Source organism: Streptomyces sp. CBMA291, from assembly GCF_014596525.1.
In the GTDB taxonomy this organism is placed as follows: Bacteria; Actinomycetota; Actinomycetes; order Streptomycetales; family Streptomycetaceae; genus Streptomyces.
Window position 1 is genome coordinate 1 of record NZ_MSJP01000114.1, and the last position, 55236, is coordinate 55236.

Consider the following 55236-nt stretch of genomic DNA (forward strand, 5'->3'; position numbering starts at 1 on the left):
GTCGCCCGAGCCGCCGGACTCCGGCCGGTACCCGTACCGGTCGACGCCGACGGCGTCCGCCCCGACCTCCTCGAAGCCGCCTTCCGCGCCACCGGCGCCCGCGTCCTCGTCTGCCAGCCGCTCTTCCCCCCCCCCCCCCCCCCCCCCCCCCCCCCCCCCCCCCCCCCCGCGCCGAGGACATCGCCGCCACCGTCACCGCCGAACTCGGCGCCCCGCCCCGGCTCGCCGCCCTGCTCCACGCCGCGCTGCCGGTCACCGTGGCGGGCACGTACGCGGAACTCGCCGCCACCCACCCCTTCGAGGAGACGGTGGGCAACTCCACCGTGTACGCCGAACCGGTCGGCGTCGTCGGGGCCATCACCCCCTGGAACTACCCGCTGCACCAGGTCGTCGCCAAGGTCGCCCCGGCCCTCGCCGCAGGCTGCGCGATCGTCCTCAAGCCCGCCGAGGAGACCCCGCTCACCGCCCAGCTCTTCGCCGAGGCGGTCCACGAGGCGGGGCTGCCCGCCGGAGTGTTCAACCTGGTCACCGGGGCGGGCCCGGTCGCGGGCCGGGCACTCGCCGAGCACCCGGACGTCGACCTCGTCTCCTTCACCGGCTCCACCGCCGTCGGCCGCCGCATCGGCGCCCTCGCGGGCGGCGCCGTCAAGCGCGTCGCCCTCGAACTCGGCGGCAAGTCCGCCAACGTGATCCTGCCCGGCGCCGACCTCCCCCGTGCCGTCGCCGTCGGCGTCGCCAACGTGATGTCCAACTCCGGCCAGACGTGCAGCGCCTGGACCCGGATGCTGATCCCCGCCGACCGGTACGAGGAGGCCGTGGCGCTCGCCGCCGAGGCCGCCGCCAAGTACGTCCCCGGCGAGCGCGTCGGCCCGCTCGTCAGCGCCCGGCAGCAACGCCGCGTCCTCGGCTACATCGAGACGGGCATCGCGGAGGGCGCCCGGCTCGTCGCCGGTGGCCCCGAGGCCCCCCTCGCGACCGGCTACTACGTCTCCCCGACCGTCTTCGCCGACGTCACCCCGGAGATGACCATCGCCCAGGAGGAGATCTTCGGGCCCGTCGTCTCCCTCCTCCGGTACGAGGACGAGGACGAGGCGCTCCGGATCGCCAACGGCACCGTCTACGGCCTCGCCGGAGCCGTCTGGGGCGAGCCAGAGGAGGCCGTCGCCTTCGCCCGCCGCATGGAGACCGGGCAGGTCGACATCAACGGCGGCCGGTTCAACCCGATGGCCCCCTTCGGCGGCTACAAGCAGTCCGGCGTGGGCCGCGAACTCGGCGCGCACGGCCTCGCCGAGTACCTCCAGACCAAGTCCCTCCAGTTCTGACCCCTCCGGTTCCGGCCCGGCCGGTGTCGAGCGGTCCGCTTCCGGTCCGGCCCTCCGTCGTACCGAAAGGCCGGACCGGCCCTCCGTCGTACCGGAAGGCCGGGCCCACCCTCCGTCGTACCGGGCCCGCCCTCCGCCGTTCCGCCCTGCCCGGCCTGCCGGTCCTTTCCGGCCTTCCCGGCCCGAACTCTCCCCTCTCGTACCTCTGTTACGGTCCTCCGTTCCGGCACCTCCCTTCCGAAGTCCCGGTCCCGAGCGCAGAAGGAGCAACGAGCGTGATCCGCGCCGCCGTCCTGCCCGCCGTAGGCTCTCCCCTGGAGATCACCGGCATCGAACTCCCCGCTCCAGGTCCCGGCCAGGTCCGGGTGCGGCTCGCCGCCGCCGGGGTCTGCCACTCCGATCTGTCCCTGTCCGACGGCACCATGCGCGTGCCGGTTCCCGCCGTCCTCGGCCACGAGGGCGCCGGCACCGTCGTCTCCGTCGGCGAGGGCGTCGGTCATGTCGCTCCGGGCGACGAGGTCGTCCTCAACTGGGCGCCCTCCTGTGGCCGTTGCCACGCCTGCTCGCTCGGCGAGGTCTGGCTCTGCGCCGACGCCCTGACCGGCGCGGGAAACGTCCACGCCCACACCGCCGAGGGCACCGCGCTGCACCCGGGGCTCAACGTCGCCGCCTTCGCGGAGGAGACCGTCGTCGCGGCGGGCTGTGTCCTGCCGCTGCCCGAGGGGGTGCCGCTCGTCGAGGCGGCGCTGCTCGGCTGCGCGGTGCTCACCGGCTGGGGCGCCGTCCACCACTCCGCCCGGGTCCGCGCGGGCGAGACCGTCGCCGTGTTCGGGGTCGGCGGGGTGGGCCTCGCCACCCTCCAGGCGGCCCGGATCGCGGGCGCCGGGACGATCATCGCCGTGGACGTCTCCCCGGAGAAGGAGGAACTGGCCCGGACGGCGGGCGCGACCGAGTACCTCGTCGCCTCCGACACCACCGCCCGGGAGATCAGGAAACTGACCGGGGGCCACGGGGTCGACGTGGCCGTCGAGTGCGTCGGCCGCGCCGTCGCCATCCGTACCGCCTGGGACTCCACCCGGCGCGGCGGCAGGACCACGGTCGTCGGCATCGGCGGCAAGGACCAGCAGGTCACCTTCAACGCCCTGGAGATCTTCCACTGGGGCCGCACCCTCTCCGGCTGCGTCTACGGCAACGCGAACCCGGCCGAGGACCTGCCCGTGCTCGCCGGGCACATCCGGGCCGGACGGCTCGACCTCGGCGCCCTCGTCACCGAACGGATCACCCTGGAGGGCATCCCGGGTGCCTTCGCCGACATGCGGGCGGGCAAGGGCGGCCGGGCCCTGGTGGTCTTCCCCTCCCCCTGACGCCCGGGGTGCCACGGCCTCTTCCGGCACGACGGAGGAGCCCGTACCGGCCGGTCGCGCCGGTACGGGCTCCCCATGGCCCCGCACACCCCCCGTCCGTCCGGGGCGTCTCACACGTCCAGGACCAGGCGGGGCCCGCGCGAGCGGCCCACGCAGATCATCATGGTCGTCCCCGAGGCCCTCTCGTCCTCGCCGAGGACCTCGTCGTGGTGCTCGGGCACCCCGGCGAGCACCTTGGTCTCACAGGTGCCGCACCAGCCCTCCTCGCAGGAGTACGCGACCCCCGGCACGGCCTCCCGCACCACGTCCAGCAGGCTCCGGCCGGGCTCCACCCGAAGCGTCAGACCACTCCGCCGCAGCTCGACCTCGAAACCCCCGGGCCCGACACCGGCCCCCGAGGACTCCGCACCGCTCGCGGAAGACACCGCGCCGCCCTCCGAAGACTCCGCCCCGGCCCCCGAAGGCGCCGCCCCGAACCGCTCCGTGTGCAGCGGCCCCCGCCACCGCTCCGCCACCGCCCGCAACAGCCCCTCGGGTCCGCAGCAGTAGACGGCCGTCCCCGGTGCGAGCCCGCCGAGGACCGCGTCCAGATCGGGCAGCCCTGCCGTGTCCCGCGGGACGAGGGTGACGCCCGGCAGCCCGGCGAGTTCCTCGCGGTACGCCATGGAGGCCAGGCTCCGGCCCCCGTACAGAAGGCTCCACGAGCCCGGTGGCAGGGCGCGGACCATCGGCAGCAGCGGGGTCACGCCGATGCCGCCCGCGAGGAACAGATACCGCTCGGCGGGCACCAGCGGGAACCGGTTGAACGGCCCCCGGACCCGCAGGACCGTGCCCGCGCCGACCGAGGTGTGGATCTCCTCGGAGCCGCCCCGGCCCGCCGGTTCGCGCAGCACGCCGAGCCGGTACGTGCTCCGGTCCGCAGGGTCGCCGCAGAGCGAGTAGTGCCGCACCGCACCGGACGGCAGCGTCACCTCCAGATGCGCACCGGGCTCCCACGGGGCCAGTTCGGCGCCCGTGGCATCGGCGAGGAGAAGCCCCAGGACACCCTCGGCCTCCTGGACGACCGAACGGACCGTGAGCGGGGAAGAGGACGAGGGATCGGTCATGGTTCACCTCGGGTCGGGAGCGGAAGGTCAGGGGCCGGTCGCGGGAGGCGGCGGCGGCTCGGGCAGCAGCCGGCACAGCACCGCGTACAGCGTGGCGGCGATCGTGAACGAGGCCGGCAGGCTCAGGTCGACACCGCCGGTCAGCCCCGTCAACGGGCCCGTGTACAGCGGGTTGTCGACCCACAGGACGCCGACGGCCGAGCCCGCCGCGAAGGCCGTGACCGCACGCGCGTTGACCCCGCCGGTGTACCAGTACCGGCCGCCCCCGCCGCTGGTGAAGGTGCGCAGCGCCGCCGGGTCGTACCGGCCCCGGTGGAGCGCGTACCCCACCGAGAGGACCGCCGCCCACGGGGCGACGACGGTGAGCAGCAGCGTCACGAACGCCGACATCGCGTCCATGGCGTCGTACACCACCGCCCCCAGATACAGCACCGCCGCCGCGAGCAGCGCGACCGCCGTGGTCACGGCGGTCCGGGAGGAGCGCCAGAACACCGAGTTGGCGGAGAGCCCGGCCGCGTACAGGCAGAGCCCCGCCTGCGGGAGGGTGCCCGCGAAGCCGAAGACCACGACCGCCACCGCGAACCAGCCGGGCACCGCGTCGGTGAGACCCTGGAGCCAGGGCCCGTCCGGCACCGGGAAGAGCGTCGTCACGTACGCGCCGGTGAGCAGTGCGCCGAGACTGCTGAGGAACATCGACACCCCGCTCGCCCGCACCACCCGGCCCGGCGGAGTCGACGCGGGCATGAACCGGGTGTAGTCGCCCTGGAAGGTGGCGTACGACAGGGGCACGGTCGCCGACGTGGTCGCCGCGAGCAGCCAGGTCCGGGGGACGCTGTCGAGGGCGAGCGCGCCCCCGGCGTACCCCGGGTCGAAGTCCGGGGCGAGGACGAGGACGGTGCCGAGCAGGACCGCGCCGCCGGTGACCGCCGTGACCTTGTACGTACGCACCAGGGTCTCGTGGCCCCGGACGGCGACGAGGGCGACCGCCGCCGCCGTCACGCCCATCGCCACCGTCAGCGGACCCGGCCCGGTCGGCGTGGCGAACAGCCGGTGCCCCGCGACCATCACGGCCGTCCCGCCCGTCCACACCGCGATCGAGAAGAAGCCGAGCGCCGCCACCACCGTGACGACATTGCCGACCACCCTGCCCCGCACCCCGAAGTGCGCCCCGCTGGACACGGGATCGTTGGTGCCGGTGCGCAGGCCGAAGCGGGCGAGCGGGGCGAGCAGCGCCGTGCCGACGGCGACCCCGACGGCGATCGCGCTCGCCGAGGCCCACCAGCCGAGGCCGAAGACCACCGGCAGCGCGCCGAGGACGACCGTGCCGAAGGAGAACTGGGCGGAGGGCCAGATCCACCCGAAGTCGCCGGGGGTCGAGGTGCGCTCGGCCTCGGGCACCGGGGCGATGCCGTCGTGGCCCTCCGCCGCCCGGGGCGGCGCCGCGATCGGCGCCGCCCCGGCCGGTGTGGTGGTCATGAGGCGCCTCCGGCGGGGGCCGCCCCGGTGCCGTCCCGACCGGGCAGCACGTCGACCACCCGCAGGGCCGCGCACTTCGCTCCCGAGGTGCGCTCCCCGCTGGTCAGATCGAAGGTCGTGTGGTGCAGGGGACAGGTGATGCGCAGCTTGTCCCCGTCGACCCGGGCGTACTTGAGCCTGCCCCCGCGGTGCGGGCAGACGGCGGCCGCGAGGACCTTGCGTCCGGCGGCCTCGACCAGGATCAGATCCTCGGTCACCTGGCGTACGGCGGGCTCGTCGCTCTCCCGCCGCCCGGCGGGCACGGCCGTCATGCGGTGGTCACCCTGGCCCGCGCGATGGCCGCCTCGGTGGCGGTGCCGACGATGTCGGAGGTCAGCCGCACACCCGCCCAGATCTTCGCCAGGTCGGGCTCCTCAAGGGCGCGGATCGCCGTCCGCATGTGGCTGCTGTGGTAGGAGTCGATGTAGAGGTGCTCGGTGTAGTAGGCGTCGTGGACGATCCCCAGGCGCCGCGCCGCGCGGGCGAAGCTCTGGAAGGAGTACAGGACACTGGTCTCGAAGTAGGCGTACGCGCCCAGGAAGTACTGGGGCGAGGACGCCCGGCTCGCCAGCCAGTGGAACATGTTGACGTAGGCGAAGCACTCCGGAGTCGTCTCGTCCAGGTAGTCGTCGAGCCGCAGGCTCAGGCCCAGCTCGGTGAGCAGGTCGCGGTAGAGCTGCGAGTGCGCCTTCTCCTCGTTGCCGCAGCCGAGTTCGTCGATGAGGACCCGGAAGACCGCCATGCCCGAGCGGTACGGGAGCCGGGGGACGACCGGCAGCAGCGACTCGGACTCGGTGAGGCCGTCGAGGGCGAACTGACGGACCACGGTGGTGAACTGGGGGAGCGTCGCGTGCTCCGCGAGGAAGGTCGCGCTCTCGGGGATCGCGGCCTCCTCCTCGGCGAGGAACTCCCTGAGTGCCTGGAGCAGTTCGCCGGCCGAGCCGAAGCGCGGCGCCGACTCCTCGTAGGCGCGGGCCATCGGCAGGATCCACCGCTCCTCGATCGCGGCCATCGAGCCGTAGTCGCCGAGGTTCGGGACGCGCCGGTAGAGGGTGTGCAGTTCGCGCTGGGCGGTCGCGGCCGGGGCGGCGACCGAGTGCGCGGTGACGGGGACGGAGGAACCGGCGGAGGCGGTGCTCACGGCGCCTTCGCCTCCCCGTGGACGGCGGGGGAGCTGATCACGCCGCGCCGGTGCAGCTCCTGCTTGACCCAGCGGTACCAGTCGTCCTTGAAGACGCCGTACTTCTCGCAGACGGAGTTGATCTCCGCCTGCCGGTCGGGGGTGGGGTCGACCAGCATCGCGTTGCAGAGGGCGGGCTCCAGGTTGGCCAGCGGGCCGATGAAGCCGTCGATGCCGCGGGCCTCGACGAGCAGGTTCTCCCAGCCCTCGAAGACCGGGATGCCGGTGCCGGCCCCCGCCATCTTCCGGGTGAAGGCGGCATCGCCGCTGGACTCCTTGATGCCGACGATCCCGGGGATCTCGCAGATCCTCAGCAGGGTGTCGAACTCGATGCGGTTCCCGGAGAGCGCCTCTTCGTTGTAGAGGAAGATCGGGAGGTCGAGGGCGGCGCGGATCGCCTGGTAGTGCTCGACGATCCGGTCCTGTGTCACGTCGGCACCGAAGGGGGTGGTGACGACGACGGCGTCGGCGCCGATCGCGGCGGCGGTGCGGGCCCGGTCGATCACGGCGGCGGTCTCGGGGAGCTGGATTCCGGCCAGGACGGGCAGGCCGCCCGCGTGCCGGACGGTGTACGTCACGACGTCCTGCCACTGCCGGGCGTCGAGCTTCCAGCCCTCGCCGGAGGTCAGGGCGGGCATGAGGCCGTTGACCTCGGTCCTGATGTGGTCGAGGAGGCGGACGACGCTCTGCTCGTCGACGGTGCCGTGCTCGTCGAAGGGGGTGATCAGCGGGACGATGGTCCCGGAGTGGGTGCCAGGCATGAGTGGGCTGTCCTTCGCATGTCCGTCAGATGTCTGTCAGAGGTTTTCGGACACGACCGTGAGGACCAGCGACCGCTGGTAGAGGTCCTCCAGGTACGCGGGGAACGCGGGCTCGGGGAGCGGGGTGGCCGCCTCGGACGCGGCGCGCGGGCCGACCGCGACGACGGGCAGCCCGGCCGCCGCCTTCACCAGCCGGGGGCTGGCCGTGTGCAGCGTGCCCCCGCGCCCGATGACCTGGGCGAGCAGCAGCCGCTCGTGCGCGGGCAGACCTTCGAGCTCGGGCGCGGTGAACGCCCGGCGGACGTCGTCCTCGTCGTACGGGACGCGGTCGATGGTCAGATCGGTGTGGAGCACGTCCATGAACGGGTAGTACTCGTCCTGCGTGTGCCGGTCGCAGCCCCAGACGAGGTCGTCGCAGCGGCCGACCTGCTCCCAGCTCATCAGGACCCGGCCCGCTTCCCCGGCGGCCAGCCGGTCGGCGAAGAAGGCCTTGCAGCCGATCCGCACGGCCTGGTCCCGGCTGTGCATGCCCATGAAGAGGGTGGCGTCGACGAAGACCGCCGGGTTCGGGTCAGACGGCATAGCGCTCGACCACCTTGCGCATCCGCTCCATGGCACCGGCGAACACCTCGGGCTCGCGGGCCAGGGCCAGCCGGATGAAGCGCTCGCCCTTCTCCTTGGTGTTCCAGTAGAAGAACGTGCCCGGCAGGACGTACACCTCCTCGTCGAAGAGGACTGCCTGGAGCTGGGTGGCCGTCAGGTGCTCCGCCGTGATGCGGAACCAGGCGACGCTGGTGCCGACCACCGGCTCCTGGAACTCCAGGATGGTTCCGGCGAGCGCGGTGCGGGCGGCGTTCCCGTTGGTGCTGATGATGTCGCGGACGGAGGCGAAGCCGTCCTCGATGGAGTCCTCGATGTACTGCGTGACCATGTTGAGGACGAACGGCGAGACGTTGAGCAGGACGCTGGTGTGGAGGTTGTAGACCTCCTCCTGGATGTTCCGGCTGGAGGTGATCATGGCGCACTTGGCGTCCTGGATCGGCCAGGTCTTGCCGGTGTCCTCCATCACCATGTAGGTGACGCCGGACTCCTCAAGGAGCCGGTAGATGTCGACCCGGCCCATCCCCTCGTCGCAGAGCGCGAAGGAGGCGAAGCAGAAGTCCATGACCAGGACCTTGTCGTGGTCCACGCAGTAGCGGACGACCTCGCGGAAGCCCTCCAGCTTCTCGGCGAGCAGGGTGAAGCCGGTCGGGTTGTTCGGGTCGACCAGGTAGATCGCGTCCGCGTCGACCTGCTCGACGAGCCGCTCGTAGATGGCGTCCTTCTCGTGCAGCGCGGACTCGGCGAGCGGGGAGATCGGCACCTGCATGTTGCGGAGCAGGTCGACCAGGTTGTCGAAGCAGGGCTCGACGAGCTGCACGGACATCCCGCGCTGCTTGAGGAACATGCCGGCGACCATGGTGGAGACGCTCGCGGAGTACGACAGGAGCGTGCGGTCCATCGCACGGGCGGTGGGCTGCTGGTGCAGCCGGAAGAAGGCGTCCACGAACCGGCGCTCGAAGTGCGCCTGCTGCTTGGTCTCGGACTCGTGCCACAGCTCGGGCAGCCGGGAGACGATCCGCTCCTGGGAGTCGGACTGACGCTGGTGGGTGTGCGCGTCGGCCAGGTTGAACCGGGTCTTCAGGGCTTCGATCTCATGCTGGGTGAGGTCGACGAAGGTGCTGACGTCTGCCTTGTCGGTCAACGACATGAAGAGCTCCCGCTGTCGATGCGAATCTCCGTCGGAATTCCCGGCGGCGTGAACGACTTTAGGAGCTTCGAGCGACCCTGCGAATAACGCACGGGTCACGCAATTAATAATCACCGCGATGTTCTCCCGGCGAAAAAAAAGAACGACGGACAGGCATTCCCCGAATGGGAATGCCTGTCCGTCGTCCTCGACTTCTAGCTGCTTTTCACCGCCGGTTTCGCTATTCGGTCGCGGCCTTCATGAGAATGTCCTCGTACACCTTCGGGTCGTCCGACGCGATGACCGGCCAGCCGATGCCGTACGCCCCCTCCCAGCCCACGTCGATGCCCGGGTTGGGGTGGTCGGAGCCGTCGGGCAGGAACAGGTGGGGGCTACAGTTGATCCGGTCGGTCCGGGAGAGCGCCGCCTGGTCGGAGAGGGTGCGGCGGGCCCGTCCGTCGTCGAGCGCCTCGGCGAGGGCGTCGACGTCCACGGCCCCGGTCTCGGCGGCCACGTCCAGGATCACCTTGCGGTGGCTGATGCAGCGGGACTCGGCCCAGAAGGCCCTGCGCAGCCCGAGGTCGAGCTGTTCGGAGGCGTTCAGGCTCTGCTCCTTGGCGGCCAGCACCGCCTCCAGGGCGGGCAGGGTCGTCGAGGGGTACAGCCAGTCCTTGGCCTGCCACAGCTGCCAGCCGGCGCCCGGTTCGAGGCTGGCCATCCGGGCGACCTCGCTGTCGGTGCCGGGGCGCGGGCTCGGGGCGTCGTTGAGCAGTTCGAGCGGGAAGGCGCGCAGGTCGAAGGAGACTTGCTCCTCCAGGCCGAGGCGGGTCCTGGTGGTGTGCAGCCGGTGGATCGCGATGTGCGCGAAGGAACACCAGATGTCGGAGAAGACGGTGACGACTCCGCGCGGCGGGGTCGGGTCGGCGGTGGTCGGGTCGGACATGGTTCTCCTCGGTCGGTACGCGGGCCGGGCGGTGCTCAGCCCGCGGGGTTCTCCAGGGCGTCGAGCGCCGACTCCAGGTCGAGGTCGGCGCCGGGCAGCCAGGCGGGCAGGGAGGGGATGCGGGCCATGGCCTCGAAGAGCCTCGGCACCGCGTCCTCGCGGACGGTGGGCCCGTGGGCGCTCAGCAGCTTCGCGGGCCGCAGTGCGGCGAGTTCGCGCACCGGGCGGAGGAACTTCGCCTCGTCGACCAGCGCGGTCCAGGGGGCTATCGCCCGGTTGAGGACCTCGAAGCCGCCGAAGAATTCCTCCTCGGAGAGATCGGCGAACTCGTGGGTGATTTCCCCGACCACGGTGCCGAAGCTGTCCGAGCTGTAGAGCGTCCCATCGGAATGGTCGAAGACGGCGAGGGTTCCGGGTGAATCGAAGGTGGGCGGCCGGTGAAAACTCAGCTCGCGGTCGCCGGTCTTCACCCGGCTGCCCGGGTTCGCGGTGACCGCCCGGTCCTGCGGAATGTCGAACTCCTCGGATAAACGGGTCAGCGTTATCGCGTTGGCGAGGACCTTCGCACCGGGCGCCTCGGCCAGGATGCGGGCCAGGGCGCCGGTGTGGTCGCGGTCGTCGTGGGTGACGACGATCCAGCGCAGATCGGCCGGGTCGATCAGCGACCAGAGGGACGCGAGGAAGTCCTCACGGTCGACCGGCATGCCCGCGTCCACCAGGAGCGGCTCGCCGGAGCGGAGCAGGAAGCCGTTGACCGGCTGGTCGCCGAGATCCGGGATGGGCAGTGCGGAAGGGAGGACGTGGAGGTCGGGACCGGCGGTGTAGGACGCTTTCATGGCACACCTTTCATGTCGCACCGGGCGGGTTCGCGGCCCCCGGGGCGGGTCCCGGAGAGCCGGCCGTGGTCGGACGGCCGGCCGCCCGGGATCAGGCGGGCCGACGGGGATCGGACGAGCCGGCCGGGATCAGGCCTGGCCAGCCGGGATCAGACGAGCTGGATGGTGAGCGAACCGGCGATCAGCAGGGCGAGGCCCAGGGCGCGGGGCTTGGTGAGCGAGCGCTGCGGGAGCTTGAACAGGCCCTTGTGGTCGATCAGCGCCGAGGTCAGCTGCTGACCCGTGACGGTGAGCGCGATGGTCACCGCCGCGCCGATGGCGGGGATGAGCAGGAAGGTGCCGGTGACGTACGCGGCGGCGCAGGCGCCACCGAGCCAGCCCCACCAGGGCATCTTCTTCAGCGGGGCGACCTTGGGCTTGGGCGTCTTGTGGGTCGCGTAGAGCACGAGCAGCACGACGGCGATGGTGAAGGTGGCCACGGCGAAGCTGATGACGGCGACGGTGATGGGCTCCTTGAGCTGTCCGCGCAGCTGGGCGTTGACCGCGCCCTGGACGGGGAGCACGCCACCGGCGATCACGCCGAGGGCGAGCCAGCCGGCCCGGCCCGCGCCGGACATCTTGGGGGCGCCGGGGGGCGCCGCCGCCTTCATGCCCCGGATGATCACGACGATGCCGGCGAGGACGGCCAGGGCGCCGATGACGATACCGGCGCTCAGCTCCTTCTTTTCCAGGCCGAGGAGACCGAAGAGGTCGAGCGCGAGCGAGGAGAACATCTGGCCGGTGACGAAGAGTCCGACAGCTGCCAAGGCCCCGAGCCGAGGGAAGAGCAGGATGCCGCTGGTGATGTACAGCGGGCTTGCCAGCCCGCCGAGCAGTTGCCAGGGCTCGACGTCGGGCAGCTTGCCGAGGGCGCCGAGGGCTCCGGCGGCCACGGCGAGCACGGTCAGCAGGCCGGTCGCGACGCCGAGCTGGATGGTCGAGGCGCCGTACGGGGTGCCGACGGCCGCGTTGAGCTGGAGGTTCACCGAGGCCTGGACGGCCAGGAGGCAGCCGACCAGCAGGGCCGCGGCGAGGAGCGCGGTGTGCATCTTGATCTCCCTGGGACGGGATGGCGAGCGGTTAAATGGACACTGAGTCCGGTTAGCATGCCATGGAGGCCAACAAGCGGACAAGGTGTCCACTTAGCCGGGAGGGAGTTAAGGTCGGAACCATGAGCGACGACGAGCAGCGCCGACGTGGAGCCGACTCCGTGCACCGGGTCGGCGGGCTCCTTGGTGATCTCCAGGCGGCGGACGACCAACCCGTCTCACCGCGTCGGCGCGCCGACGCCGAACGCAACCGGGCTCAGATCCTGGCCGCCGCGGAACGGCTCTTCGCGGACGGGGAGGACCCCCGGGCGGTCACCATGGACAAGATCGCCAAAGCCGCCGGGGTCGGCCGCGCCACCCTCTACCGCAGCTTCCCCGATCCGCCCTCTGTCGCCGTGGCCCTGCTCGACGAGCACGAGCGCAGACTCCAGGGCCAGCTCATCTACGGCCCGCCGCCGCTGGGCCCCGGCGCACCGGCGGGGGAGCGCCTCGCCGCCTTCTACCTCGCGATGCTCGATCTCCTCGAACGGCACCTGCCGCTGGCGCTCGGCGCGGAGACCGGCCCGGCGCGCTTCCGTACCGGGGCGTACGGATTCTGGCGCGTCCACGTCCGGACACTCCTCGTCGACCACGGCGTCCGCGACCCGGACCCGCTGATCGACATCGCCCTCAGCCCGCTGGCCCCCGAACTCTTCCACTTCCAACGGCGCGAGCTGGGACTCTCGGCCGAACGCGTCGGCCGCTCACTGACCGGCTTCGCCCGGCAACTGCTGGCCTCCGGGGAGTGACACCGGGCCGGGCGGCGGTCCGGTGGACCGGGCCCCGGCCCGGTCGGGGCGGGTCAGGCGCCGTGCCGCCGGATGGTCGGGTGCTGCACCAGACCCGGCAGGATCAGCTCCCAGATCCGGGAGAGCCGTTCCTCGGCGGGCCCGTGCAGGGCGCCGCTCTCGGTGGGGCAGCGGGGCTCCCTCGGCTCCTCGGCCGGCCAGCTCTCGTCGGCGGGCGCCGCCGGGCAGCGCATCTCCAGCTCGACCCCGGTGATCACGTATCCGATGAGCGCCGCCACCGCCGTCGCGTCCACACCGGGCCGCAGCGCCTTCTCCGAGGCGGCGAAGCGGGCGAGCCGGGCCACCTCGCGCCGCCAGGGGCAGTCACGGGAGAGCCCGGGGGCGGTTAACTGGAGTTCCCGCGCCAGCCGTTCACCGGCCCGCGCCGTCGGGTCCGTCTCGAAGAGCCGGATCAGCGCGTGCGTGGCGATCACCAGTTTGTCGATCGCGGTCCCGCCCACGCCCTCCGTCGACAGACACGCCGACTCGACCGTGACCCGGGTGACCGCGCGGGCCCGTCCGTGCACCTCCGTCGCCAGATCCGACTTCGTGGCGAAGTGGAAGACCAGGGCTCCGGTGGTGACCTGGGCCTCGCCCGCGATCCGGGCCAGTGAGGCCCGCTCGTAGCCCAGTCCGTCGAAGACCCGTGCGGCCGCCGACAGGATTTCCCGTCTCGTTCTCTCCGCCCGCTGCTGCATCGCCATGAGCTCCCCCGTCGACTCGCGAGAAGGTGCCGGAGCGTTATGTTCCGGCCTACGCCTGTGACCGACTCGAAACTATCCGGCCGAGGGGCCGCGAAACGTGGCTTCCCGGACGACGGGCCGAAAGTGGGGCTTGACGGGGTCATGCCTACCTGGTGAAGGGGGGTCCCACCGCCCCCGCTCGACCAGAAGTGTCCGGAACCATGACCCTGGGCCGTCAGGTGGATTCAGCCGTTCCGGTGTCCGCTGAGGCCTTCGCCCGGGAGCGGGAAACAGCCACGCCCGCCAGGCAGAGCGCACCTCCGGCCAGAGTCAGCGCACCCGGCAGCTCGCCCAGGAACCCCCAGGCCATCAACACGACCAGGGCGGGCACGGCGTAGGTCGTCGCGCCCATCCGGCCCGCCGTCGTACGGGCCAGGGCATAGGCCCAGGTGGTGAAGGCGAGAGCGGTCGGGAAGACCCCCAGATAGACCATGTTCAGGGTGGCCGGCAACGGAGCCTCCGCCGCCTCCGACACCAACTGCCCGGCGAACGGCAGACAGGCCACCGCCCCCACCAGACAGCCGAACGTGGTCACCTGGAGCGCGCTGCCGTGCGCGAGCGCCGGCTTCTGCGCCACCACCCCGCCCGCGTACGCCACCGCCGCGAGCAGACAGAGCAGCACCCCGAGCGTCGAGGCGTGACCGCCGGAGCCACCGGACATCGACAGGCCCACGGTCACCGCGCCCGCGAACGACACCGCCATGCCCGCGAGGAGCCGGGGCGGCAGCGACTCCCGGAGGAACCGGGCCCCGAGCAGGGCGATCAGGATCGGGCCTATGTTGACCACCATCGCCGCCGTGCCCGCGTCGACCTCCTGCTCACCCCAGTTGAGCACCACCATGTACACCCCGAACCAGAGCAGCCCCGAGACCGCTATGCCCGGCCAGGCGGCCCGGGGCGGAAGCCCCTCCCGCCGCGACAGGAGGACCGCTCCCAGGACGAGGGACCCGGTGAGCAGCCGCCCCAGCGCCAGCGCGCCGGGGGAGTAGGCGGCACCCGCGCTGCGGATGGAGACGAAGGCCGAGGCCCAGAGGACGACGGTGACGGAGGCGGCGGCGAGCGCCGCACGCGAGGGGGAGTGGTGCATGCCTCCGACGGTAAGCGGTGGACATTTCGGCCGGGGCCGCAGTGTGCCGGGGCGGGGGCGGACGGGGGCGGACGGAAGCAGCCGGGGCCGCAGCGTGCTGGGCTGGATCGGCCGAGGTGGAGCGGGGTCTGGGTGGGACGGGAAGGATCTGGGCGGGTCGGGGCCGGGGAATCGGTTGGGGCGGGACGGGAAGGGTCTGGGTGGGACGGGAACAGTCTGGGTGGGTGGGTCGGGACCGGGCGGGGGGGGGGGGCTTCTCGTACGCGCCTGGCCTCGGCCGTCACCCCCGGCACCCGCCCCTCAGCGCAGGCTCTCCGGTGCGATGCCCAGGGCCGCGTGCAGTGCCGCCTCGCCCTCGCCGGTCACCCGTACCGCCCGCTCGGAGCCGATCCGTACGCACCAGCCGGTGTCCAGCGCGTGGGCGCACAGGGCCGCTCCCGCGAGTCCGGCGAGGTGGGGGCGGCGCTCGGTCCAGTCGAGGCAGCCGCGCGCCAGGGGCCTGCGGCCCCGGCGCACCAGCGGGACGCCCAACTCCTCGAACCAGGCCACACCTCGGTCGGTGAGGGCGAAGCCGGTGTCCTGGCGGAGCAGTCCGCGCCCGGTCATCGCCTCCGTGATCGTGATGCCGAGGCGACCGGCGAGATGGTCGTAGCAGGTCCGGCCCCTGGCCATCGCCCGCCCGGCGTTCACGGCGCTCAGCGAACGGGGCGGCGGGGGCGCGGCCGGAGCGGAGCGGGCGGCCAGATCCTCGACGAGGTGCGCGATCCCGGGCCCGGCGAGCCGGACGTACCGGTGTCGGCCCTGCCGCTCCTCGGCGAGCACCCCGCCGCCGACCAGCCGGCCCAGGTGCTCGCTCGCGGTCGACGGCGCGACGCCCGCGTGCCGGGCGAGTTCGCCCGCCGTCCAGGCCCGCCCGTCGAGCAGGGCGAGTACGAAGCAGGCGCGAGTCTCGTCCGCGAAGAGCGCCGCGAGCTCGGCGAGGTCACTGGCTCCCATGCCACAAGCCTGCCGCACACACGCTTCGGCGACGACCGAAGCGTCCCGCCGACGGGGCCGGTCGCGAACCGGGGTTGGGTAGGGCGTTGCCTCGGGCCGGTTCCGGCTTTTCCCGGCGGCGGGCGAAGTGTCCCGCCCACGGGGCCGCCCTCGCCTGGGGGTGGGTAAGGCGTCGCCTCGGGACGGTCTCGCCCTCTTCCCGGCGGCGGCCGAAGCATCCTGTCCTCGGGCTGGTCCCGCCCCTCTCCGGCGGCGCCGGTCGGGGCGCCCTGCCACGGGCCGCTCGCGTCCCCTCCCCGGCGTCGGGAAGCGGGCCCGCCACGGGGCCCCCGTGCTCACCCCCCGGCGGCTGCCGAATCGTCTCGTACGGGCTCGGCGCCGGGCCTTCGGGAGGGCGAGGGCTCGGCGTCGGGCCTTCGGGAGGGTGAGGGCCCGGCGGCGGGCCCTCCGCCCTCCCGGGGTCGGTCCTCCCTGGCCTCGTACTGGAGTCGGAGGCCGTCGAGGAGGGCCTTGAGGCCAGTGGCGAAGGCGCCCTCGTCGACCTTCTGGCGGTGCTCCGCGAGGAGGTGGGCCTGACCGAGGTGGGGGTAGGAAGCAGGGTCGTACGCCGTCTCGTCGTCGACGAAACCGCGCGCGAAGGAGCCGAGCGCCGAGCCGGTGACGAAGTACCGCATGAGCGCGCCGATCGAGGTCGCCTGGGCCGGGGGCCACCCCGCGCGGACCATCGCGCCGAAGACCGCGTCCGCCACCCGCAGCCCCGCCGGGCGCCTGCCGGGGCCCTGGGCGAGGACCGGGACGATGTGCGGGTGGTCGGCGAGGGCGGCGCGGTAGGAGACCGCCCAGTCGCGCAGCGCCGTCAGCCAGTCGCGGTCGTCGGCCTCGTCGAACATCGACAGGTCGACCTTGGCGCTGACTGCGTCGGCAACCGCGTCGAGGATCTCGTCCTTGGTGCGGAAGTGGTTGTAGAGCGAGGGCCCGCTCACCCCGAGTTCGGCCGCGAGGCGCCGGGTGGAGAGCGCGTCGAGCCCCTCCGCGTCCACGAGCGCGCTCGCCTTCGCCACGATGAGGTCTCGGCTGAGCAGGGGCTTGCGCGGTCGGGCCATGGCGCACATAGTAGGCCGGAGCCAAAACTAGCAGTGATAATTAATGGACGGCGGGGTGGGCGCGGTGGATCTGGCACTCAGTGGGGAGCAGGAGGCCGCCCGGCGGCTCGCCCGGGACTTCGTCGCACGCGAGGTCGCCCCGTACGCCGTCGCCTGGGACCGGGCGGAGGAGGTGGACCGGGCGATCGTGGGGAAGCTCGGCGCCGTCGGCTTCCTCGGGCTCACCCTCCCCGAGGAGTACGGCGGTTCCGGCGGCGACCACCTCGCCTACTGCCTCGTGACGGAGGAGCTGGGCCGGGGCGACTCCTCCGTACGCGGCATCGTCTCCGTCTCCCTCGGCCTCGTCGCCAAGACCGTCGCCGCCTGGGGCGACGAGGAGCAGAAGCGGACCTGGCTGCCCCGGCTCGCCTCCGGCGAGGCGCTCGGCTGCTTCGGTCTCACCGAGCCGGGCACCGGCTCGGACGCGGGGAACCTCGCCACCCGCGCGGTCCGTGACGGCGACGACTACGTCATCGACGGCACCAAGATGTTCATCACCAACGGCACCTGGGCCGATGTCGTCCTGCTCTTCGCGCGGACCGGGGACGCCCCGGGCCACCGGGGCGTCTCCGCCTTCCTCGTCCCCACCGACACCCCCGGTCTCACCCGCCGCCCGGTCCACGGCAAGCTCGGACTGCGCGGCCAGGCCACCGCCGAACTGGTCCTCCAGGGCGTTCGCGTCCCCGCCGGAGCCCTCCTCGGGCCCGAGGGCAAGGGCTTCACCGTCGCCATGTCGGCCCTGGCCAAGGGGCGCATGTCGGTCGCCGCCGGGTGCGTCGGCATCGCGCAGGCGGCCCTCGACGCCGCCGTGGGATACGCGGGGGAGCGCGAGCAGTTCGGCAAGCCCATCGCCTCGTACCAGCTGGTGCAGGAGCTGATCAGCGACATCGCCGTCGACGTGGACGCCGCCCGGCTGCTGACCTGGCGGGTCGCCGATCTGATCGACCGGGGCCAGGACTTCGCCACCGCCGCCTCCACGGCGAAGCTGTACGCCTCCGAGGCCGCCGTCCGCGCCGCGAACAACGCCCTCCAGGTCTTCGGCGGCTACGGCTACATCGACGAGTACCCGGTCGGCAAGCTCCTGCGCGACGCCCGCGTGATGACCCTGTACGAGGGCACCAGCCAGATCCAGAAGCTGATCATCGGCCGGGCGCTGACCGGCGTGTCGGCCTTCTGAGCGGTCGCCGCCCTGGTCTGGCCGCCCGCCGCCCTGGTCCTGCTGCCCTGGTCCTGCCGCCCGAGCATCCGGACCGCCCGGCTCCCCGGCGCCCCTGGGGCCCGGCCTTCCGGACCGCCCGGCCTTCCGGACCGCCCGGCCTTCCGGTCCGTACGGCCCCCTGAATGCCCTGGTTCCTGAATACCCCGGTTCCTGAGTATCCCGGCCCCGTGAGTACCCCGGCCGCCCGGCTGAGTACCCGTACGGATACGGCCGCCCCCGCCCCCGGCCCAAGCTGGGCGGCATGAGCGACACACCGGTCACGCAGCAGAACACCACCTCCGCCTACTTCGCCCAGGCCGCCCTCTCCTTCGGCCTGGCGCTCGCGGCCATGGCCGTCGGGATCTACCGGCTCGACGCGAGCGGCTGGGTGCGGGCCTTCCTCGCCGTCTCGGTCCTCTACCTCACCACCTCGGCCTTCACCCTCGCCAAGGTCGTCAGGGACCGGCAGGAGGCCGGGCAGCTCGTCAGCCGGGTCGATCAGGCCCGCCTGGAGAAGCTCCTCGCCGAGCACGACCCCTTCCAGAAGCTCTGACCGGCTCTAAGCGCTTGCTCAGCTTCGTTGTATGGTGTTCGTCCTGACAGGGTCGAGAAGGAGTGCGGGATGAGCACGGCGGAGGAGACGCCCACGGGCGAGGGCGCGCCCTGGGACGAGGTCGTGCCCGAGGCGGCCAGACGGCTGCTCGTGGCCGCCGTCGACGCCTTCGCCGAGCGGGGCTACCACGCCACCACCACCCGGGACATCGCGGGCCGCGCGGGGATGAGCCCCGCCGCGCTCTACATCCACTACAAGACGAAGGAAGAGCTGCTCCACCGGATCAGCCGGATCGGGCACGACAAGGCCCTGGAGATCCTCCGGGCCGCCGCCGACGGTCAGGGCACCTCCGCCGAGCGCCTCGCCGCCGCCGTCCGCTCCTTCGTCCGCTGGCACGCCGAGCGGCACGCCACCGCGCGGGTCGTCCAGTACGAGCTGGACGCCCTCGGCCCCGAGCACCGCGCGGAGATCGTGGAGCTGCGCCGGGAGTCGGACGCGACCGTACGCCGGATCATCGACGAGGGCGTCGCGTCCGGCGAGTTCGACGTGCCGGACGTGCCCGGCACCACGGTCGCCATCCTCTCGCTCTGCATCGACGTGTCCCGCTGGTTCAACACCCAGGGCCGTCGGACGCCCGACGAGGTCGGCGCGCTCTACGCCGACCTCGTCCTGCGGATGGTCGGCGGTCAGAAGAAGTAGCGCGAGACGGACTCGGCGACGCAGACCGGCTTCTCCGAGCCCTCCCGCTCCACCGTCACCCTCGCCGTCACCTGGACGCCGCCGCCCGCCTCCTCGACCTTGGTCAGGACGGCGGTGGCGCGCAGTCGCGAGCCGACCGGGACGGGGGAGGGGAAACGCACCTTCTCGGTCCCGTAGTTGAGGCCCATCCGCATGCCCTCGACGGAGAGCACCTGCGGGACGAACACCGGCAGCAGCGAGAGCGTCAGATAGCCGTGCGCGATGGTGGTGCCGAACGGCCCGGCGGCGGCGCGCTCCGGGTCGACGTGGATCCACTGGTGGTCGCCGGTGGCCTCGGCGAAGAGGTCGACGCGCTTCTGGTCGATCTCCAGCCAGTCGCTGTACCCCAACTGCTCGCCGACACCCGCGCGCAGCTCCTCGGCGGAGGTGAAGATCCTCGGCTCGGCCATGTCCCTGCTCCCTCTCGTGACACCTGTGCTCCAGCGCTGTCCAAGCGCTTGCTCAGCATGTGGGGCGGGGGCGGTGCTGTCAACGCGCCAGGAGGGGTCCGGCACGCCAGTAGGGTTCGGCGCGTGCCGCAGATTCCAGAGAAGGTCCATGAACTGACCGTCGGGCAGCTCTCCGCACGCAGCGGAGCCGCCGTGTCCGCGCTGCACTTCTACGAGGCGAAGGGGCTCATCACCAGCCGCCGCACCTCCGGGAACCAGCGCCGCTACGGGCGGGACACCCTGCGCAGGGTCGCCTTCGTGCGCGCCGCGCAACGGGTGGGCATCCCGCTCGCCACGATCCGCGAGGCACTCGCGCGGTTACCGGAGGAGCGCACCCCCACCCACGAGGACTGGGCCCGGCTCTCCGCCGCGTGGCGCACCGAACTGGACGAACGCATCCGGCAACTCGGGCGCCTCCGTGACCACCTGACGGACTGCATCGGCTGCGGCTGCCTCTCCTTGGAAACCTGCGTCCTGTCCAACCCGGACGACGCCTTCGGCACCCGCATGGCGGGCTCCCGGCTCTTCCCGGTCGGCTCCCCGGTGCCGGGGGAGAAGCCGTAGGTTCCCGCCGGTGGTGCCCGGCGTTGTCACTCCGGCTCGCGCCAGGGGGTCTAGAACAGGGCGGTGGCAAGCCAGAAGAGACCCACCAGGACTCCCACGCCGCCGGCGAACCGAAGCGAACCCGCCCCCGCCGACCCCGTGGGCATGATGTCCGCGAGCCGGGCGAACACCCGATCCGCGACACCTCCCACGTTCCCGGCAAGCATCGCACCGGCCAGCACCACGACGACGCCGATCACAGCGGCAAACACATATCCCCCTCGGAATCACAGTTCACGGAAAAGCGGAAAGGCGCGGGGCTTCCCGCGAGTGCCCGCCCGGCTCACGGAAGCGGCCGGTCGTACGGCAGGCATGCCGTACCGACCGGCCGTCGGCTCACGGAGGACCGTGAGCCGACGAGGTCAGCCGCTGGTGAGGGCCATCCAGATGCCACCGGAAACCGCCAGGACGACGGCCGAGGCGAGGCACAGGTCAGCACTGCGGCACCGCGTCCAGCGGACCTGCGGATCCGCAGGGAGGATGGTCCCCTCCGAGGGGGTGGAACGCCGCCAGGCGTCGATCTCCTGAAGGGCCCTCTCGCTCGTGCCCCTGAAGTGATCGATGACCGATCCTCCGAAGGCGAACACCGGGACGACCCGGTCTTCGCCGAGACGGATCTCCAGCGTTCCGCCGTCCGCGACCGCGACCTCACGGATCGCTTCCCTCGGCACGCGGTGGGTACGGAAGAAGTTCACCACGGTCAGCGCCGTGTCATCGAGCACCACCTTGCAGTGGGCGACTCTTCCGATGACTCCGGCCGCCGAGAGGTAGACCGGGATGCCTTGCCAGCCCATCCGGAAACCGTTCGCGTCGGTGACGTTCTGGATCGCAGCGATCATGCCGATCCCCAGGATCGGGATGATCACCCAGGAGACCACCATCCACGAGATCCTTCTCGATGTCGTCGACTTCACCGTCATTCGCCTTGCTGTCCTTTAGATGGTGACGTTCTCCGCCTGGTACACGGTCTGCACACGGGTGCGGCTCGCGATCGCCGACGTACTCCAGCTTCCCGCGAGGCCCCTTGCCACTACTCCCCCGAGTGCCACCCAGAACAGTTCCTTCGCGGCGCCGCTGTAGTTCCAGCTGCCTGTCGTCAGACCGTCGCCGACGAGCTTCGCGTCACGATGGCCGCGCCCGCCACCGTACACAATCCGGCCGACGCCACGATGCAGAGGCCGAAACCGACCGTGGGCAGAACTCTGTCCCTCCAGCCTTCCCAGGTGCCGAACGTGTCGTGGAGGCCGGACTTCGGCTGGTCCCGGGCTGCCCCGAAGTTCCCCTTCATGATGTTCCCGAAGATGCCGTCCCTCTTTGCGCGCCTCGGCCTCCGCCTCGGCCTTGCGCTTGGCTGCCGCCGCCTTCCGCGCCTGTGCCTTGGCCTCCGCGACCTTGGCTGCGGCCGCTGCCTTTTTCGCGTCGTGGTGGAACACCTTGTAGTTCGCCGGATCCGCCCGGTACGCCTTGTACCTGCGCTGGGACTCCGGGTCCTTGCGGGGCTTCTGGTTCCAGAGGTACTGGCCGTTCTTCTTCGTGTAGTGGCCGGTCGTCAGGCCCCGGCCCTTCGCCCAGCAGTAGTCCGAGACGCCGTTTCCGCCGACCGGGCCGTCGGGGCGCAGGCCCGTCGGGTCGTACTCGCGGGCTCCCGGGTGCGTCAGGTCCGGCGGGTCGTTGGCGCCGCCGACGAAGTCCCGGGTGCCGAAGGCGTCTGACTGGGCCGTGCGCTTTCTCTGCCCCAACGCGCTGGGCGCGGGAAGCATCGTCGGCACCGGTGGCTGGGGAGGCTTCAGCAACCTCGCCTAGCACCGCGACCGCCTGCCGGACGGGGACCGGGCGCGAGTCCGGGGCCCGTCCGGCAGACGCGGGCCCGACCGAGGGGATCGCCGCGACCGCGGCGGTCCCCTCCGGTTTCCGCGCCGGAGCGGGGGGGGGCTCGGGGCGGCGGGGGACACGGCGCGAGCCGCGGGAAGTCGACGCGTGGCGGGTGGCCGGCCCGGAGACCGGTGCCTCAGGGCTCCCGTCGCACCCGGTGGGGGCGCGGGGCAGGGAGTTCCGGGGTCAGGCCACCGATGCCAGGGAGCAGTCCCGTCGCCGGGCTCGGGTCAGGGCGTCCGGGGTCAGGCCACCGAGGCCAGACGGCACTCCTCGCGCCGGGCCCGGGTCAGGGCGCCGGGGGTCAGGACCTCGCGTGGCACGTCCACGCCGCAGTCGCCGCAGACCGGGCCGAGCCTTGGTTCGTACGGGGCGATGGGGTCGCCCCAGGCGATGCGGGGGCTCGCGCAGACGGGGCACTCCTCGCCCGGCGTGCCCTCCAGGGCCCTGATCAGACGGCGCAGCACCTCGGGCAGCGGTTCCGTGGGGTGGACGTGCGGATCGCCGCACCGCACCACCCCGTTGCCGCCCCAGACCCGGCGGTGCCAGTCGTCGAGCGCGCCCAGCCGGCGCAGCCCGTCCTGCTTCTCACGCCGCCGCCGGGCGGCGAAACGCTCCTCGTACGCGAGCCATACGGCCCGCGCCTCCTCCAACTCGTCGAGCGCGGCCGTCAGCCGCCCAGGAGCGGGCTCCCGGTCCTCGGGACCGAAGCCGTGCCTGCCGCACAGATGGTCCCAGGTCGCCCTGTGCCCGTACGGCGCGAACCGCTCCAGACACTTGCGCAGCGAGTATCTGCGCAGCGCCATGTCACTTGCCGGATCGCGCACCTGTCTCGCGAGACTCCGGAAACCGGCCATCTCCCGCCACCTCCGTCGCTGGTCGTTCCGCGATACCAGAGGGACGAACGAGCGGCCCCCGATGTTCCATCGAAATGCGGATGGCAGCCATCAACGGGAGGGAAGAGACCCCCGGAACGCATGGGACCGGAGCGGCGGTCACCGGCAGACCGTCCTCGGCCTACCCCCTTCGACCTGCGGAAACGTCAGCTCCCCGGCCTCCGGCCCGGCCCGCCCCGCTACCGTCCCGTCCCCGAGGCCGCCACGACGACTCTGGCCAGTTCCGCACGGCGTATGTCTCCATGCGAGCGGACCGCCTCCGACACGTCCACGCTCACACAGCCCGCCCCCGGCACCCCCTCGCGCAGCACCCGCCCCAGCGGCACCGTCGCCGTGCCGGGGACCGCCAGGACCCCCGCGTGCCCCATCGCCTCCCAGCGCGTCCCAGCGCCGCCGGACGGGCCGGACGCGGAGTCGCCGACGAGCCGGGACGCCAGCGGATACAGCACGCCCAGCTCCGTGTCGTGCCGCGAGTAGCAGGCCACCACGGGCCCCCGCACCCGCCGCAGCACATCCGTCAGCGCCCCGGACCGCCCGGGGTCGTGCGGAAGCCGCGCCGCGAACACGTACGGGGAGAAGGCCCCCTGGAGGAGCGTCACCGAGGCCACCGGCCGCACCCCCGGCGGCAGCCCCTTCAGCGCGTACGCGACGAGCCGGGCGCCCATCCCGTGGCCGACGAGATGCACCCGCAGCCCCGGGGCTGCGCGGGCCACCTCGCCGAGCAGCGGCCCGAGCCCGGACTCTCCCACCAGCCGGGCCCGTTGCCGCAGCACGTGGTACGAGGTCTGGCGCAGCGCCTCCCGCGCGCCCCGCCAGTACCGCCCGAGACCCGGGACCTCCGGCGTCGCGCCCGTCCCGACGGCGTCGAGCGCGGACGTGAACCGGGCGCACATCTCCACCGGGTCGGCGGTCAGGAACTCCGGCACCCGCTCCCCGGGACCGGCCGGGCCCTCCGGCGGCAGGTCGGCGAGCTTCCGGAGCAGCGCCCCGAACCGGGCGAACGCGGCCTCCTCGGGCGCCGCCGCCACCAGGAGTTCCGTCAGCAGGGCGAGGACCGGTTCCTTCTCCGGAAGGACCGTCGCCAGGGCCCGGTAGTCGGGCCCCGGCTCGCCGCTGAAGACCATCGACGGCCAGATGAGACCCGCGTACCCGGCCTCCACGCCCGGTGCGAGCAGTTCGGGGAAGGGGGCGAAGAAGTCCGAGCAGAGCCGGGTCGCGCCCGACGGCGAGCTGTTCCACCCGTGCGCGAACACCACCAGATCGCCCACCCCCTGCCGGGCGAGCGCGGCGAGGGCGCCGGCCTGCCCGGCGGGACCGTCACCCTCCTCGTCGAAGAGGAGTTCCCGGTACGGCTCCACACTCATCCCGGTCACGGCCGACCGTCCCTCCCGCGTCGGGGAGCCGTCGCGCCCCGTGCGCGGCGCGCGGGCGGCGGCTCCCGGGCGAGCATGCCCGCGCCGGGCCCCGGCCAGACCTGGACGGTGTCCGGAAGGCCCCATCCGGTGGATGGATGCGTGGATGCGTGGATGTACGGACGGCCGGCCGGACGGACGGGGCCGGGGCGCGTGGGTCCGCTCAGCGCAGGCGCGCCGCCGTGATCCGGGGGAAGTGGACCAGCAGGTCGTAGGAGCCGGCGAGCCGGACGGGGACGAGGGCCTCCGGCCAGGGGTAGACCGTCCCGATGTTCCGGGTCGGCCGGTATCCGCCGAGCCAGTCGCGAGCCGCCGGGGTGGTGCGCCGCAGGTCCAGGTAGAAGGCGCCGGGCGCGACCCGGTCGAGGACGGCGGCGTTGCTGTCGGGCCCGAGGGTGCCGACGGTGAAGGACCGCAGCGGCTCGCCGGGGGCGTCGGTGTCGTGCGCGTTGAAGGAACCCTGGCCGAAGGAGGCGCCGACGCTGACGTAGTCGGCGCCGAGGGCGTCCCGGAGGAAGGCGCCCTGGAGCCGGGGGTACTGGTGCGGGGCGGTGGTCTCGTAGCCCACGTGCCCGTTGTGCGCGGAGAGCACCATGCGGTCGCCCGTGTGCCGCTGCCACCACACGGTGTTCTCGGCCATGATCCGGTCGCGGTAGAGCATGGCGTCGGCGAGCCCCGCCTCCGAGAAGAGGTCATGGGCCATCTCGGTGCCGACCTGGGCGATGGCCCGCGCGTGCTGGACCGCCCACGCGGCCTCCTCGCGCGCCTTCGGATCCCGCGCGGGGCGCCGCCTTTCGAGCAGGGTCAGGGCCCGGTTCACCTCGTCGGCCATCCGCCGCCGCTCGGGCAGCGGCCTCGCCATGTACCCCAGCATCCAGCTCTCGACGCCGCCGGTGGGCCGCGAGGCCCGGTACAGCTCCCGGAAGCGGGGGAGGAGCGCCGGTTCGACGCGGGCTACGTAGGCGGTCACGGTGTCGAAGAGGTTCGGGCCCGCGTAGCCGAGGTCGTTGCCCATGAAACGGACCTGGTGGTCGGGGTGGAGCCGGTTGTGCCGCCGCATCCAGCGGAACAGGTCCAGGTACTCCTCGGTGTTCCACAGCCGGTACGACTCCTGGAACTCGTCCCGCATGAGGGCCTGGATGTCGCCCTTTCCGGTGCGCACCCACGCGTCGACGAGGAGCCCGGTGGACCAGTTGGCCTCCAGGGCGAAGGTGGTGAAGCCCTGTTCCTCCACGAGGTGTTCGAAGATCCGGTGCTTGGCCTCGAAGAACTCGGCCGAACTGTGCGTGGCCTCGCCGATGCCGACGACCCTGGCCGATCCGATCATCCGGTCGAGTGGCCGTAAGTCGGTGAACGGGTGGGCGGTACGGGCGAGTTCGCGGGCGGGGTCGGGGGCGGAGGCGCGCGGGGGACCGGCGGCCCCGGCGGCGGGTGCCAGGGTGCCGAGACAGGCGGCGACGAGCAGACCGACGAGGGGGAGACGGCGACGGGCGGAGGGTCCGCGGGGCGTACGACGGCGAGGGGAGAGGCGGTGGAAGGCGGGGCTGCGGAGACTCATGGGGCCAGCCTGGTCGGCGACCGGACCGGCTGCCATCCCGCCGTCCCCCGGCCGCCGACGGGGGGCAGCCCCACCCGCCGCCGACGGGGGACAGACCACCCGACTCCGGCGGAGGCGGCCCCCCGGCGGGGGGGCAACGCCCCTCAGCGGTACAGCAGATACTCCTTCCGCACCGCCCGGAACGCCCGGAGGTCCCCCTCCCAGGCGCCCGTCACCTCGGCGACGTCCGCGCCCGCGTCGATCAGGGTCCGTACCCGCGTCGAGCCGGTCAGCCGGTCGATCCAGTGGTCCGGCCGCCAGGCGAAGCCGGACCAGGAGCGGCGGGCGGTGACGAGGAGTCCGATGCCGGTCCGTACCGGGTCGAACGACTCTCGGTCGTGGACGTGCACCTGCACCCCGCCCACGGTCTTCCCCTGGAACTTGGAGAAGGTCGGCGCGAAGTACGCCTCGCGGAAGCGGACCCCGGGCAGCCCGAGGGCGTTCGCCGCCTCGGCCCACCGGTGGTCGATCCCCTCGGCGCCGAGGAGTTCGAAGGGACGGGTGGTGCCCCGGCCCTCGGAGAGGTTCGTCCCCTCGAAGAGGCAGGTGCCGGAGTAGACGAGCGCGGTCTCCGGCGTCGGCATGTTGGGGCTCGGCGGCACCCACGGCAGCCCGCAGGCGTCGAAGAAGTCGCCGCGCGCCCACCCCGTCATCGGCACGGTCTCCAGCTCGACGGGCGTGGCCAGGAACTCCCCGTTGAAGAGCCGGGCCAGCTCGGCGACGGTCATGCCGTGCGCCTGCGCGATCGGCTCCCGCCCGACGAAGGTGGCGAACTCCCGCTCCAGTACGGGCCCGAGCGCCGCCCGCCCGGTCACCGGGTTCGGCCGGTCGAGGACCGCGAACCGCTTGCCCGCGAGGGCGGCGGCCTCCATGCAGTCGTAGAGCGTCCAGATGTACGTGTAGAAACGCGCCCCGACGTCCTGGATGTCGAAGACGACCGTGTCCACCCCGGAGGCGGTGAAGACCTCCGCGAGCTGCCGTCCGCTCTTCAGATACGTGTCGTACACCGGAAGCCCGGTCGCCGGATCGTCGTACCGGCCCTCCGAACCGCCCGCCTGGGCGGTCCCCCGGAAACCGTGCTCGGGCCCGAAGACGGCGGTCAGCTCCACCCGCCGGTCGGCGTGCATCACGTCGACGAGATGCCGGGCGTCGGCGGTGATCCCGGTCGGGTTGGTGACGACGCCGACCCGCTCCCCGGCCAGTGACGCGTACCCGTCGGCGGCCAGCCGCTCGAAGCCGGTCCGCACCCTTCCGCGCCCCGGCCCCCGCCCGGCGGCCGAGACATCCGGCGCCCCGACGGCCACCGCCCCGAGCGCGCCCCCTGCGACCAGCAGCCCCCGCCTCGACAGACCCATGCCCGGACCTCCTCGTCGACCGGCCCCGACCCGGAATCGGGGCGTGACATGGGCACGCACGCTAGCGGCCCCGGCGCCTCCGGGGAACGAGGCGTGCGGACCAGCGGGCCCGACGCGGCCGCTCCCCGAGCCTCGTACGGAGCCCAGGGCCCCGCCCGGACTCCCTGCCGAGCCCTGTACGGCCACGGCCACGGTCACGGCCCCGACCGCCTCCCCGGCCCCGCGTGGACCCCCGCCCCGCCCCGAACCGTTCCGAGGCTTCCCCGCTCCCATACCGACCGGTTAGTCTGCCGTTCGTCGCGTCAAAACCGTACAGCGGTGAGGTGGGCATGGGCACGGGTGCGAGTGGGAAGACCGGCGGTGTGGACGTCCGGGGTGCCGGGGTCGTCGTCACCGGGGCGGGCGGTGGCATCGGCGCCGCCCTCGCCCGGAGGTTCGCCGCCGAGGGCGCCCGGGTCGTCGTCAACGACCTCGACCCCGTCCGCGCGCGGGCCGTCGCCGAGGAGACCGGCTCCCTCGCCGTCCCCGGCGACGCCTCAACCGTCGTCGAGGAGGCCCGCGAGGCACTCGGCGGCACCGTCGACATCTGGTGCGCCAACGCGGGACTCGGCTCGCCCGGCGACGCCTTCGCCGACGAGGACGTCTGGGCCGCCGCCTGGGACGTCAACGTCATGGCCCACGTCCGCGCGGCCCGCGCCCTGCTCCCCGACTGGCTGGAGCGCGGCAGCGGCCGGTTCGTCTCCACCGTCTCCGCCGCCGGACTGCTCACCATGATCGGCGCCGCGCCCTACAGCGTCTCCAAGCACGGCGCGTACGCCTTCGCCGAATGGCTCTCCCTCACCTACCGGCACCGGGGCATCGACGTCCACGCCATCTGCCCCCAGGGCGTCCGCACCGAGATGCTCACCGCCGCCGGATCGGCCGGGGAACTCGTCCTCGCCCCCACCGCCATCGAGCCCGAGGCCGTCGCCGACGCCCTTCTCGACGCCATCGCCGCCGGACGCTTCCTCGTCCTGCCCCACCCCGAGGTCGCCGGCTACTACCGGCACCGGGCGAGCGACCCGGAACGCTGGCTCGCCGGGATGAACCACCTCCAGCGCACCTGGGAGAGCGGCACCCCCTGACCCCCGCGGCGGGCGCCCGGAACCTCGCGGATGGGAAGATCTACGGGGCGGGAAGCGACCTCCGACCCGGAAACGATCACCACGAAAGGCGGCGGAGCATGGCCAGGACGACGGACGACAGCGGTACGCCCGTCCCCCAGAGGCTCCTCGCCACCGCCACCCGGCTCTTCGCCGAGCGCGGCTACGACCGCACCTCCGTCCAGGAGATCGTCGAGGCCGCCGGGGTCACCAAGGGCGCCCTCTACCACTACTTCGGCTCCAAGGAAGACCTCCTCCAGGAGGTCTACGCCCGGGTCCTGCGCCTCCAGCAGGAGCGGCTCGACGCCCACGCACAGGCCGACGCGCCCGTCGAGGAGCGGCTGCGCGCCGCCGCCGCCGACGTCGTCGTCACCACCATCGAGAACCTCGACGACGCCGCCATCTTCTTCCGCTCCATGCACCACCTCAGCCCCGAGAAGAACAAGCAGGTCAGGGCCGAACGGCGGCGCTACCACGAGCGGTTCAGGGCCCTGATCGAAGAGGGCCAGCGCACCGGGGTGTTCTCCTCCGCCACCCCCGCCGACCTCGTCGTCGACTACCACTTCGGCTCCGTGCACCACCTGTCCACCTGGTACCGCCCCGAGGGCCCGCTCACCCCTGCCCAGGTCGCCGACCACCTCGCCGACCTCCTGCTGCGCGCGCTCCGCCCCTGACGGACCCCCGCGCTCCGGGCGGTGCCGAGGGCCCGTCAGGCCGCGCCCTACAGGTACTTCTTCAGCTCCCGCCGGGCCAGCGACCGCTGGTGCACCTCGTCCGGGCCGTCCGCGAGCCGCAGCGTCCGGGCCGCTGCCCACAGCTCGGCCAGCGGGAAGTCCTGCGAGACCCCGCCCGCGCCGTGCGCCTGCACCGCCTTGTCGATGATGTCGACGACCGCCCGAGGGGTCGCGATCTTGATGGCCTGGATCTCGGTGTGCGCGCCCCGGTTGCCGACGGTGTCCATGAGCCAGGCCGTCTTCAGGACGAGGAGCCGCAGCTGCTCGATCGTCACCCGGGCGTCCGCGATCCAGTTCTGCACCACGCCCTGGTGGGCGAGCGGCTTGCCGAAGGCGGTACGGGAGACCACCCGCCGGCAGGTCAGCTCCACGGCCCGCTCGGCCATCCCGATGAGCCGCATGCAGTGGTGGATCCGGCCGGGTCCGAGCCGCGCCTGCGCGATGGCGAAGCCGCCGCCCTCCTCGCCGACGAGATGCGAGGCGGGCACCCGGGCGCCGTGGAAGAGGACCTCGGCGTGGCCGCCGTGGGAGTGGTCCTCGTATCCGTACACCCGCATCGCGCGCCGGATCTCGACGCCCGGGGTGTCGCGCGGCACGAGGATCATCGACTGCTGGCGGCGCGGGTCGGCGCCGTCGGGGTCGGTCTTGCCCATGACGATGAAGATCTCGCAGTCCGGGTGCATCGCCCCGGAGATGTACCACTTGCGGCCGTCGACGACGTACGTGTCGCCGTCCCGCCGGATGCGGGTCTCGATGTTCGTCGCGTCCGACGAGGCCACCTCCGGCTCGGTCATCGCGAAGGCCGAGCGGATGTCACCGGAGAGCAGCGGCTCCAGCCACCGCTCGCGCTGCGCCTCGTCGCCGAACTGGGCCAGCAGCTCCATGTTCCCGGTGTCCGGCGCCGCGCAGTTGAGGGCGGTCGGGGCCAGGTGCGGGCTGCGCCCGGTGATCTCGGCGAGCGGCGCGTACTGGAGGTTGGTGAGCCCCGCCCCGTACTCCGTGTCGGGCAGGAAGAGGTTCCAGAGTCCCTGCCGCTTGGCCTCGGCCTTCAGTTCCTCGACGACCGGCGGGGTCTCCCAGGGCGAGGCGAGCAGGGCGCGCTGTTCCTCGGCGGTCCGCTCGGCGGGGTACACATGCGCGTCCATGAAGGCGAGGAGCTTCGCGCGGAGTTCCTCGGTGCGCGCGTCGTAGGAGAAGTCCATGGCGGGTCAGCCCTCCTGAAGGGTGGTCAGGCCGTGTGCGATGAAGACGGGGACGAGTTCGCCGATGCGGTCGAAGCCCGCGCCGACCGTCTGCCCGAGGGTCCAGCGGTAGTGGATGCCCTCCAGGATCACGGCGAGCTTGAACCAGGCGAAGGCCGTGTACCAGGCGAGGGCGGAGGTGTCGCGGCCCGAGCGGGCGGCGTAGCGCTCGACCAGCTCGGCGGCGGAGGGGTGGCCGGGGGCGGTGGCGGTGGTGGAGATGGGGGAGTCCGGCAGGTCGAGCGGGGTGCTGTACATGACGAGCAGGCCCAGATCGGTGAGCGGGTCGCCGAGGGTGGACATCTCCCAGTCGAGTACGGCCCGGACGCGGTCGTCCGCGCCGATCAGGACGTTGTCGAGCCGGAAGTCGCCGTGGACGACGGTGGGCGGCGGCGAGGCGGGCAGCGCCCGGCCGAGGGCGGCGTGCAGCTCGTCGATCCCGGCGAGTTCGCGGCCGCGCGAGGCGTCGAGCTGCTTGCCCCAGCGGCGCAGCTGCCGGTCGAGGAAGCCCTCGGGGCGCCCGAAGTCGCCGAGCCCGACGGCCTCGGGGTCCACGGAGTGCAGATCGACGAGGGTGTCGACGAGACCGAGGACGGCGGCGCGGGTCCGCTCGGGGCCGAGCGACGCCAGCTCGCGGGCCGAGCGGTACGGGGTGCCGTCGACGAACTCCATGACGTAGAAGGGCGCCCCGAGGACCGTCTCGTCCTCGCAGAGCAGCAGCGTCCGGGGGACGGGGACGGCCGTGGTGTGCAGGGCGCTGATGACGCGGTGCTCGCGGCGCATGTCGTGGGCGGTGGCGAGGACGTGGCCGAGCGGCGGACGGCGGACGACCCAGCGGCCGGTGCCGTCGCTCACGGCGTACGTCAGGTTCGAACGGCCGCCCTCGATCAGCCGGGCTTCCAGCGGGCCGGTCACCAGACCGGGCTGCTCCGCGTCGAGGAAGCGGCGCAGCCGCTCGGGGTCGAGACCTGGTGGCGGGGCGGAACTCATGGGCGTACCTCCGGATCGGCTGCGGTCGCCGCCCATGATGACCGACCGGTCGGTATGTCGTCCAGAGGGGGCCGCGGGGACACGGTGTGAGGGTGACCCTGTGGCCCTGTGGCCCTGTGGCCCTGTGGCGGTGGGGAGGGGTGACCGTACGGTGCTCGTACGGGCCGGGAGGGGCGCCCGTACGGCCGGGAGGGGTGACCGTACCGCCGGGAGGGGCGCCCCCGGGGAACGCCCCTCCCGTACGGAGAAGGTCAGGCGTGGCAGGCCACCGGCACCCCGCCGTTCATCACCGCCATGTCGGCGAAGACCGCCGCCGGGTCGAGCGGCGAGCCCTCCGGCAGGCCCGCCAGCTCCGCGTACGCCCGATGGAGGTTGGCCACCAGGCGCTCGCTCTCCCGCCAGTCCGCGAACTCGCCCAGGTCCGTGCCCCGCGCCGTCTCCAGCGGGGTCGCCCCGCGCGCGTACCCCTCCGCCGCGATCTCCCGGACCCAGCGCAGATACCGTTCCGTCGCGTCGTACGCCGAGGGGTCGGTCACCGGGCCGTGCCCCGGCACCACGGTCGGCGCGTCCAGGGTGCGCAGCAGGTCGAGCGCGCGCAGCGAACCGGTGAGGGAGCCCATCGGCACGAACGGCGTCCCGCCCCGGAAGACCAGATCCCCGGTGAAGACCACGCCCTGCGCGGGCAGGTGCACGATCGTGTCCCCCGTGGTGTGCGAGGGGCCCGGATGGATCAGCCGCACCTCGGTGTCGCCGACGTACAGCGTCAGCCGGTCCCGGTAGGTGAGCGACGGCGGCAGGATGTCGACCTTGCCGAAGTCCGTGTCCGGCCACAGCAGATGGAGCTGGTGTCCGGCCTCGACCTGCTCGGTCCGGCAGTTCTCGTGGCCCACGATCCGTGCCTCCGGCCGGAACACCCCGTTGCCGTAGGTGTGGTCGCCGTGGTGGTGCGTCGAGATCACCGTCCGGGGCAGCGGAAGGCCCTCGGCGAGGACGGCTTCGCGCAGGCGCAGGGCCCGGCGCTCGGTGGCGGCGGTGTCGACGAGCAGCGACTCGCGGGCGTCGCCGAGGAACCCGGCGTTGTTCAGGCACCAGCCGCCGTCGGGCTGGACGTAGGCGTGCACGTGCGGAGCGAGTGTGACCACATAGGGGTCGTTGGCAGACAAAAGGGATTCCCCCGGTTCGGAGCCCAACTGGACAGGGGAAGAGTGCCAGTTGACCGGGGAGGCGGGGAAGCGGCGTCCGCCGGAGCCGTCTGCCGCCCCCGATCGCGCCACCCGGCTTGCGGGGGCGCCCGGCCGCACCGAGGGTCGAGGGTATGAAGGCGATCAGCTACCGCCGTTACGGCGGCCCCGAGGTCCTGGAGTACGGCGAGCTGCCCGAGCCCAAGGTGGGGCCGGACAGCGTGCTGGTCAGGGTCCGGGCGGCCTCCGTCAACCCGGTCGACTGGAAGTGCCAGGCCGGGTACCTCGACGGGATGCTGGAGGCGGTCTTCCCCGTCGTGCCCGGCTGGGACGTGTCGGGGGTCGTCGTGCGGCCCGGGGTCTCCGTCACCGAGTTCGCCGAGGGCGACGAGGTCATGGGGTACGTCCGTGAGGACTTCCTCTCCCGGGGCACCTTCGCCGAGTACGTCGCCGCCCCGGTCCGCACCCTCGCCCGCAAGCCGCGAGCCCTCGGCTTCGAGGAGGCCGCGGCCCTGCCGCTGGCCGGTCTCACCGCCTATCAGGCACTCCACCGGGCGCTCGCCATCCGCCCGCGCGACACCGTCCTCGTCCACGCGGCGGCGGGCGGTGTCGGCTCCATGGCGGTGCAGCTGGCCCGGCACCTCGGCTGCCGGGTGATCGGCGCGGCCCGCGAGACGGGCCTCGAACGGGTCGCGGAACTCGGCGCCCGGCCCGTCGGCTACGACGAGGCGACCTTCGCCGACCAGGTCCGCACCATCGCCCCGCTGGGCGTGGACGCCGTCCTCGACACCCTCGGGGGCCCGTTCCTGAGGCTCTCCGCCGGGCTGCTCGCCCCCGGCGGCCGGCTCGTCTCGATCGCCGACGGGGAGGTCACGGCCCTGGGCGGCCGCTACTTCTGGGTCCGCCCCGACCCGGCCGACCTCACGGCCCTCGCCACGCTTGCCGACCAGGGCGCCGTCACCGTACGGGTGGCCAGGACGTTCCCGCTGGAACAGGCGGCCGACGCCCAGCGGGCGAACGCCGCCGGGGGAGTGGGCGGCAAGGTCGTGGTGACGGTCCCCTGAGAACCGGGACCCGGGGCTCGGGGCTCTGGGCTCGGGGAATCGGGCCCGGGGCCCGGCGCGGGCGCTCAGCGTGAACCCCGTCCCGGCGTGAACCCCGTCCCGGCGTGAACCCCGTCCCGCCGCGAACCCCGTCTCAGTGCAGCATCGTCGCGCCGAACACCGCGAGCGCGATCACACAGCCCGCCGCCAGCCATCCGCTCCGGTGCGAGAGCAGCTCGGGCCGGGCCGGGCTCAGGGAGCGGATGCGGCGGTGGGCGACGGCCAGGAAGCCGATCCACACCAGCGCCGAGAGTGCGAGCCCCGTCATGGCGAGCGGCGTCGTGCCGTCCTGGATGCCGACCTTCACGGCGAGCACGGCGACCACCGTGAACGAGAGCGTCGTACGCCGCCAGGCGAGCCGGGTCCGCTCCGGCTGGAGCCCGGGATCGCGCGGCTCCCCGGAGACGGGGGCGTGCGTCACCGGCCGTCCCAGCCGAAGAGCACGACCACCACCATGGCGAGCGCCACCACGGCCACCACCAGGCTGAGCACGGCGGGGAAACGGGAGCCCGGCAGGTCCTCGCCGCGCCGCATGGCCCGCTCGCAGCGCACCCAGTGGTTCACCGCGCGCACCGCGCACAGCACCCCCGCCCCGAGCAGCGCGAGCGCGAGACCGACCCGCACGCCCCACCGCAGGTCGGGCAGGAACTGGTCGACGGCGAAACCACCGGCGACCAGGGCGAGCCCGGTCCTGAGCCAGGCGAGGAAAGTGCGCTCGTTGGCCAGGGAGAAGCGGTAGTCGGGGGTCTCCCCTTCCTCCCGGACGCGCTGGGGCGAGAACCACAGCCGCAGACTCTGCACAAAATCGCTCACGTGTGCACTTTAACGGCCTGGTGATCGACTCGCCCGGCGCCCGGCCCGGCGCCCCCGGCCCGCTCCGAAGGCCCTCAGCCCGCCCCGAAAGCCCTCAGTCGCTCGTACGCGGCGAGCCCGTCCGGCACCCACTCCCAGCTCCCGAGCCGCTCCGCCAGCTCCTCGTCGGTCAGGAAGCCGTGCCAGGCGACCTCCTCGACCTGCGGGTCCACCGGCAGCTCGCACCGCACCTCGTAGACCGCCGACCACCACTTCCCGGCCACGCCCGCGGAGTCGTACAAAAACGTCAGGACGTGCTCGGGCCGGGGCAGCCCCCGTACGCCCAGTTCCTCCTCCGCCTCCCGCAGGGCGGCCTCGTCGTAGGACTCGCCCGCGCCGACCACCCCGCCGACGAACATGTCGTACAGGGAGGGGAAGACCAGTTTGGCCGGCGTCCTGCGGTGGACGAAGATCCGGCCCTCGGCGTCCCGGACGCGGACGAAGACACAGCGGTGGATCAGTCCCCGCGCGTACACCTCGCCGCGCGGCGCCCGGCCGATCACCCTGTCCCGCTCGTCGACGACATCGAGAATCTCTTCAGCGGCGCTCATACCGCCATCCAAGCAAACCGCCGTGACCTCGCCACCGGGCCTTCCCGGCGTCGGCCCCTCGGGGGCGGCGACGGCCCCGCCCGCCCGGCCGACTTCCCTGCACCATGGGCCTTTTGGCGTACTTTCTGGCCACTTCCGTCACCCCCGTTGACCACTCCCGCCGCCCGCGGCTTGGCTGTCTCCCACGCCCGCCCGGGGAGAAGTGCTCGCCGCCTCCCGCTGCGGGACCGGCCTCGGCGTCTCCCACGCCCGCCCGGGGAGAAGTGACGGCGGGCATCCACGAGGGGGAGGAACCACAGTCATGCAACCGTTCACCCGCGCGAGAAGCGGCGGTGGCGGCCGTCGGCTGACCGGCGCCGGAGCCGTCCTGGCCGCAGCCGTGTTCTCCCTGGCCGTCGCTCCGGTCCAGGCCGCCCCGCCGCCGCGCGGCCCCGTAAGCCAGGTCGACCTCGGTCTCGACGGCGCGAAGCCGAACGGGCAGGGCCTGAGCATCGGCATCAGCGCCGACGGCCGCTACGCCCTGTTCACCTCGATCGCCGACAACCTGGTGGCACGGCCCGACACGGTCGACCACGTGTACGTCCGGGACCTGCGCGGCGGGCGCACCGAGCGGATCAGCGTGCTCACCGACGGCACCCCGATGGGCGAGTACAACGGCGGCGGCGCGATCAGCGCGAACGGCCGCTACGTCGCCTTCACCGGTCGCGACCGCACCCCGGTCGACGGCCACACGCCCATCGGGGACCAGAACGTCTACGTCCGTGACCGCTGGACGGGCCGCACCGAGCTGATCAGCGCCGGCGACGGCACGCTCGCCTCTTCCCCGTACACGGCCGACTCCCCGTCCATCAGCGCGAACGGGCGCTACGTGGCCTTCGCCTCCACCCGCAAGGATCTGGTGCTCACCGACGCCCCCGCCTCGCTGAGGCAGCACCCGCTCGGCGTCTACGAGGTCTACGTGACCGACCGCTGGACCCACACCACCCGGCTGGTCAGCACCGCCGCCGACGGCTCGCTTTCCGACGGCAGGTCCACCAATCCGACGCTCAGCGCCGACGGGCGCACGATCGGCTTCAGCTCCACCGCCGGTGATCTGCTCCCGGACGGGCAGCCGGTGCCCGAGGTCGCGGCCCGGCCGCAGGACCGGACCGCCCCGGCGGCCGTGCAGGGCCTGGTGCCGCGTCTCGCCGGATACTACGTCCGCGATCTGAGGACCGGCACCACGCGTGTCGCCTCCACCGACCCGGCCGGCGTTCCCGCCCTGGCCGCCGTCGACGCCGTCATCAGCCCCGACGGACGGACCGCCCTCTACTCGCTGTTCGTGCCCAGCGCGCCGCCCCGCAACCGCAACCATCTGGAGCTCTACGCCCGCGACCTGCGCACGGGCAGGGCGAAGCTGGTCAGCACCCCGCTGCCGGGCACCGACACGGTCGGCAACTCCGACGACGGCGCCATCACCGCCGACAACCGCTGGGTCTACTTCACCTCCACCGCCGACAACCTGGTGCCCGGCCCGGCGCGGGACTACTTGAGCCCGGATGTCTACCGCCGCGACCTGCGCACCGGGCGCACCGAACGGGTGGCCACCACCCCGGGCGGCACGGTCGGCAACGGCTCCTCGGACAGCCCGTCCGTCGACGCCCGCGGCACCACGGTGGTGTTCGAGTCCTCCAGCGGCGATCTGATCGCCGGCGTCGACGAACCGGAGAGTCCGGACATCCAGGTCTACACCCGCAGCACCCGGCACTAGACGGCTCCGGCGCGGTCCGCCGGTCCCTTCCGGTCCCGCAGGGGCCCTTGGCGCAGTACCGCGGGCACGTCCTGCCCCTTCCCCGGCGTGGAGGAGGGGCAGGACGCGCGGGCGGGGTCAGGGGGTGGTGAGCCCGAACCAGTAGGCGAAGGTGTCGAGGAGGGCGTCGAGCGCGTCGAGCGGTTCGATGGTGCCGCTGGTGATGACGAGGGAACCGTCGGCGAGCAGCTGGCCGGGGGTGGCGGCGGCGATGGCGAGCCGGTTGAGGCCGTCCCGGGTGATGTCGTAGACGGCGTCGGTGGTGGCGGGTTCGAGGGTGCCGGGGTACTGGACGAGGACGCCGTTGCGTACGCGCAGGGTGTACGTGGTGGGGTCGTCCGGCAGGCCGTCGGTGACGGTGAGGCCGATGGCGAGGGGCCGGTCGGCGGCGTTGGGCCCGTTGAGTCGGATGCCGAGGTAGTCGAAGAGCATGTCCAGGGGCATCGCGGCGAGGACCGGCGGAGTGATGATCTGCGGCGACGGCGGTTCGACGGGGTCGTCCACCGGGCGGACGCGCAGTTCGTTGGCGGCGGCGAGGTAGAAGTTGCGCCACGGGCCGCTCTCGGCCTGGTAGCCGAGCTGTTCGAGGATGTCGGCCTGGAGGGTGCGGGCGGCCTCGTCCGCGGGGTCGGCGAAGACCACGTGGGTGAGGAGTTCGGCGGCGAAGCGGTAGTCCTGGGCGGTCTTGGCGTTGTCGAAGGTCGCCTGGGCGATCTCCACGATCTTGTCCGCGCCGCCGAAGGCGTCGACGTACCGGGCTCCGGACTCCTCGGGCGGCAGGGTGTGCAGATGGGCGGCGTTGCCGTCGTACCACCCGAGGTAGCGCTGGTAGACGGCCTTGGCGTCGTGGTTGACGGTGCCGTAGTAGCCCCGGTTGAACCACTGCCCGGCCAGCGACTGCGGGACGGCGCCGTCGAGTTCCTCGCCGATCTCCGTCATGGTCCGGCCGTGGTTGGCCAGACGCAGGGACTGGTCGTGCAGATAGCGGTACAGATCGGCCTGCGAGGTCAGGAACGAGCGGACCGTCAGCGGCTCCTCCGCGCTGTTCCAGCGGGGCCAGAAGTGGGAGGCGAACAGGGAGTCGGAGCGGTCGGCGTACCAGTCGGCGGACTGGATCAGGAACTCCGACCACGCCTTGGCGTCACGGACCTGGGCGCCGCGCAGGCTGTAGAGGTTGTGGAGGGTGGGAGTGGCGTTCTCCGCCATGCACAGGGAGCGGATGTCGGGGAGGTAGAAGTTCAGCTCGGCCGGAGCCTCGGTGCCGGGGGTGAGCTGGAACTCGATGTTCACCGGCCCGAAGGCGTGGACGATGCCGGGGGCGGCGATCTCGGAGGTGACGGTGAAGGTCGGCGCGAGCAGCCCGGAGGTGCCCAGCGAGTTGGCCTTGCCGAGACCGGCGTCCACCTGCCCCCGCTCGGAGCGCTCCAGGAGGGAGCCGTACATGAACTGGGCCCGGCGCTGCATGGCGTTGCCCGCGTAGACGTTCTCGCTGACGGCGTGCTCCAGGAAGCCGTCGGGGGCGATGATCTCCACGTCGTCGGGCGGGGTCCGGTCGTCCCACAGGCCCAGCACACCGCCGTAGTGGTCGATGTGGGAGTGGGTGAAGAGCACCGCGCGGACGACCCGGTCCTCGCCCCGGTGGCCGCGGTAGAGCGCGAGCGCGGCGGCGGCGGTCTCCTCGCTGATGAGGGGGTCGACGACGACGATCTCCCGGGAGGTTCCGGTGGGGTCCTCCAGGAAGGTGATGTTGGACAGGTCCATGCCCCGGACCTGGTAGACGGCGTTCTCGACGACCTCGAACAGGCCCGTGTTCATGTTCAGCAGGGCGTTGCGCCACAGGCTCGGGTTGACGGTGTCGGGCGCCTGGCCGGTGAGGAACTGGAACGGTGCCAGGGACCAGGCCGGTACCGGACCTCCGCCCTCCTTCTCGACGGTGAAGTCGGCGGGCAGGGCGGCGACCAGCCCCCGGGAGGCGAACGCGGCCTCCGCGTCGACGGCCGGGTCCGGGACCACGACGGCGGCGTTCACATCCCTCGTCAGGGGGGTGGCGGGCTGGGGCTGGGCGCGATCGGGAAGGGCCACGGGTGTCCACACCTTTCGTCGGCTGAGCGGACGGCCGGTACGACGCGCGGGGCGGGGCGAGGAGAGGCGGGACGCGCGGGCGCCGTCGCGGCACGACGGACGACCCGGCCTCCCCTCGGACTCGGAGCACGATCCGTAGCGGCACGGATACGCACGGTACGGGTGGGTCGGCGGGCGCCTGAAGTCCCGTTCCGGACAAACCATCCGTACGAAACCGGCACATCGCACACGAGTTCGGGCGAGAGTCGTGCCCGTCGGGAGGGGCGTGGTCCGGTTCCGCTCCCGCGCCCGCGCGCCGGGCCGCCGGGCGCCTCCGTTCAGCGGATGACGAGGAACCTCACTGGCCCATGACGTACTTCACCGTCGGGCCGGTGGTCCAGCCGCCGTCCACGGCCAGCTCGGCGCCGGTCACGTACGAGGCGGCGTCGGAGAGCAGGAAGACGACCGCGCCCGCGATCTCGTCGGCCTCGCCGACCCGGCCCATCGGGGTGTTCGGGTAGTGACCCTCGCCGCGCTGGATGCCCACGGAGGCGGTCATCGGGGTGTACGTCATGCCCGGGTGGACGGAGTTGACGCGGATCCGCGCGGTGCCGAGCTCCACCGCGCCGATCTTCGTCAGCCCGCGCACGCCCCACTTGGAGGCGCCGTACCCGGCGGTCAGCGCCAGGCCCATCAGGCCGGCGGCCGAGGAGATGTTGACGATCGAGCCGCCGCCGGCCTCCCGCATCGCCGGTATCGCGGCCTTCATGCCGATGAAGACACCGGTCAGGTTGATGTCGAGGACCTTGCGGAAGTGCTCGACGGACTCGCTCTCCAGGAGCGTGCCGGTGGAGATGCCCGCGTTGTTCACCAGACCGTGCAGCGCGCCGAACTCCGCCACCGCGTACGCCACGGCCGCGGCCCACTCCTCCTCGGAGGTCACGTCGTGGTGGAGGAAGCGGGCCCGCTCGCCGAGCGCCTCCGCGGTCGCCCGGCCCTCCTCGTCGAGCACGTCGGTGAGGACCACGTTCGCGCCCGCCGCGACCGCCTGCCGGGCCGCCTCGGCGCCCAGTCCTCGGGCGCCGCCGGTGATGAGCACGGTCTTTCCGGTGAGGTCGTTCATGAGGGGTCCTTTCGGTGGTGCGGGGGGCCCGGCCGCGCGGCGCGCAGCAGGGCGGTGGTGGTCTCGACCAGGTCGGCGAGGAAGAGCGCCTCCCCGGTGAGGGGTTCGATGCCGTCGAGGTACTGCCGGGCCCGGTCCGCGAGCGCCGCGCCCACCACGGTCAGCGCCAGGTCGACGCGCTCCAGGAGCAGCGGTTCGGGCAGTCCCTCGGCGGCCGGTCCTTCGGCCAGCCGCTCGATCAGGCGCCAGTAGGCGGTGCCCGCGAGCGTGGGGTGGGGAGTGCGGGAGCGGATCCCGCTCTCGTGGCTGAGCTGGGCGGAGATCCGCAGACAGCGCAGCCCCCGCTCGGTCCGCAGCTCGCTCGCCTCGGCGGTGACCAGGACCTCGACCAGGGCGCGGGTCCCGTCGGGCGCCGCGTCAAGGAGGGGGGCGAGCACGTCCTCCGTACGGGCCTGCCGGGCGGCCATCACCGCGTCGAGCAGTCCGGAGCGGGAGCCGAAGTGGTACTGCACGGCGGAGGGGTTGGCCTGTCCCGCCCGTGCGACCACGTCCCGCAGCTGCGCGCCGTGGACGCCCTGGGCGGCGAAGACCTCCTCCGCCGCGCGGATCAGTCTGTCCCGGGTCTCGGGCCCCGATGTTCTCGCCATGCACTCATATTAATGCTCGGCATTAGAAAACGGGAAAGGGGGTGGGGCCGTCCGGACGGTTGACTCGATACACCGGTGTATCCAAGATGCGGACCATGTCCTACGACGCTGATGTGATCGTGATCGGAGCCGGTCTCGCCGGGCTCGTCGCCACCGCCGAACTGGTCGACGCGGGCCGCACCGTGATCCTGCTCGACCAGGAACCCGAACAGTCCCTCGGCGGCCAGGCCCACTGGTCCTTCGGCGGGCTCTTCCTCGTCGACTCGCCCGAGCAGCGCCGGATGCGCGTCCGCGACAGCCACGCCCTCGCCCTCCAGGACTGGTACGGCACCGCCGGGTTCGACCGGGCCGAGGACCACTGGCCCCGCCGGTGGGCCGAGGCGTACGTCGACTTCGCGGCGGGCGAGAAGCGCGCCTGGCTCCACGCGCGCGGGGTGCGCTTCTTCCCCGTCGTCGGCTGGGCCGAGCGCGGCGGCTACGACGCCAACGGGCACGGCAACTCCGTCCCTCGCTTCCACATCACCTGGGGCACCGGCCCCGGTCTCGTCGCCCCCTTCGAGCGCAAGGTCCGCGAGGGCGTGGCCCGGGGTCTGGTACGGCTCCGCTTCCGCCACCGGGTCACCGGACTCGGCCGCACCGGGGGCGCCGTCGACACCGTCACCGGCGAGGTCCTGGAACCCTCCGCCGCTCCCCGGGGGACCGCGAGCAGCCGCACCGTCACCGGCGACTTCACCCTGCGCGCCCAGGCGGTGATCGTCACCTCGGGCGGCATCGGCGGCAACCACGACCTGGTCCGCGCCCAGTGGCCCGAACGGCTCGGCACCCCGCCCGCCCGGATGCTCTCCGGCGTCCCCGCCCACGTCGACGGACTGATGCTGGGCGTCGCCGAGAAAGCGGGCGCCCGGCACGTCAACCGCGACCGGATGTGGCACTACACCGAGGGCATCGAGAACTGGAACCCCATCTGGGCCCGGCACGGCATCCGCATCCTGCCCGGCCCGTCGAGCCTCTGGCTGGACGCCACCGGCAAGCGGCTGCCCGTTCCGCTCTTCCCCGGCTTCGACACCCTCGGCACCCTCGAACACATCATGCGGACCGGCCACGACCACACCTGGTTCGTCCTGGACAAACGCATCATCGGCAAGGAGTTCGCGCTCTCCGGCTCCGAACAGAACCCCGACCTCACCGGCCGTTCCGTCCGCGACGTGCTCGGCCGGGCCCGCGCCGACGTGCCCGGCCCGGTGAAGGCGTTCATGGACAAGGGCGCCGACTTCGTCGTCGAGGACGACCTGTCCGCCCTGGTCCGGGGCATGAACCGGATCACCGGCGACGACCTCCTCGACGAGCACGCGGTGCGCCGCGAGATCGTCGCCCGCGACCGGGAGATCGCCAACCCCTTCACCAAGGACCTCCAGGTCACCGCGATCAGGGGCGCCCGCAGATACCTCGGCGACAAGCTCGTCCGTACGGCCGCCCCGCACCGCATCCTGGATCCGAAGGCGGGCCCGCTGATCGCCGTACGGCTCGGCATCCTCACCCGCAAGTCCCTCGGCGGACTGGAGACCGACCTCGACTCCCGGGTCCTCACCGAGGGCGGGGAACCCCTGCCGGGCGTGTACGCGGCGGGCGAGGCGGCCGGTTTCGGCGGCGGCGGGGTCCACGGCTACCGCTCCCTCGAAGGCACCTTCCTCGGCGGCTGCGTCTTCTCGGGCCGCGCGGCGGGCCGGGCGGCGGCGCGAGCGGTGGGGTAGGCGGCGGGGGCGGTGGAGCGGGTGGTGGGGCAGGCGGTGGGGCAGGTGCCTTCGAGGGCGCGGTGGGGGTGGGTCCGGCTTCCGGGACGGGCTCCGGCGCGGACGGAGGACCGGCCGGGCGGCGGCGCGCGCGGCGGATCAGGCGGGCGTCCGCTCCACCACCCGGAACCGCTCCACGACCAGCATCGTCCCCTCGTCCACCGTGAAGTCCGGCCTGCCCAGGCCCTCGCGCATCTCGGCGCTGTGCCAGAACCGCTCGTGCTCCGCGCGCCACTCGGCGACCGACGTGAAGCCCTCGCCCTCGTCGAGCGCCAGCGAGAGGTCCGCCTCGCCGAGGGGCAGCACCCGGACCTCCGTGATCTCCACGACCGCGACCTCACGCCCGGCCGAGTCGATGAGCGCCGACCGCTCGCCCACCTCGGGCAGTTCCTCGTTCTCGGTCTCGTACTCCACGAGCAGTCCCGTGGTGGCGGTCTTCTCGCCGTCGAGCACGGCGGCCACCAGCCGGTCCCGCAGAGGGCCGGGGAAGGCGAGGAGGAAGGGCTTGAGCGCAGCAGAACCGGTCATGACGGACAGTTTGCCAGTCATGACCGGTTCTGCTGCGACCCGGGGTAACCCCTCGGTCACAACACCAGCGACAGCAGCAGGACGAAGACGATGCCGACGACCGAGATGATCGTCTCCATCAGGGACCAGGTCTTGACGGTCTGGCCCACGTTCATCCCGAAGTACTCCTTCACCAGCCAGAACCCGGCGTCGTTCACATGGCTGAAGAAGAGCGAACCCGCGCCGATGGCCAGGACGAGCAGCGCCGTGTGACTGGTCGACATGCCCTCCGCGAGCGGAGCCGCGAGGCCCGCGGCCGAGATGGTCGCGACCGTGGCCGAGCCCGTCGCGAGCCGGATCGCGACGGCGATCAGCCAGGCGAGCAGCAGGGCGGGGATGGCCCAGTTCTCGGAGAAGTCCAGGATCATCTGGCCGACGCCGATGTCGATCAGGGTCTGCTTGAAGCCGCCACCCGCGCCGACGATCATCAGGATGCCCGCGATCGGGGCCAGGGACTTCTCCACGATCGACGACAGCCGGTCCTTGCCGAAGCCGGCCGCCCGGCCCAGCGTGAAGAGGGCCACGATCACGGCGGTCAGCAGCGCGATCAGCGGCGAGCCGATGACGTCGGTGACCTTCTGCACCCCGCTCTCCGGGTCGTCGACGACGATGTCGACGAGCGCCTTGACCAGCATCAGGGCCACCGGCAGCAGGATCGTCGCCACGGTGATGCCGAAGCCGGGACGCTTCTCCAGGTCCTCGGAGGGGCGCGCCGGGATCATGTGCTCGGGGGCCGGGATGTCCACCCAGCGGGCGGCGTACCGGGCGAAGAGCGGACCGGCGATGATCACGGTCGGGACGGCGACGACGAGACCGAGGGCGAGGGTGACGCCCAGATTGGCGCCGACCGCGTCGATCGCGACGAGCGGGCCGGGGTGCGGCGGGATCAGCCCGTGCATCACGGAGAGTCCGGCGAGCGCCGGGATGCCGATCCGCATCAGCGAGTAGTTGCCGCGCTTCGCGACGAGCAGCACCACCGGGATCAGCAGCACGATGCCGACCTCGAAGAAGAGCGGCAGACCGATCACCGAGGCGATGAGGACCATCGCCCACGGCATGGCCCGGCCGCCCGCCCTGGCCAGGATCGTGTCGACGATCTGGTCCGCGCCGCCCGAGTCGGCGAGCAGCTTGCCCAGGATCGCGCCGAGCGCGATCAGGACGCCCACCCCGGCGACGGTGCTGCCGAGACCGCCGGTGAAGGACTTGATGGTGTCCGCGAGCGGCGCCCCCGCCATCGCGCCGAGCGCGAGCGAACCGATGGTCAGCGCCAGGAAGGCGTGCAGCTTGAACTTGGTGATGAGCAGGACGATGACGGCGATGCCGGCGAGTACGGCGATGCCGAGCTGGGCGTTGCCTGCCGAGGTGATGGGTTCGGCGGCGTCCGCTGCCAGGATCTCGACGCTGAGACTGGTCACGGTGGGTCCTCGGGGGTCAGTGGGCGAGCCGGCGCAGCGCGGCGACGGCTCTGGCGGTGATCTCTGCGGGAGTGCCGACGACGTCGACGGCGACGCCGGACTCGTCGTCCTGGAGCGGCTGGAGGGTCGCGAACTGGGAGTCGAGCAGGGCGGTCGGCATGAAGTGGCCGGTGCGCCCCGCCATCCGCTCCTCGATGAGTCCCCGGTCACCGGTGAGGTGCAGGAAGACGATCCCGGGCGCGGCGGCGCGCAGCCGGTCACGGTAGCTCCGCTTCAGCGCGGAGCTGCTCACCACCCCGCCGAGCCCGGCCCGGCCGTGGGCCCAGGCGCCGATGGCGTCGAGCCAGGGCGCCCGGTCGGCGTCGTCGAGGGGGGTGCCTGCCGACATCTTGGCCACGTTGGCCGCCGGGTGGAAGTCGTCGCCCTCCGCGTAGGGGAGGCCGAGCGCTTCGGCGACCAGCGGGCCGATCGTGGTCTTGCCGGTCCCGGCGACGCCCATCACGACGACGACCTGGGGGTGGGGGGTGGTGCTCATGGGTGGTGCCTCGCTGTCTTCTTCGACATCGATCCGTCGCGCTCATGAAACCCATTGGGTACGACGTATTCAAGAGTTTGTGACAAAAAAGTATTACTTTTCATTCCGGAGGTGATCACTCCGGCCCGCCCGCATAGGCTTGCGGCCATGACGACTCCGGCCCAGGGCCTCCACTCCCACGTCCTGGCCGTCCTGGGCCTCGCCATCACGGCGGGGGAGTACCCGCCCGGCACCGTGCTCCGCACCGACGAACTCGCCCAGCGCTTCGACGTCTCCCGGACCGTGGTCCGCGAGGTCGTCCGCGTCCTGGAGTCCATGCACCTCGTCGAGTCCCGGCGCAGGGTCGGCGTGACCGTCCTGCCCACCCGCAGCTGGAACGTGTACGACCCCCAGGTCATCCGCTGGCGTCTGGCCGGCGCCGACCGCCCCCGTCAGCTCCGCTCGCTCACCGTGCTCCGCTCCGCCGTCGAGCCCGCCGCCGCCGGGCTCGCCGCCCTGCACGCCACCCCCGAGCAGTGCCGCGAGCTGACCGAACAGGCCCTCGGCATGGTCGCGACCTCCCGCGGGCGACGCCTGGAGGAGTACCTCGTCCACGACATCGCCTTCCACCGGATCGTGCTCGACGCCTCGGGGAACGAGATGTTCGCCCGCCTCGGCGACGTCGTCGCCGAGGTCCTCACCGGCCGCACCCACCACCGCGTGATGTTCGAGGACCCCGACCCGGCCGCCGTCACCCTCCACGTCCGGGTCGCCGAGGCCGTAAGGGAGCGGGACGCGGTCCGCGCCGAGGAACTCACCCGGGAGATCGCGGTCGGCGCGCTCAGGGAACTGGACGTCCTGGCCCCGTGAGGCACGAGCCCCGCGGCCCGCGCGCGCCCCGTCACCGCGAGCCGCGACTCCATACCATCCCGGCAAACCTCTGAACTAGCTCAAATCCGGGCGTCTCCCGCCATGTGGCACAGTTGTCCGCGCCCTCTTGCCGTAAGGATGGGCGCCGTGGCCGTCCCCGGGTGAACCCGTGAGGGCGCGGCCGGGCACCGCACGACCTCCCCCCACAAAGGCGAACAACTCCATGACTGACCGCGTCACCGCGGCCGAAAAGCTGCCCGACGCACCGGCCGCGACCCCCCACGTCGACGCCGGCGACGCCGGATACCGCAAGGACCTCACGTCCCGCCACATCAACATGATCGCCATCGGCGGAGCCATCGGCACGGGCCTCTTCCTCGGCGCCGGCGGACGCATGGCCCAGGCGGGCCCCTCGCTCTTCCTCGCGTACGCCGTCTGCGGACTCTTCGCCTTCCTCGTCGTCCGGGCCCTCGGCGAACTGGTGCTCTACCGCCCCTCCTCCGGCGCCTTCGTCTCCTACGCCCGCGAGTTCATGGGCGAGAAGGGCGCCTACACGGCCGGCTGGCTGTACTTCCTCAACTGGTCGACCACCTCCGTAGCCGACATCACCGCCGCCGCCACCTACGCCCACTTCTGGTCGATGTTCAGCGACATCCCGCAGTGGATCCTCGCCCTGATCGCCCTCGCCGTCGTCCTCACGGCCAACCTCATCTCCGTGCGGTACTTCGGCGAGATGGAGTTCTGGTTCTCGATCGTCAAGGTCGGCGCCCTCGTCGCGTTCCTGCTCATCGGCGTCTTCCTCGTCGTCACCTCGCACGAGATCGACGGACACACCCCCGGGCTCGCCACGATCACCGACAACGGCGGTCTCTTCCCCGGCGGCTTCATGCCCATGCTGCTGCTCATCCAGGGAGTCGTCTTCGCCTACGCCTCCGTCGAACTCTGCGGCGTCGCCGCGGGCGAGACCGAGAACCCCGAGAAGATCATGCCCAAGGCGATCAACTCGATCATGTGGCGCGTCGGCCTCTTCTACGTCGGCTCCGTGGTCCTGCTCGCCCTGCTGCTGCCCTACACCGCGTACTCCGGCGAACAGAGCCCCTTCGTCACCGTCTTCGACAAGCTCGGCGTCCCCGGCGCCGCCGGGATCATGAACCTCGTCGTCCTCACCGCCGCCCTCTCCAGCCTCAACTCCGGCCTGTACTCCACCGGCCGCATCCTGCGCTCCATGTCGCTCTCGGGCTCCGCGCCCACGTTCGTCGGCGTCATGAACAAGAACGGCGTCCCCTACGGCGGAGTCCTCCTCACCGCGGGCTTCGGCGTCCTCGGCGTCGGGCTCAACTTCGTCATGCCCGACAACGCCTTCGAGCTGGTCCTGAACATCGCGTCGCTCGGCATCATCGGCACCTGGACCATGATCATGCTCTGCTCGCTGCTCTTCTGGCGCCGCTCCCGCGAAGGCCGGGTCGTCCGCCCCGGCTTCCGCCTGCCCTGGGCCCCGTACACCCAGATCGCGACCCTCTGCTTCCTCTGCGGCGTCCTCGTCCTCATGTGGATGGACGGCGGAGTCGGCCGCACCACCGTCGCCTGTCTGCCGCTCGTCGCGGCGGCCCTCACCGGCGGCTGGTTCCTGGTCCGCCGCAGGGTCCGCGCCCTCGCCGACACCGACCGGCCCTGAGATCCCCCCACGGGAACCGGAGAGGCCCCCGGCAGGCTCGTCCTGCGGGGGCCTCGCCTCTTGTCGGGAGATAGTGGTACGCAAGAGCCTTACAAGATCCGTTCGGAAAGGAAAGTTCGCGATGCCGCAGCACGTCCAGGGGGTCATCGCCCCCGGCAGGAACGAACCGGTACGGGTCGAGACGATCGTCATCCCCGATCCCGGACCCGGCGAGGCCGTGGTGAAGATCCAGGCCTGTGGCGTCTGCCACACCGACCTGCACTACAAGCAGGGTGCCATCAACGACGAGTTCCCCTTCCTCCTCGGCCACGAGGCCGCCGGAATCGTCGAGTCGGTCGGCGAGGGCGTCACCGACGTCGCCCCCGGCGACTTCGTCGTCCTCAACTGGCGAGCCGTCTGCGGCACCTGCCGGGCCTGTCTGCGCGGCCGCCCCTGGTACTGCTTCGACACCCACAACGCCAAGCAGCGGATGACCCTGCTCGACGGCACCGAACTCTCCCCGGCCCTCGGCATCGGCGCCTTCGCTGAGAAGACCCTCGTCGCCTCCGGCCAGTGCACCAAGGTCGACCCCGCCGTCGCCCCCGAGGTCGCGGGCCTCCTCGGCTGCGGCGTGATGGCCGGCATCGGCGCCGCCATCAACACCGGGAACGTCGGCCGCGGCGACACCGTCGCCGTCATCGGCTGCGGCGGCGTCGGAGACGCGGCCATCGCGGGCTCCCGCCTCGCCGGAGCCTCGAAGATCATCGCCGTCGACATCGACGACCGGAAGCTGGAGACGGCGAAGACGATGGGCGCCACCCACACCGTCAACTCCCGCGCCACCGACCCCGTCGAGGCGATCCGCGAGCTGACCGGCGGCTTCGGCGCCGACGTCGTCATCGAGGCCGTCGGCCGCCCCGAGACCTACCAGCAGGCCTTCTACGCCCGCGACCTGGCGGGCACCGTCGTCCTCGTCGGCGTCCCCACCCCGGAGATGAAGCTCGAACTTCCCCTCCTCGACGTCTTCGGCCGCGGCGGCGCCCTCAAGTCCTCCTGGTACGGCGACTGCCTGCCCTCCCGCGACTTCCCGATGCTCGTCGACCTGCACCAGCAGGGCCGCATCGACCTCGCCGCCTTCGTCACCGAGACCATCGGCCTCGGAGACGTCGAGAAGGCCTTCGCCCGCATGCACGAGGGCGACGTCCTGCGCTCGGTGGTGGTGCTGTGATGAACGCCCGGATCGATCACCTCGTCACCTCCGGCACCTTCAGCCTCGACGGCGGCACCTGGGACGTCGACAACAACGTCTGGATCGTCGGCGACGACACCGAGGCGATCGTCATCGACGCCGCCCACGACGCGGAGGCCATCCTCGCCGCCCTCGACGGCCGCGCCCTGCGCGCCATCGTCTGCACCCACGCCCACAACGACCACATCGACGCGGCCCCGGCGCTCGCGGCCGCCACCGGCGCCCGCATCCTGCTCCACCCCGCCGACCAGCCGCTGTGGAAGCAGACCCACCCGGGCCACAGCCCCGACGGCGACCTGGCCGACGGCCAGATCCTCACCATCGCGGGCACCGACCTCACGGTCCTGCACACCCCGGGCCACGCCCCCGGCGCCGTCAGCCTCTACGCCCCCGACCTCGGCACCGTCTTCACCGGGGACACCCTCTTCCAGGGCGGGCCCGGCGCCACCGGCCGGTCGTTCTCGGACTTCCCGACGATCGTCGACTCGATCCGCGAGCGGCTCCTCACCCTCCCGCCGGAGACGGTGGTACGGACCGGCCACGGCGACACCACCACGATCGGCGCCGAGGCCCCTCACCTCCAGGAGTGGATCAGCCGAGGCCACTGAGGGCCAGCCGGCTCTCGAAACTCCTCGGCTCGCCCGTGAACGGGTCGGTGAACCCCAGCCTCCGCGCCAGCAGTTGCAGCGGACGCCGGTGGTCCTCCGGCCCGTCCTCACGGACCACCGGATAGACCGGATCGTGCAGGATCGGCAGGCCGAGCGCGTTCATGTGCACCCGCAGCTGATGGGTCCGCCCGGTCTCCGGTTCGAGCCGGTAGCGCCCGAGTCCGCCCCGCCGCTCCACGAGCGCGATCCGGCTCAGCGCGTTCGGCTCGCCCGGCACCTCCCGGGCGGCCATCACTCCGCGCTCCTTCTCGATCCGGCTGCGCACCGTCGCGGGCAGCACCACCGCCGGGTCGTACGCGGCGACCGCCTCGTACTCCTTGCGCACGAGCCGGTCCCGGAACAGCGTCTGGTACGCCCCCCGGTCCTCCTCCCGCACGACGAAGAGCACGAGCCCCGCCGTCAGCCGGTCGAGCCGATGCGCGGGCTGGAGCCGGGGCAGCCCCAGTTCCCGCCGCAGCCGGGCGAGAGCGGTCTCGGTCACGTGCCGCCCCCGGGGCATCGTCGCGAGAAAGTGCGGCTTGTCCGCGACCACGATCCGCTCGTCCCGGTACACCACCCCGACCGGAAAAGGCACGGGCTCCTCCGGCGGGAAATCCCGATGGAACCAGAGATACCGCCCCACGGCATACGGCTCGTCCCCGGAAACGGCCCCGTCGACCCCGACGAACCGCCCGTCCCGCAGCATCTCCTCGACCCGCCCGCCGCCGATGGCCGCCCCGTACCGATCGAGCAGATGGTCCCGCACGGTCCCCCAGACCCCCGCGGCGTCCTCAGGCAACCGCACCCGAACGGGATCGACCCCGTCCCGCTGCGCCAAGGGCGCGGCAGGCGCCTTCGCTCTCCCTCTCACCGCTCCGCCTCGTGATAGCGCGTACACATACGGAAAGTCCCGGTCGAGATAATCTCGACCGGGACTTTCATGTTGTGTCCGAGGGGGGACTTGAACCCCCACGCCCGATAAAGGGCACTAGCACCTCAAGCTAGCGCGTCTGCCATTCCGCCACCCGGACTAGGTGTCTGTCTTCCTGGCCGCTCGGCCCTTCCGACGTGGAAAACAATACCAGGGTTCGAGCAGGTCGATCACCACCCCCGACCAGGCCTCCCCGCATGTGACGGGCGCGTGTCGGTACGGGGTCTCCCTTGGGCGGGAGGCGGGGTGCGCGGGAGGATGGGGAGAGCAGCGAAGCAATCACGTGGGGCACGTAGTGGGAGGAAGCAGCGTGAGCGAGTCGAACACCGGCCGAAGCATCACCGCGGAGAACGAGGTCGTCGACCTCTGTCGCGACCTCATCCGTATCGACACCAGCAACTACGGCGACCACTCGGGTCCGGGGGAGCGGGCGGCGGCGGAGTACATCGCCGAGCAGCTCGCCGAGGTCGGGCTCGAACCGAGGATCATCGAGTCGCACCGGGGACGTGCCTCCACCGTCGCCCGCATCGAGGGGGAGGACCCGTCCCGGCCCGCCCTGCTCATCCACGGGCACACCGACGTCGTCCCGGCCAACGCCGAGGACTGGACCCACCACCCCTTCTCGGGCGAGATCGCCGACGGCTGCGTCTGGGGGCGCGGCGCCGTCGACATGAAGGACATGGACGCGATGACCCTCGCGGTCGTGCGCGACCGGCTGCGCAGTGGCCGCAAGCCCCCGCGCGACATCGTCCTGGCCTTCCTCGCCGACGAGGAGGCCGGCGGCACCTACGGCGCCCGGCACCTGGTCGACCACCACCCCGACCTCTTCGAGGGGGTCACCGAGGCCATCGGCGAGGTCGGCGGCTTCTCCTTCACCGTCAACGAGAACCTGCGGCTCTACCTGGTCGAGACGGCGCAGAAGGGCATGCACTGGATGCGCCTGACCGTCGAGGGCACCGCCGGGCACGGCTCGATGACCAACAACGACAACGCCATCACCGAGCTGTGCGAGGCGGTCGGCCGTCTCGGGCGCCACCAGTGGCCGGTCAGGGTCACCAAGACCGTGCGGTCCTTCCTGGACGAGCTGTCGGACGCCCTCGGCACCCCGCTCGACCCCGAGGACATGGACGCCACTCTCGCCAAGCTCGGCGGGATCGCCAAGATGATCGGCGCCACCCTCCGCAACTCGGCCGCCCCGACCATGCTCGGCGCGGGGTACAAGGTCAACGTGATCCCCGGTCAGGCCGTCGCGCACGTCGACGGGCGGTTCCTGCCCGGCTACGAGCAGGAGTTCCTGGCCGATCTCGACCGTATCCTCGGCCCCCGGGTGAAGCGCGAGGACGTGCACGGCGACAAGGCCCTGGAGACCAACTTCGACGGCGCCCTGGTGGACGCCATGCAGCTGGCGCTGCGGGCCGAGGACCCGATCGCCCGCGCCGTGCCGTACATGCTCTCCGGCGGCACCGACGCCAAGTCCTTCGACGACCTCGGCATCCGCTGCTTCGGCTTCGCGCCGCTCCAGCTGCCGCCGGAACTCGACTTCGCCGGGATGTTCCACGGTGTGGACGAGCGTGTTCCGGTGGAGGGCCTGAAGTTCGGCGCCCGAGTCCTGGACCGGTTCATCGACGCCTGCTGAATTCGTCCGCGCGTTTGCGTGTGACCGGAAAGAGTGAATGGACACGGGGGCTCGTAGCCCCCGCCATTCCCCCTCGTTACAGGTGTGCGGTCCGCGGCTGGGACCGCATTGCCAACTAGGAGGAATAATGATCAAGAAGGTCGTCGCTGCTGCGGCTGCCACGGGCGGTCTCGTTCTCGCGGGTGCGGGCATGGCCGTTGCCGACGCGGGCGCGCAGGGTGCCGCCGTCGGTTCCCCCGGTGTCCTCTCGGGCAACGTCGTCCAGGTGCCGATCCACATCCCGGTGAACGCGTGCGGAAACACGGTCTCCGTGATCGGCCTGCTGAACCCCGCCTTCGGCAACACCTGCGTCAACGCCTGACGTTGCGCCCCGCCCGTGAGGGCATGAGCCGGTCCGGCCTCGGAGTGCGTGCCATGCACTCCGGGGCCGGTGGTCATTTCCGCCCCGGGTCACCCGCCCGGTGGCACTCTTTCGAAGCCGAGCAGGCAGGAAAACAGCTATGCGACAGGTCACGCGCAAGGGTCTCGTCACCGTTGCGGCAGCCGGAGGCGTTCTCGCGGTGATCGGCGGTGGTTACGCGCACGCCGATTCCGGTGCGCGTGGCGCGGCCGTGAATTCCCCGGGCGTCGCCTCCGGAAATTCCGTCCAGGTCCCGGTGCACGTACCGGTGAATGCCTGCGGAAACACCGTCAATGTCATCGGACTGCTCAATCCGGCGATGGGCAACACCTGCGCCAACGTCTCCGCCCCCGGAAATCCGGGCGGCGGTTCCTCCGCCGAGGGGCACGCGGGCGACTCGCCCGGAGTCGCCTCCGGCAACACCGTCCAGGTCCCGGTCGACGTCCCGGTGAACGCGTGCGGCAACAGCGTCTCGGGCGCCGGGCTCCTCAATCCGGCCTTCGGCAACACCTGCGCCAACGGCACCGAGCCGACGCGACCCGGAAACCCAGGCAATCCTGGCAACCCCGGAAACCCGGAGACTCCGGTGAACCCCGGCAACCCCGGCAATCCGGGGACGCCCGAGACCCCCGGTCACCCCGGCACCCCGGGCAAGCCCGGCACTCCGGAGCACCCGGACGAGCCGAACACCCCCGCCGCGCAGGGCGGCACCCCGTCGAACGCCTTCGAGGAGCTGGCCGAGACCGGTTCCGGCCCGCTCGGCGTGATCCTCCCCGTCGGCGCCGGTCTGCTGCTCGCGGGCTCGCTGATCTACCGCCGCACCCGCCGCGCCGCCTGACCTCCCGGAACCCCCGGAGGAGCCGCCCGGCACGCCACGCGCAGGGGCCCCGCACACCGCGGGGCCCCTTCTCGTCGGCTCACCAGGTCGCGCGGACCTGGCGGATGATCCGCCGCTTCAGTCGCACCCTGCGGCTTCCGTCCCGGTGCAGGCTCAGGCGGTCCAACTCCCAGTGCCCGTACTCGGCGTGGTCGGTCAGCAGCCGCGCCGCCTCCTTGCGGGAGACACCACGGGGCACGTACACATCGACAAATTCGTATTCCGGCATCGCATCTATTGTGCGGGCACCGGCCCGGTACGGATAGCGTCTGTCCCATGTCTGATGCTGCGCAGCCCACCGCTGCCGAGGTACGCGCCGCCGCCGAGGCGGTCAAAGCCGCACTGGACCGTCACCTCGCGGCGGTCGAACGCCGCACGGGAGACGACGACACGGCCGTCTACGAAGCCTTCAACGCCCTCGCCACGGCGGCCGAGGCGTACGACGAACTCCTCTACGACCGCTACGACGAGGTCACTCCCTTCGAGATCCCCGGAGCCGACGGCACCCTGCCGCCGTACGCCGGACCTGACGAACCTCATGCCCTCAGCCTGCTGATCCGCCGCGACTACGCGGTGGCGGAACCCAGACGGCTCCTCGCCCAGGCCCGTCGCGTCGCGGGCGTCGACGGCCCGGCCGACGCCACCGGGCCGGGCGCCAGGGCGGGCGTCTCCCCGCTCGCCGCGCTCGGCGTGCTCTTCGGCGAGTACGAACCCGACGAGATCGCCTCGCGGCACAAGGAGTTCGGCCTGGAGGAAGGCGACTCCACGCTCTGGGTCACCGCCGCCGAGGAACTCCCCGAACCGGGGGAGTGGCTCGACGCCCCCTTCGAGCACGTCGACCCGGAGCGGATCGTCTGCCGCTTCGACGTCAGCGCCGTCTTCGACGAGGAAGACGACGAGGACGAGGGCGACGACGGGGACGAGCGTGACGAGGGCGGCGACGAGGACGAGGGGGGCGAGGACGACGGTGCCACCGCCACCGTCGCCGGAGACGACGGTGCGGGCCATGGCGTCGAAGACCACGACGGCGTGGGCGGCGAAGGGGCCGACCGCGCCGGAGCGGTGGGCGCCTGACCGACCGTACGGGCAGCCCGTGCGGACCGATGATCGTACGGGCACTCGTACGACCCGTGTGAAGCGAGCAGCGGCGGCCGGGAAGGCACCGGACGACCGAGGGATACGGCGGAGGGCCGGGGCACCGATCAGGGTGTCCCGGCCCTCCGCGGTTCCCGGCCCTCGCGGCTTCTCGCGCCGCCTCCTTCTACTCCTCCGGCACGGCGAGCAGCGCCTCAAGGAGCGGTCGCAGTCGGGTCGTACGCTCCGGGGCGACCCCCTCGGCCACCGCGCGGGGCAGTGCCTGCTCCACGCCGTGCACCACCGACAGATGGCGCTCCGCCCGGCCGAAGGCCGTGTACACCCACGCCCGGCTCAGGCCCCCGGCGGCGTCCCCGGGCAGCACCACGACCACGGCCGGCCAGCGCGCCCCGGCCGCCTGGTGCGCCGTGAGCGCCCAGCCGTGCCGCAGCGCCGGCTCTACCCGCTCCCGGGGCACCAGCAGCGCCTCGTCCCCGCAGCGCAGCCGCAGCCCCTGCGCGTCGGCTCCCAGCACCGTGCCCGTGACCGTCCTGCCCGGCACCGGGGCGTACGCCACCCGGTCCCCCGGGTCGTAGCCGCCGAAGCGGCCGGGACCGGGGTTGAGCCGCTGCTTCAGGGCCGCGTTCAGCGCGCGCGTACCGGCCGAGCCGCCGTGGCCGACCGTGATCACCTGGGTCTGCTCCGCCGGTACCCCGATCGCCCGGGGCACCGAGTCGGCCACCAGTTGGACCGTACGGTGCACGGCCTCGCCCGCGTCCCGCACCGGGACGATGACGATCTCCTTGCCGGGCGCCTCGACCTGGTTCAGCTCGCCCGCGCCGACGCCCGAGACCAGCTCGCCGAGCGGCCCGGGGTCGGGCAGCCG

At 72.5% G+C, this 55236-nt stretch carries 56 protein-coding genes, 1 tRNA gene and 2 pseudogenes (1 of these 59 only partly in view); 21 read left to right on the top strand and 38 right to left on the bottom strand.

Translation table 11 applies throughout. The features are described 5' to 3' along the window. The 3 genes and pseudogenes from BU197_RS31150 to BU197_RS28270 all read left to right on the top strand — a co-directional run. Nucleotides 1–135 (top strand): annotated as a pseudogene (locus tag BU197_RS31150) (PLP-dependent aminotransferase family protein); the annotation flags it as partial. 32 nt (nt 136–167) lie between these two features. Further along, nucleotides 168–1322 (top strand): annotated as a pseudogene (locus BU197_RS28265) (aldehyde dehydrogenase family protein); the annotation flags it as partial. A gap of 275 nt (nt 1323–1597) precedes the next feature. Next, nucleotides 1598–2686, top strand: a complete 1089-nt coding sequence (locus BU197_RS28270) for a Zn-dependent alcohol dehydrogenase (RefSeq protein ID WP_188271164.1) — start codon at nt 1598–1600, stop codon at nt 2684–2686. Between the two features lie 110 nt (nt 2687–2796). Here BU197_RS28270 and BU197_RS28275 read toward each other — a convergent pair whose 3' ends face one another. The 10 genes from BU197_RS28275 to BU197_RS28320 form a co-directional block, all read right to left on the bottom strand. Next, on the bottom strand, nt 2797–3792 hold the full coding sequence (locus BU197_RS28275; RefSeq protein ID WP_188271165.1) for a PDR/VanB family oxidoreductase: 996 nt from the start codon (nt 3790–3792) through the stop codon (nt 2797–2799). Between the two features lie 27 nt (nt 3793–3819). After that, nucleotides 3820–5268, bottom strand: coding sequence for a purine-cytosine permease family protein (locus BU197_RS28280; RefSeq protein ID WP_188271166.1), 1449 nt, complete (start codon nt 5266–5268; stop codon nt 3820–3822). Continuing rightward, the gene (locus BU197_RS28285; protein WP_188271167.1) at nt 5265–5579 is read right to left on the bottom strand and encodes a Rieske (2Fe-2S) protein; all 315 of its coding nucleotides are present in this window, start codon (nt 5577–5579) and stop codon (nt 5265–5267) included. Before BU197_RS28285 ends, BU197_RS28280 begins: the two co-directional genes overlap by 4 nt. Then, nucleotides 5576–6448 carry an iron-containing redox enzyme family protein gene (locus BU197_RS28290; protein WP_188271168.1) on the bottom strand — a complete coding sequence of 291 codons (873 nt, stop codon included), beginning with the start codon at nt 6446–6448 and terminating at the stop codon, nt 5576–5578. Before BU197_RS28290 ends, BU197_RS28285 begins: the two co-directional genes overlap by 4 nt. Continuing rightward, entirely contained in the window at nt 6445–7248 is an 804-nt protein-coding gene (locus BU197_RS28295) for a dihydrodipicolinate synthase family protein (protein ID WP_188271169.1), read from the bottom strand. Before BU197_RS28295 ends, BU197_RS28290 begins: the two co-directional genes overlap by 4 nt. A 36-nt stretch (nt 7249–7284) precedes the next feature. Then, the gene (locus tag BU197_RS28300; protein ID WP_188271170.1) at nt 7285–7830 is read right to left on the bottom strand and encodes a DUF6190 family protein; all 546 of its coding nucleotides are present in this window, start codon (nt 7828–7830) and stop codon (nt 7285–7287) included. Then, nucleotides 7820–8998: an aminotransferase class I/II-fold pyridoxal phosphate-dependent enzyme gene (locus tag BU197_RS28305; protein ID WP_188271171.1), complete on the bottom strand. Its 1179-nt coding sequence runs from the start codon at nt 8996–8998 to the stop codon at nt 7820–7822. The genes BU197_RS28300 and BU197_RS28305 overlap by 11 nt, the downstream gene beginning before the upstream one ends. Before the next feature lie 220 nt (nt 8999–9218). Further along, on the bottom strand, nt 9219–9920 hold the full coding sequence (locus BU197_RS28310; RefSeq protein ID WP_188271172.1) for a DsbA family protein: 702 nt from the start codon (nt 9918–9920) through the stop codon (nt 9219–9221). 35 nt (nt 9921–9955) lie between these two features. After that, complete coding sequence (locus BU197_RS28315) at nt 9956–10756, bottom strand: MBL fold metallo-hydrolase (RefSeq protein ID WP_188271173.1); 801 nt, start codon at nt 10754–10756, stop codon at nt 9956–9958. Between the two features lie 149 nt (nt 10757–10905). Further along, nucleotides 10906–11844, bottom strand: coding sequence for a DMT family transporter (locus BU197_RS28320; RefSeq protein ID WP_188271174.1), 939 nt, complete (start codon nt 11842–11844; stop codon nt 10906–10908). Between the two features lie 122 nt (nt 11845–11966). Between BU197_RS28320 and BU197_RS28325 the strand changes: the two genes are divergently transcribed. After that, entirely contained in the window at nt 11967–12632 is a 666-nt protein-coding gene (locus BU197_RS28325) for a TetR/AcrR family transcriptional regulator (RefSeq protein ID WP_188271175.1), read from the top strand. 53 nt (nt 12633–12685) lie between these two features. Here BU197_RS28325 and BU197_RS28330 read toward each other — a convergent pair whose 3' ends face one another. The 4 genes from BU197_RS28330 to BU197_RS28345 form a co-directional block, all read right to left on the bottom strand. Next, the gene (locus BU197_RS28330) at nt 12686–13375 is read right to left on the bottom strand and encodes a TetR family transcriptional regulator (RefSeq protein WP_188271176.1); all 690 of its coding nucleotides are present in this window, start codon (nt 13373–13375) and stop codon (nt 12686–12688) included. A 214-nt stretch (nt 13376–13589) separates the two neighbouring features. Next, nucleotides 13590–14501, bottom strand: coding sequence for a DMT family transporter (locus tag BU197_RS28335; protein ID WP_188271177.1), 912 nt, complete (start codon nt 14499–14501; stop codon nt 13590–13592). A 300-nt stretch (nt 14502–14801) separates the two neighbouring features. Then, entirely contained in the window at nt 14802–15497 is a 696-nt protein-coding gene (locus BU197_RS28340) for an ArsR/SmtB family transcription factor (protein WP_188271178.1), read from the bottom strand. Between the two features lie 335 nt (nt 15498–15832). Further along, complete coding sequence (locus BU197_RS28345; protein ID WP_223182871.1) at nt 15833–16600, bottom strand: TetR/AcrR family transcriptional regulator; 768 nt, start codon at nt 16598–16600, stop codon at nt 15833–15835. A gap of 64 nt (nt 16601–16664) precedes the next feature. On the opposite strand from BU197_RS28345, the gene BU197_RS28350 reads away from it, so the two are divergent. The 3 genes from BU197_RS28350 to BU197_RS28360 all read left to right on the top strand — a co-directional run bounded on the left by BU197_RS28350 (nt 16665) and on the right by BU197_RS28360 (nt 19089). Next, entirely contained in the window at nt 16665–17816 is a 1152-nt protein-coding gene (locus BU197_RS28350) for an acyl-CoA dehydrogenase family protein (RefSeq protein ID WP_188271179.1), read from the top strand. A gap of 283 nt (nt 17817–18099) precedes the next feature. Then, the gene (locus BU197_RS28355) at nt 18100–18390 is read left to right on the top strand and encodes a YiaA/YiaB family inner membrane protein (RefSeq protein ID WP_188271180.1); all 291 of its coding nucleotides are present in this window, start codon (nt 18100–18102) and stop codon (nt 18388–18390) included. Between the two features lie 69 nt (nt 18391–18459). Then, nucleotides 18460–19089 carry a TetR/AcrR family transcriptional regulator gene (locus tag BU197_RS28360; protein ID WP_188271181.1) on the top strand — a complete coding sequence of 210 codons (630 nt, stop codon included), beginning with the start codon at nt 18460–18462 and terminating at the stop codon, nt 19087–19089. Here the strand turns inward: BU197_RS28360 and BU197_RS28365 are convergent. After that, nucleotides 19077–19538 carry a MaoC family dehydratase gene (locus BU197_RS28365; protein WP_188271182.1) on the bottom strand — a complete coding sequence of 154 codons (462 nt, stop codon included), beginning with the start codon at nt 19536–19538 and terminating at the stop codon, nt 19077–19079. The two genes, BU197_RS28360 and BU197_RS28365, sit on opposite strands and share 13 nt — an antisense overlap. A 123-nt stretch (nt 19539–19661) precedes the next feature. On the opposite strand from BU197_RS28365, the gene soxR reads away from it, so the two are divergent. Continuing rightward, nucleotides 19662–20141: a redox-sensitive transcriptional activator SoxR gene (gene soxR, locus BU197_RS28370; protein ID WP_188271183.1), complete on the top strand. Its 480-nt coding sequence runs from the start codon at nt 19662–19664 to the stop codon at nt 20139–20141. A 50-nt stretch (nt 20142–20191) separates the two neighbouring features. Here the strand turns inward: soxR and BU197_RS28375 are convergent, their stop codons facing one another. From BU197_RS28375 to BU197_RS28405, 7 genes are all read right to left on the bottom strand, one after another. Continuing rightward, nucleotides 20192–20392, bottom strand: a complete 201-nt coding sequence (locus tag BU197_RS28375) for a hypothetical protein (RefSeq protein ID WP_188271184.1) — start codon at nt 20390–20392, stop codon at nt 20192–20194. Nucleotides 20393–20542: 150 nt separating this feature from the next. Beyond that, entirely contained in the window at nt 20543–21019 is a 477-nt protein-coding gene (locus BU197_RS28380; RefSeq protein WP_188271185.1) for a PH domain-containing protein, read from the bottom strand. A 96-nt stretch (nt 21020–21115) separates the two neighbouring features. Beyond that, nucleotides 21116–21949, bottom strand: a complete 834-nt coding sequence (locus BU197_RS28385; RefSeq protein WP_188271186.1) for a hypothetical protein — start codon at nt 21947–21949, stop codon at nt 21116–21118. Nucleotides 21950–22297: 348 nt separating this feature from the next. Then, nucleotides 22298–22909 (bottom strand): hypothetical protein, encoded by a 612-nt coding sequence (locus tag BU197_RS28390; protein ID WP_188271187.1) that lies wholly within the window; start codon nt 22907–22909, stop codon nt 22298–22300. A gap of 218 nt (nt 22910–23127) precedes the next feature. Next, on the bottom strand, nt 23128–24312 hold the full coding sequence (locus tag BU197_RS28395) for a serine-threonine protein kinase (RefSeq protein ID WP_188271309.1): 1185 nt from the start codon (nt 24310–24312) through the stop codon (nt 23128–23130). A 211-nt stretch (nt 24313–24523) separates the two neighbouring features. Further along, nucleotides 24524–25918, bottom strand: a complete 1395-nt coding sequence (locus tag BU197_RS28400; RefSeq protein ID WP_188271188.1) for an erythromycin esterase family protein — start codon at nt 25916–25918, stop codon at nt 24524–24526. A 143-nt stretch (nt 25919–26061) separates the two neighbouring features. Then, a complete protein-coding gene (locus BU197_RS28405; RefSeq protein WP_188271189.1) occupies nt 26062–27312 on the bottom strand; it encodes an exo-beta-N-acetylmuramidase NamZ domain-containing protein in 1251 nt (416 codons plus the stop codon). Nucleotides 27313–27641: 329 nt separating this feature from the next. On the opposite strand from BU197_RS28405, the gene BU197_RS28410 reads away from it, so the two are divergent. Then, on the top strand, nt 27642–28436 hold the full coding sequence (locus BU197_RS28410; protein WP_188271190.1) for an SDR family oxidoreductase: 795 nt from the start codon (nt 27642–27644) through the stop codon (nt 28434–28436). Between the two features lie 98 nt (nt 28437–28534). After that, nucleotides 28535–29128, top strand: a complete 594-nt coding sequence (locus BU197_RS28415; protein ID WP_188271191.1) for a TetR/AcrR family transcriptional regulator — start codon at nt 28535–28537, stop codon at nt 29126–29128. 47 nt (nt 29129–29175) lie between these two features. Here the strand turns inward: BU197_RS28415 and BU197_RS28420 are convergent, their stop codons facing one another. The 3 genes from BU197_RS28420 to BU197_RS28430 all read right to left on the bottom strand — a co-directional run bounded on the left by BU197_RS28420 (nt 29176) and on the right by BU197_RS28430 (nt 32582). Then, entirely contained in the window at nt 29176–30390 is a 1215-nt protein-coding gene (locus BU197_RS28420) for an acyl-CoA dehydrogenase family protein (RefSeq protein WP_188271192.1), read from the bottom strand. 6 nt (nt 30391–30396) lie between these two features. Continuing rightward, nucleotides 30397–31419, bottom strand: coding sequence for a phosphotransferase family protein (locus BU197_RS28425; protein WP_188271193.1), 1023 nt, complete (start codon nt 31417–31419; stop codon nt 30397–30399). Between the two features lie 251 nt (nt 31420–31670). After that, on the bottom strand, nt 31671–32582 hold the full coding sequence (locus tag BU197_RS28430; protein ID WP_188271194.1) for an MBL fold metallo-hydrolase: 912 nt from the start codon (nt 32580–32582) through the stop codon (nt 31671–31673). A 152-nt stretch (nt 32583–32734) separates the two neighbouring features. Between BU197_RS28430 and BU197_RS28435 the strand changes: the two genes are divergently transcribed. Continuing rightward, on the top strand, nt 32735–33664 hold the full coding sequence (locus tag BU197_RS28435; protein WP_188271195.1) for an NADP-dependent oxidoreductase: 930 nt from the start codon (nt 32735–32737) through the stop codon (nt 33662–33664). Nucleotides 33665–33797: 133 nt separating this feature from the next. On the opposite strand, the gene BU197_RS28440 is transcribed toward BU197_RS28435, so the two are convergent. From BU197_RS28440 to BU197_RS28450, 3 genes are all read right to left on the bottom strand, one after another. Beyond that, nucleotides 33798–34124 (bottom strand): DUF202 domain-containing protein, encoded by a 327-nt coding sequence (locus BU197_RS28440; protein WP_188271196.1) that lies wholly within the window; start codon nt 34122–34124, stop codon nt 33798–33800. After that, nucleotides 34121–34516, bottom strand: a complete 396-nt coding sequence (locus BU197_RS28445) for a YidH family protein (RefSeq protein ID WP_188271197.1) — start codon at nt 34514–34516, stop codon at nt 34121–34123. The genes BU197_RS28440 and BU197_RS28445 overlap by 4 nt, the downstream gene beginning before the upstream one ends. 74 nt (nt 34517–34590) lie before the next feature. After that, a complete protein-coding gene (locus BU197_RS28450; RefSeq protein WP_188271198.1) occupies nt 34591–35106 on the bottom strand; it encodes an NUDIX domain-containing protein in 516 nt (171 codons plus the stop codon). 301 nt (nt 35107–35407) lie between these two features. Here BU197_RS28450 and BU197_RS28455 point away from each other — a divergent pair, with 301 nt between their 5' ends. After that, nucleotides 35408–36856, top strand: a complete 1449-nt coding sequence (locus tag BU197_RS28455; RefSeq protein ID WP_188271199.1) for a TolB family protein — start codon at nt 35408–35410, stop codon at nt 36854–36856. A gap of 117 nt (nt 36857–36973) precedes the next feature. Here the strand turns inward: BU197_RS28455 and BU197_RS28460 are convergent, their stop codons facing one another. From BU197_RS28460 to BU197_RS28470, 3 genes are all read right to left on the bottom strand, one after another. Further along, nucleotides 36974–38977: an alkyl/aryl-sulfatase gene (locus tag BU197_RS28460; protein WP_317452095.1), complete on the bottom strand. Its 2004-nt coding sequence runs from the start codon at nt 38975–38977 to the stop codon at nt 36974–36976. A gap of 337 nt (nt 38978–39314) precedes the next feature. Then, nucleotides 39315–40079, bottom strand: a complete 765-nt coding sequence (locus BU197_RS28465) for a glucose 1-dehydrogenase (protein WP_188271201.1) — start codon at nt 40077–40079, stop codon at nt 39315–39317. Beyond that, on the bottom strand, nt 40076–40726 hold the full coding sequence (locus BU197_RS28470; RefSeq protein ID WP_188271202.1) for a TetR family transcriptional regulator: 651 nt from the start codon (nt 40724–40726) through the stop codon (nt 40076–40078). The genes BU197_RS28465 and BU197_RS28470 overlap by 4 nt, the downstream gene beginning before the upstream one ends. 95 nt (nt 40727–40821) lie before the next feature. Here BU197_RS28470 and BU197_RS28475 point away from each other — a divergent pair, with 95 nt between their 5' ends. Then, on the top strand, nt 40822–42477 hold the full coding sequence (locus BU197_RS28475; protein WP_188271203.1) for an FAD-binding dehydrogenase: 1656 nt from the start codon (nt 40822–40824) through the stop codon (nt 42475–42477). Between the two features lie 138 nt (nt 42478–42615). On the opposite strand, the gene BU197_RS28480 is transcribed toward BU197_RS28475, so the two are convergent. The 3 genes from BU197_RS28480 to BU197_RS28490 are packed head-to-tail and all read right to left on the bottom strand — an operon-like array spanning nt 42616 to nt 45033. Continuing rightward, on the bottom strand, nt 42616–43044 hold the full coding sequence (locus BU197_RS28480; protein ID WP_223182873.1) for an ASCH domain-containing protein: 429 nt from the start codon (nt 43042–43044) through the stop codon (nt 42616–42618). A 56-nt stretch (nt 43045–43100) separates the two neighbouring features. Further along, nucleotides 43101–44498, bottom strand: coding sequence for a gluconate:H+ symporter (locus BU197_RS28485; RefSeq protein ID WP_188271205.1), 1398 nt, complete (start codon nt 44496–44498; stop codon nt 43101–43103). Nucleotides 44499–44514: 16 nt separating this feature from the next. After that, on the bottom strand, nt 44515–45033 hold the full coding sequence (locus BU197_RS28490) for a gluconokinase (RefSeq protein WP_188271206.1): 519 nt from the start codon (nt 45031–45033) through the stop codon (nt 44515–44517). Nucleotides 45034–45180: 147 nt separating this feature from the next. Here BU197_RS28490 and BU197_RS28495 point away from each other — a divergent pair, with 147 nt between their 5' ends. From BU197_RS28495 to BU197_RS28510, 4 genes are all read left to right on the top strand, one after another. Beyond that, nucleotides 45181–45882, top strand: coding sequence for a FadR/GntR family transcriptional regulator (locus BU197_RS28495; protein ID WP_188271207.1), 702 nt, complete (start codon nt 45181–45183; stop codon nt 45880–45882). 223 nt (nt 45883–46105) lie between these two features. Continuing rightward, nucleotides 46106–47557: an amino acid permease gene (locus tag BU197_RS28500; protein ID WP_188271208.1), complete on the top strand. Its 1452-nt coding sequence runs from the start codon at nt 46106–46108 to the stop codon at nt 47555–47557. Between the two features lie 121 nt (nt 47558–47678). Then, on the top strand, nt 47679–48764 hold the full coding sequence (locus BU197_RS28505) for an S-(hydroxymethyl)mycothiol dehydrogenase (protein WP_188271209.1): 1086 nt from the start codon (nt 47679–47681) through the stop codon (nt 48762–48764). Beyond that, the gene (locus tag BU197_RS28510) at nt 48764–49393 is read left to right on the top strand and encodes an MBL fold metallo-hydrolase (RefSeq protein WP_188271210.1); all 630 of its coding nucleotides are present in this window, start codon (nt 48764–48766) and stop codon (nt 49391–49393) included. The genes BU197_RS28505 and BU197_RS28510 overlap by 1 nt, the downstream gene beginning before the upstream one ends. On the opposite strand, the gene BU197_RS28515 is transcribed toward BU197_RS28510, so the two are convergent. Next, nucleotides 49377–50303 (bottom strand): pseudouridine synthase, encoded by a 927-nt coding sequence (locus BU197_RS28515; protein WP_188271211.1) that lies wholly within the window; start codon nt 50301–50303, stop codon nt 49377–49379. The genes BU197_RS28510 and BU197_RS28515 overlap by 17 nt on opposite strands. Before the next feature lie 75 nt (nt 50304–50378). Then, nucleotides 50379–50463 (bottom strand) — tRNA-Leu (locus tag BU197_RS28520). 210 nt (nt 50464–50673) lie between these two features. Between BU197_RS28520 and BU197_RS28525 the strand changes: the two genes are divergently transcribed. The 3 genes from BU197_RS28525 (at nt 50674) to BU197_RS31390 (ending at nt 53237) form a co-directional block, all read left to right on the top strand. Further along, entirely contained in the window at nt 50674–51999 is a 1326-nt protein-coding gene (locus BU197_RS28525; RefSeq protein WP_188271212.1) for a M20/M25/M40 family metallo-hydrolase, read from the top strand. Between the two features lie 127 nt (nt 52000–52126). After that, nucleotides 52127–52360, top strand: a complete 234-nt coding sequence (gene chpH / locus BU197_RS28530) for a chaplin ChpH (protein WP_188271213.1) — start codon at nt 52127–52129, stop codon at nt 52358–52360. Between the two features lie 139 nt (nt 52361–52499). After that, entirely contained in the window at nt 52500–53237 is a 738-nt protein-coding gene (locus BU197_RS31390) for a chaplin (RefSeq protein WP_188271214.1), read from the top strand. 79 nt (nt 53238–53316) lie between these two features. On the opposite strand, the gene BU197_RS28540 is transcribed toward BU197_RS31390, so the two are convergent. Further along, the gene (locus BU197_RS28540; RefSeq protein ID WP_030692832.1) at nt 53317–53505 is read right to left on the bottom strand and encodes a DUF5703 family protein; all 189 of its coding nucleotides are present in this window, start codon (nt 53503–53505) and stop codon (nt 53317–53319) included. Nucleotides 53506–53552: 47 nt separating this feature from the next. Between BU197_RS28540 and BU197_RS28545 the strand changes: the two genes are divergently transcribed. Beyond that, entirely contained in the window at nt 53553–54350 is a 798-nt protein-coding gene (locus tag BU197_RS28545; protein ID WP_223182875.1) for a hypothetical protein, read from the top strand. A gap of 187 nt (nt 54351–54537) precedes the next feature. Here BU197_RS28545 and BU197_RS28550 read toward each other — a convergent pair whose 3' ends face one another. Continuing rightward, on the bottom strand, nt 54538–55236 hold the end of the coding sequence (locus BU197_RS28550; protein WP_411158550.1) for a helix-hairpin-helix domain-containing protein. Its footprint extends 1674 nt past the window's final position; the window shows 699 of its 2373 coding nt (coding positions 1675–2373); its start codon lies off the right edge, out of view; the stop codon is at nt 54538–54540.

Bases quoted from the DNA above. Each gene is read 5' to 3' on its own strand.
- BU197_RS28425 (WP_188271193.1), bottom strand. From the start codon at position 31,419: ATGAGTTCCGCCCCGCCACCAGGTCTCGACCCCGAGCGGCTGCGCCGC.
- chpH (WP_188271213.1), top strand. From the start codon at position 52,127: ATGATCAAGAAGGTCGTCGCTGCTGCGGCTGCCACGGGCGGTCTCGTT.
- BU197_RS28435 (WP_188271195.1), top strand. From the start codon at position 32,735: ATGAAGGCGATCAGCTACCGCCGTTACGGCGGCCCCGAGGTCCTGGAG.
- BU197_RS28305 (WP_188271171.1), bottom strand. From the start codon at position 8,998: ATGTCGTTGACCGACAAGGCAGACGTCAGCACCTTCGTCGACCTCACC.
- BU197_RS28330 (WP_188271176.1), bottom strand. From the start codon at position 13,375: ATGGCGATGCAGCAGCGGGCGGAGAGAACGAGACGGGAAATCCTGTCG.
- BU197_RS28450 (WP_188271198.1), bottom strand. From the start codon at position 35,106: ATGAGCGCCGCTGAAGAGATTCTCGATGTCGTCGACGAGCGGGACAGG.
- BU197_RS28510 (WP_188271210.1), top strand. From the start codon at position 48,764: ATGAACGCCCGGATCGATCACCTCGTCACCTCCGGCACCTTCAGCCTC.
- BU197_RS28540 (WP_030692832.1), bottom strand. From the start codon at position 53,505: ATGCCGGAATACGAATTTGTCGATGTGTACGTGCCCCGTGGTGTCTCC.
- BU197_RS28355 (WP_188271180.1), top strand. From the start codon at position 18,100: ATGAGCGACACACCGGTCACGCAGCAGAACACCACCTCCGCCTACTTC.
- BU197_RS28495 (WP_188271207.1), top strand. From the start codon at position 45,181: ATGACGACTCCGGCCCAGGGCCTCCACTCCCACGTCCTGGCCGTCCTG.
- BU197_RS28390 (WP_188271187.1), bottom strand. From the start codon at position 22,909: ATGGCCGGTTTCCGGAGTCTCGCGAGACAGGTGCGCGATCCGGCAAGT.
- BU197_RS28325 (WP_188271175.1), top strand. From the start codon at position 11,967: ATGAGCGACGACGAGCAGCGCCGACGTGGAGCCGACTCCGTGCACCGG.
- BU197_RS28480 (WP_223182873.1), bottom strand. From the start codon at position 43,044: ATGACCGGTTCTGCTGCGCTCAAGCCCTTCCTCCTCGCCTTCCCCGGC.
- BU197_RS28285 (WP_188271167.1), bottom strand. From the start codon at position 5,579: ATGACGGCCGTGCCCGCCGGGCGGCGGGAGAGCGACGAGCCCGCCGTA.
- BU197_RS28395 (WP_188271309.1), bottom strand. From the start codon at position 24,312: ATGAGTGTGGAGCCGTACCGGGAACTCCTCTTCGACGAGGAGGGTGAC.
- BU197_RS28500 (WP_188271208.1), top strand. From the start codon at position 46,106: ATGACTGACCGCGTCACCGCGGCCGAAAAGCTGCCCGACGCACCGGCC.
- BU197_RS28505 (WP_188271209.1), top strand. From the start codon at position 47,679: ATGCCGCAGCACGTCCAGGGGGTCATCGCCCCCGGCAGGAACGAACCG.
- BU197_RS28545 (WP_223182875.1), top strand. From the start codon at position 53,553: ATGTCTGATGCTGCGCAGCCCACCGCTGCCGAGGTACGCGCCGCCGCC.
- BU197_RS28300 (WP_188271170.1), bottom strand. From the start codon at position 7,830: ATGCCGTCTGACCCGAACCCGGCGGTCTTCGTCGACGCCACCCTCTTC.
- BU197_RS28365 (WP_188271182.1), bottom strand. From the start codon at position 19,538: ATGGCCGAGCCGAGGATCTTCACCTCCGCCGAGGAGCTGCGCGCGGGT.
- BU197_RS28360 (WP_188271181.1), top strand. From the start codon at position 18,460: ATGAGCACGGCGGAGGAGACGCCCACGGGCGAGGGCGCGCCCTGGGAC.
- BU197_RS28455 (WP_188271199.1), top strand. From the start codon at position 35,408: ATGCAACCGTTCACCCGCGCGAGAAGCGGCGGTGGCGGCCGTCGGCTG.
- BU197_RS31390 (WP_188271214.1), top strand. From the start codon at position 52,500: ATGCGACAGGTCACGCGCAAGGGTCTCGTCACCGTTGCGGCAGCCGGA.
- BU197_RS28335 (WP_188271177.1), bottom strand. From the start codon at position 14,501: ATGCACCACTCCCCCTCGCGTGCGGCGCTCGCCGCCGCCTCCGTCACC.
- BU197_RS28315 (WP_188271173.1), bottom strand. From the start codon at position 10,756: ATGAAAGCGTCCTACACCGCCGGTCCCGACCTCCACGTCCTCCCTTCC.
- BU197_RS28470 (WP_188271202.1), bottom strand. From the start codon at position 40,726: ATGGCGAGAACATCGGGGCCCGAGACCCGGGACAGACTGATCCGCGCG.
- BU197_RS28320 (WP_188271174.1), bottom strand. From the start codon at position 11,844: ATGCACACCGCGCTCCTCGCCGCGGCCCTGCTGGTCGGCTGCCTCCTG.
- BU197_RS28340 (WP_188271178.1), bottom strand. From the start codon at position 15,497: ATGGGAGCCAGTGACCTCGCCGAGCTCGCGGCGCTCTTCGCGGACGAG.
- BU197_RS28475 (WP_188271203.1), top strand. From the start codon at position 40,822: ATGTCCTACGACGCTGATGTGATCGTGATCGGAGCCGGTCTCGCCGGG.
- BU197_RS28380 (WP_188271185.1), bottom strand. From the start codon at position 21,019: ATGATCGCTGCGATCCAGAACGTCACCGACGCGAACGGTTTCCGGATG.
- BU197_RS28280 (WP_188271166.1), bottom strand. From the start codon at position 5,268: ATGACCACCACACCGGCCGGGGCGGCGCCGATCGCGGCGCCGCCCCGG.
- BU197_RS28465 (WP_188271201.1), bottom strand. From the start codon at position 40,079: ATGAACGACCTCACCGGAAAGACCGTGCTCATCACCGGCGGCGCCCGA.
- BU197_RS28410 (WP_188271190.1), top strand. From the start codon at position 27,642: ATGGGCACGGGTGCGAGTGGGAAGACCGGCGGTGTGGACGTCCGGGGT.
- BU197_RS28490 (WP_188271206.1), bottom strand. From the start codon at position 45,033: ATGAGCACCACCCCCCACCCCCAGGTCGTCGTCGTGATGGGCGTCGCC.
- BU197_RS28295 (WP_188271169.1), bottom strand. From the start codon at position 7,248: ATGCCTGGCACCCACTCCGGGACCATCGTCCCGCTGATCACCCCCTTC.
- BU197_RS28400 (WP_188271188.1), bottom strand. From the start codon at position 25,918: ATGAGTCTCCGCAGCCCCGCCTTCCACCGCCTCTCCCCTCGCCGTCGT.
- BU197_RS28345 (WP_223182871.1), bottom strand. From the start codon at position 16,600: ATGGCCCGACCGCGCAAGCCCCTGCTCAGCCGAGACCTCATCGTGGCG.
- BU197_RS28415 (WP_188271191.1), top strand. From the start codon at position 28,535: ATGGCCAGGACGACGGACGACAGCGGTACGCCCGTCCCCCAGAGGCTC.
- BU197_RS28405 (WP_188271189.1), bottom strand. From the start codon at position 27,312: ATGGGTCTGTCGAGGCGGGGGCTGCTGGTCGCAGGGGGCGCGCTCGGG.
- BU197_RS28310 (WP_188271172.1), bottom strand. From the start codon at position 9,920: ATGTCCGACCCGACCACCGCCGACCCGACCCCGCCGCGCGGAGTCGTC.
- BU197_RS28275 (WP_188271165.1), bottom strand. From the start codon at position 3,792: ATGACCGATCCCTCGTCCTCTTCCCCGCTCACGGTCCGTTCGGTCGTC.
- BU197_RS28420 (WP_188271192.1), bottom strand. From the start codon at position 30,390: ATGGACTTCTCCTACGACGCGCGCACCGAGGAACTCCGCGCGAAGCTC.